Origin of the sequence: Variovorax sp. RA8, from assembly GCF_901827175.1 — a bacterium.
Classification (GTDB): domain Bacteria; phylum Pseudomonadota; class Gammaproteobacteria; order Burkholderiales; family Burkholderiaceae_C; genus Variovorax.
Map to the genome: position 1 here is coordinate 2007638 of NZ_LR594662.1, position 57225 is coordinate 2064862.

51 protein-coding genes (2 of these 51 only partly in view) are annotated in these 57225 nt (G+C 65.9%); 25 read left to right on the plus strand and 26 right to left on the minus strand.

Features of this window, described 5'->3' with window-relative positions; translation table 11 throughout:
* From E5P3_RS09585 to E5P3_RS09630, 10 genes are all read right to left on the minus strand, one after another.
* Positions 1-500 carry the 5' portion of a hemerythrin domain-containing protein gene (locus E5P3_RS09585; RefSeq protein WP_162585754.1) on the minus strand. It extends 4 nt beyond the left edge of the window, so the window shows 500 of its 504 coding nt (coding positions 1-500); it begins with the start codon at positions 498-500; the stop codon falls past the left edge of the window.
* A 189-nt stretch (positions 501-689) separates the two neighbouring features.
* Positions 690-1172 (minus strand): nucleoside deaminase, encoded by a 483-nt coding sequence (locus E5P3_RS09590; protein ID WP_162585755.1) that lies wholly within the window; start codon positions 1170-1172, stop codon positions 690-692.
* Positions 1165-1932 (minus strand): ABC transporter permease, encoded by a 768-nt coding sequence (locus E5P3_RS09595; protein ID WP_162585756.1) that lies wholly within the window; start codon positions 1930-1932, stop codon positions 1165-1167. The genes E5P3_RS09590 and E5P3_RS09595 overlap by 8 nt, the downstream gene beginning before the upstream one ends.
* Positions 1929-2753, minus strand: coding sequence for an ABC transporter ATP-binding protein (locus E5P3_RS09600; RefSeq protein ID WP_162585757.1), 825 nt, complete (start codon positions 2751-2753; stop codon positions 1929-1931). Before E5P3_RS09600 ends, E5P3_RS09595 begins: the two co-directional genes overlap by 4 nt.
* A complete protein-coding gene (locus E5P3_RS09605) occupies positions 2753-3784 on the minus strand; it encodes an ABC transporter substrate-binding protein (protein ID WP_162585758.1) in 1032 nt (343 codons plus the stop codon). The genes E5P3_RS09600 and E5P3_RS09605 overlap by 1 nt, the downstream gene beginning before the upstream one ends.
* 463 nt (positions 3785-4247) lie before the next feature.
* Complete coding sequence (locus E5P3_RS09610; protein ID WP_162585759.1) at positions 4248-4487, minus strand: hypothetical protein; 240 nt, start codon at positions 4485-4487, stop codon at positions 4248-4250.
* Positions 4488-4495: 8 nt separating this feature from the next.
* Complete coding sequence (locus tag E5P3_RS09615) at positions 4496-5116, minus strand: RHS repeat domain-containing protein (RefSeq protein ID WP_162585760.1); 621 nt, start codon at positions 5114-5116, stop codon at positions 4496-4498.
* Positions 5113-6009 carry a transglutaminase family protein gene (locus tag E5P3_RS09620; protein WP_162585761.1) on the minus strand — a complete coding sequence of 299 codons (897 nt, stop codon included), beginning with the start codon at positions 6007-6009 and terminating at the stop codon, positions 5113-5115. Before E5P3_RS09620 ends, E5P3_RS09615 begins: the two co-directional genes overlap by 4 nt.
* A gap of 161 nt (positions 6010-6170) precedes the next feature.
* Entirely contained in the window at positions 6171-8471 is a 2301-nt protein-coding gene (locus E5P3_RS09625; RefSeq protein ID WP_162585762.1) for an NADP-dependent malic enzyme, read from the minus strand.
* A 148-nt stretch (positions 8472-8619) separates the two neighbouring features.
* A complete protein-coding gene (locus E5P3_RS09630; RefSeq protein WP_162584100.1) occupies positions 8620-11085 on the minus strand; it encodes a hypothetical protein in 2466 nt (821 codons plus the stop codon).
* Positions 11086-11840: 755 nt separating this feature from the next.
* Between E5P3_RS09630 and E5P3_RS09635 the strand changes: the two genes are divergently transcribed.
* From E5P3_RS09635 to E5P3_RS09675, 9 genes are all read left to right on the plus strand, one after another.
* Positions 11841-12500, plus strand: coding sequence for a PepSY-associated TM helix domain-containing protein (locus E5P3_RS09635; RefSeq protein WP_162585763.1), 660 nt, complete (start codon positions 11841-11843; stop codon positions 12498-12500).
* Positions 12501-12534: 34 nt separating this feature from the next.
* The gene (locus E5P3_RS09640; protein ID WP_443083282.1) at positions 12535-13062 is read left to right on the plus strand and encodes a DUF2271 domain-containing protein; all 528 of its coding nucleotides are present in this window, start codon (positions 12535-12537) and stop codon (positions 13060-13062) included.
* A gap of 56 nt (positions 13063-13118) precedes the next feature.
* A complete protein-coding gene (locus tag E5P3_RS09645; protein ID WP_162585765.1) occupies positions 13119-13928 on the plus strand; it encodes a DUF4198 domain-containing protein in 810 nt (269 codons plus the stop codon).
* A gap of 7 nt (positions 13929-13935) precedes the next feature.
* Positions 13936-14970 (plus strand): FAD:protein FMN transferase, encoded by a 1035-nt coding sequence (locus E5P3_RS09650; RefSeq protein ID WP_174263055.1) that lies wholly within the window; start codon positions 13936-13938, stop codon positions 14968-14970.
* A 7-nt stretch (positions 14971-14977) separates the two neighbouring features.
* On the plus strand, positions 14978-16366 hold the full coding sequence (locus E5P3_RS09655; protein ID WP_162585766.1) for a sulfite reductase subunit alpha: 1389 nt from the start codon (positions 14978-14980) through the stop codon (positions 16364-16366).
* A gap of 232 nt (positions 16367-16598) precedes the next feature.
* Positions 16599-18902: a catecholate siderophore receptor Fiu gene (locus tag E5P3_RS09660; RefSeq protein ID WP_162585767.1), complete on the plus strand. Its 2304-nt coding sequence runs from the start codon at positions 16599-16601 to the stop codon at positions 18900-18902.
* A gap of 108 nt (positions 18903-19010) precedes the next feature.
* A complete protein-coding gene (locus tag E5P3_RS09665) occupies positions 19011-19691 on the plus strand; it encodes a Fe2+-dependent dioxygenase (RefSeq protein ID WP_162585768.1) in 681 nt (226 codons plus the stop codon).
* A gap of 754 nt (positions 19692-20445) precedes the next feature.
* Positions 20446-22368, plus strand: a complete 1923-nt coding sequence (locus tag E5P3_RS09670; protein ID WP_162585769.1) for a hypothetical protein — start codon at positions 20446-20448, stop codon at positions 22366-22368.
* Entirely contained in the window at positions 22365-23921 is a 1557-nt protein-coding gene (locus E5P3_RS09675; protein WP_162585770.1) for a metallophosphoesterase, read from the plus strand. Before E5P3_RS09670 ends, E5P3_RS09675 begins: the two co-directional genes overlap by 4 nt.
* 18 nt (positions 23922-23939) lie before the next feature.
* On the opposite strand, the gene E5P3_RS09680 is transcribed toward E5P3_RS09675, so the two are convergent.
* Both E5P3_RS09680 and E5P3_RS09685 read right to left on the minus strand, forming a co-directional pair.
* A complete protein-coding gene (locus E5P3_RS09680) occupies positions 23940-25664 on the minus strand; it encodes an N-acyl-D-amino-acid deacylase family protein (protein WP_162585771.1) in 1725 nt (574 codons plus the stop codon).
* A gap of 19 nt (positions 25665-25683) precedes the next feature.
* On the minus strand, positions 25684-26685 hold the full coding sequence (locus E5P3_RS09685) for a Bug family tripartite tricarboxylate transporter substrate binding protein (RefSeq protein WP_162585772.1): 1002 nt from the start codon (positions 26683-26685) through the stop codon (positions 25684-25686).
* A 172-nt stretch (positions 26686-26857) separates the two neighbouring features.
* Between E5P3_RS09685 and E5P3_RS09690 the strand changes: the two genes are divergently transcribed.
* Positions 26858-27925 (plus strand): LacI family DNA-binding transcriptional regulator, encoded by a 1068-nt coding sequence (locus E5P3_RS09690; RefSeq protein WP_162585773.1) that lies wholly within the window; start codon positions 26858-26860, stop codon positions 27923-27925.
* A gap of 71 nt (positions 27926-27996) precedes the next feature.
* Here the strand turns inward: E5P3_RS09690 and E5P3_RS09695 are convergent, their stop codons facing one another.
* From E5P3_RS09695 to E5P3_RS09705, 3 genes are all read right to left on the minus strand, one after another.
* The gene (locus tag E5P3_RS09695; RefSeq protein ID WP_162585774.1) at positions 27997-28818 is read right to left on the minus strand and encodes a sterol desaturase family protein; all 822 of its coding nucleotides are present in this window, start codon (positions 28816-28818) and stop codon (positions 27997-27999) included.
* Between the two features lie 593 nt (positions 28819-29411).
* Positions 29412-30389: a tripartite tricarboxylate transporter substrate-binding protein gene (locus E5P3_RS09700; RefSeq protein WP_162585775.1), complete on the minus strand. Its 978-nt coding sequence runs from the start codon at positions 30387-30389 to the stop codon at positions 29412-29414.
* A 30-nt stretch (positions 30390-30419) separates the two neighbouring features.
* Positions 30420-31586 carry a mandelate racemase/muconate lactonizing enzyme family protein gene (locus E5P3_RS09705; RefSeq protein WP_162585776.1) on the minus strand — a complete coding sequence of 389 codons (1167 nt, stop codon included), beginning with the start codon at positions 31584-31586 and terminating at the stop codon, positions 30420-30422.
* A 103-nt stretch (positions 31587-31689) separates the two neighbouring features.
* Between E5P3_RS09705 and E5P3_RS09710 the strand changes: the two genes are divergently transcribed.
* Together E5P3_RS09710 and E5P3_RS09715 are read left to right on the plus strand one after the other, a co-directional pair.
* Complete coding sequence (locus E5P3_RS09710; protein WP_162585777.1) at positions 31690-32586, plus strand: LysR substrate-binding domain-containing protein; 897 nt, start codon at positions 31690-31692, stop codon at positions 32584-32586.
* A 142-nt stretch (positions 32587-32728) separates the two neighbouring features.
* Positions 32729-33886 carry a sensor histidine kinase gene (locus E5P3_RS09715; protein WP_162585778.1) on the plus strand — a complete coding sequence of 386 codons (1158 nt, stop codon included), beginning with the start codon at positions 32729-32731 and terminating at the stop codon, positions 33884-33886.
* 133 nt (positions 33887-34019) lie between these two features.
* On the opposite strand, the gene E5P3_RS09720 is transcribed toward E5P3_RS09715, so the two are convergent.
* Entirely contained in the window at positions 34020-35243 is a 1224-nt protein-coding gene (locus tag E5P3_RS09720) for a DesA family fatty acid desaturase (protein ID WP_162585779.1), read from the minus strand.
* 348 nt (positions 35244-35591) lie between these two features.
* The gene (locus E5P3_RS09725; protein ID WP_162585780.1) at positions 35592-36131 is read right to left on the minus strand and encodes a patatin-like phospholipase family protein; all 540 of its coding nucleotides are present in this window, start codon (positions 36129-36131) and stop codon (positions 35592-35594) included.
* A gap of 609 nt (positions 36132-36740) precedes the next feature.
* On the opposite strand from E5P3_RS09725, the gene gntA reads away from it, so the two are divergent.
* Positions 36741-37460 (plus strand): guanitoxin biosynthesis heme-dependent pre-guanitoxin N-hydroxylase GntA, encoded by a 720-nt coding sequence (gntA, locus tag E5P3_RS09730; protein WP_162585781.1) that lies wholly within the window; start codon positions 36741-36743, stop codon positions 37458-37460.
* A 2-nt stretch (positions 37461-37462) separates the two neighbouring features.
* The gene (locus E5P3_RS09735) at positions 37463-38080 is read left to right on the plus strand and encodes a DUF1989 domain-containing protein (RefSeq protein ID WP_162585782.1); all 618 of its coding nucleotides are present in this window, start codon (positions 37463-37465) and stop codon (positions 38078-38080) included.
* A 215-nt stretch (positions 38081-38295) separates the two neighbouring features.
* On the opposite strand, the gene E5P3_RS09740 is transcribed toward E5P3_RS09735, so the two are convergent.
* From E5P3_RS09740 to E5P3_RS09755, 4 genes are all read right to left on the minus strand, one after another.
* Positions 38296-39273, minus strand: a complete 978-nt coding sequence (locus tag E5P3_RS09740; protein ID WP_162585783.1) for an extracellular catalytic domain type 1 short-chain-length polyhydroxyalkanoate depolymerase — start codon at positions 39271-39273, stop codon at positions 38296-38298.
* A 185-nt stretch (positions 39274-39458) separates the two neighbouring features.
* Positions 39459-39698, minus strand: a complete 240-nt coding sequence (locus E5P3_RS09745) for a hypothetical protein (protein ID WP_162585784.1) — start codon at positions 39696-39698, stop codon at positions 39459-39461.
* Between the two features lie 117 nt (positions 39699-39815).
* Positions 39816-40448, minus strand: a complete 633-nt coding sequence (locus tag E5P3_RS09750; protein WP_162585785.1) for a class I SAM-dependent methyltransferase — start codon at positions 40446-40448, stop codon at positions 39816-39818.
* Positions 40449-40451: 3 nt separating this feature from the next.
* A complete protein-coding gene (locus tag E5P3_RS09755; protein ID WP_162585786.1) occupies positions 40452-40934 on the minus strand; it encodes an AAC(3)-I family aminoglycoside N-acetyltransferase in 483 nt (160 codons plus the stop codon).
* A gap of 142 nt (positions 40935-41076) precedes the next feature.
* Between E5P3_RS09755 and E5P3_RS09760 the strand changes: the two genes are divergently transcribed.
* Entirely contained in the window at positions 41077-42123 is a 1047-nt protein-coding gene (locus E5P3_RS09760) for an LLM class oxidoreductase (RefSeq protein ID WP_162585787.1), read from the plus strand.
* A 156-nt stretch (positions 42124-42279) separates the two neighbouring features.
* Here E5P3_RS09760 and E5P3_RS09765 read toward each other — a convergent pair whose 3' ends face one another.
* Positions 42280-42573: a GYD domain-containing protein gene (locus E5P3_RS09765; protein WP_162585788.1), complete on the minus strand. Its 294-nt coding sequence runs from the start codon at positions 42571-42573 to the stop codon at positions 42280-42282.
* A 257-nt stretch (positions 42574-42830) separates the two neighbouring features.
* A complete protein-coding gene (locus tag E5P3_RS09770; protein WP_162585789.1) occupies positions 42831-43622 on the minus strand; it encodes a GntR family transcriptional regulator in 792 nt (263 codons plus the stop codon).
* A 116-nt stretch (positions 43623-43738) separates the two neighbouring features.
* Between E5P3_RS09770 and E5P3_RS09775 the strand changes: the two genes are divergently transcribed.
* From E5P3_RS09775 to E5P3_RS09815, 9 genes are all read left to right on the plus strand, one after another.
* Entirely contained in the window at positions 43739-44608 is an 870-nt protein-coding gene (locus tag E5P3_RS09775; RefSeq protein ID WP_162585790.1) for an isocitrate lyase/PEP mutase family protein, read from the plus strand.
* Positions 44608-46011, plus strand: coding sequence for a 3-isopropylmalate dehydratase large subunit (gene leuC, locus E5P3_RS09780; RefSeq protein WP_162585791.1), 1404 nt, complete (start codon positions 44608-44610; stop codon positions 46009-46011). The genes E5P3_RS09775 and leuC overlap by 1 nt, the downstream gene beginning before the upstream one ends.
* 58 nt (positions 46012-46069) lie before the next feature.
* The gene (gene leuD / locus E5P3_RS09785; protein WP_174263057.1) at positions 46070-46699 is read left to right on the plus strand and encodes a 3-isopropylmalate dehydratase small subunit; all 630 of its coding nucleotides are present in this window, start codon (positions 46070-46072) and stop codon (positions 46697-46699) included.
* A gap of 14 nt (positions 46700-46713) precedes the next feature.
* On the plus strand, positions 46714-47874 hold the full coding sequence (locus tag E5P3_RS09790; RefSeq protein ID WP_174263058.1) for a 2-methylaconitate cis-trans isomerase PrpF family protein: 1161 nt from the start codon (positions 46714-46716) through the stop codon (positions 47872-47874).
* A 35-nt stretch (positions 47875-47909) separates the two neighbouring features.
* Entirely contained in the window at positions 47910-48881 is a 972-nt protein-coding gene (locus tag E5P3_RS09795) for a tripartite tricarboxylate transporter substrate binding protein (protein ID WP_162585792.1), read from the plus strand.
* Between the two features lie 71 nt (positions 48882-48952).
* A complete protein-coding gene (locus tag E5P3_RS09800; RefSeq protein ID WP_232073067.1) occupies positions 48953-49981 on the plus strand; it encodes a tripartite tricarboxylate transporter substrate binding protein in 1029 nt (342 codons plus the stop codon).
* A gap of 65 nt (positions 49982-50046) precedes the next feature.
* Positions 50047-50781, plus strand: a complete 735-nt coding sequence (locus E5P3_RS09805; protein WP_162585793.1) for a Sua5/YciO/YrdC/YwlC family protein — start codon at positions 50047-50049, stop codon at positions 50779-50781.
* A 9-nt stretch (positions 50782-50790) separates the two neighbouring features.
* Entirely contained in the window at positions 50791-51786 is a 996-nt protein-coding gene (locus tag E5P3_RS09810; RefSeq protein ID WP_162585794.1) for a Bug family tripartite tricarboxylate transporter substrate binding protein, read from the plus strand.
* A gap of 49 nt (positions 51787-51835) precedes the next feature.
* Positions 51836-53473 carry a 3-(methylthio)propionyl-CoA ligase gene (locus E5P3_RS09815; RefSeq protein ID WP_162585795.1) on the plus strand — a complete coding sequence of 546 codons (1638 nt, stop codon included), beginning with the start codon at positions 51836-51838 and terminating at the stop codon, positions 53471-53473.
* A 227-nt stretch (positions 53474-53700) separates the two neighbouring features.
* On the opposite strand, the gene E5P3_RS09820 is transcribed toward E5P3_RS09815, so the two are convergent.
* The 3 genes from E5P3_RS09820 to E5P3_RS09830 form a co-directional block, all read right to left on the minus strand.
* The gene (locus E5P3_RS09820) at positions 53701-55347 is read right to left on the minus strand and encodes an acyl-CoA synthetase (protein WP_162585796.1); all 1647 of its coding nucleotides are present in this window, start codon (positions 55345-55347) and stop codon (positions 53701-53703) included.
* Positions 55331-55840, minus strand: a complete 510-nt coding sequence (locus E5P3_RS09825) for a fumarylacetoacetate hydrolase family protein (protein ID WP_162585797.1) — start codon at positions 55838-55840, stop codon at positions 55331-55333. The genes E5P3_RS09820 and E5P3_RS09825 overlap by 17 nt, the downstream gene beginning before the upstream one ends.
* A 267-nt stretch (positions 55841-56107) precedes the next feature.
* A complete protein-coding gene (locus tag E5P3_RS09830) occupies positions 56108-56308 on the minus strand; it encodes a hypothetical protein (protein ID WP_162585798.1) in 201 nt (66 codons plus the stop codon).
* 485 nt (positions 56309-56793) lie between these two features.
* On the opposite strand from E5P3_RS09830, the gene E5P3_RS09835 reads away from it, so the two are divergent.
* Positions 56794-57225, plus strand: partial view of a tripartite tricarboxylate transporter substrate-binding protein gene (locus E5P3_RS09835; RefSeq protein WP_162585799.1) — the beginning only. The gene runs 540 nt beyond the window's last position; the window shows 432 of its 972 coding nt (coding positions 1-432); the start codon lies at positions 56794-56796; its stop codon lies off the right edge, out of view.

Consider the following 57225-nt stretch of genomic DNA (forward strand, 5'->3'; position numbering starts at 1 on the left):
CTTCTCCGCGGACCGATGACATCGGAGATCGACGACGCCACGGCGGCCCATTCCTCGGGCGTCAGCAGCTGCGCGGTCTGGGAGTGGAGCAGGGTGTCCTCCTGGTCGAGGTGGTCGAGCATCAGGCGGCGGTGCTCCTCCAGCAGGTCCTCGACGGCGGCGGCGGCCACCGCGTTGCCTGCCCGGGCCTGCGCGACCTTGGCCTTCGCCAGCGAGAGCAGGGCGTCGCAGCGCTCGCGCTGCCGCTCAAGCCGATCGAGAAGGTCGTCTGCCTCCTCGGACCTGCCGCGCAGGATCTGGACCAGGACGACGCCCTTGGGGCGATGGGTCGCTTCGTCGAAGGCCTGGAGGCGTTCGATCAGGCGCACGATGGACGACGCCGCGGGCCCGTCTCGCTTCCAGTCGTCGCACTTCAGCGCGCGTGCGAGCAGGCCCAGCAACTCACGCATGCGTGCATGCTCGGCACGCAAGACGGTCCACGCGCATTCGGCGGCCAACATGTTCGCCCCCTTTAGAACAGTGCCTCCGGGGAATTGCCCCCGGGAAGTTCCGGCTGTACCCACGAAGCCGTTCTACTGCGTTGCGGCCGGTCCCGCAAGGTGGACTTTTCCGCTTTACGCGGGGATGCACGCGGCAGTGTGCTGCAGCTTGTCCTGCAGGTCGATGGCAGCTTGCGCGGCCTGTGCGGCTCAGCCGCCGCGCCGTTCCCAGAAGCCGCGGTGTGTGGCGACCATCTCGTCGGCCACCTCGGGCACCGGGCCGATCACCTCGATCGCCTTCTGGCCGCGTGCGAAGACCTCGCGGCAGGGCAGGGAGAGCGTGGGGTTCTCGGGATGGCTGCCGGTCAGTGCCAGCAGCGCCGTCTCCTCGGCGCCGTAGACCACGCGGCCGATGTTGGCCCAGTACACGGTGCCGGCACACATGGCGCAGGGCTCGAAGGTGGTGACCAGGGTGCACTGCGCCAGGTACTGGGCCGGGTAGTTGAGCGCGGCCATGCGCGCCAGCGTGGCCTCGGCGTGCTGCACGGTGTCGATGTTGCCCTGCTCGGCCAGCACTGTTTCGCCGTCGGGCGCGACCAGCAGCGCACCGAAGGGGTGGCGGCCCATCGTCATCGCCCGCCGCGCGACGTGGTCGGCGCGGCGCAGGGCGCGGATGGCCTGCCGCCTATTCATTCTGGGAGCCGCGGTGCGCCCAGGCCGTGGTGTGCTTCTCGATGGCGCTGAAGAGCTCGTACATCAGCATCGCCATCGCGCCCACCACCATCAGCCCGGCGAAGGCCAGGCCCATCTGCATGGCCGAGCCGGCCGAGATCAGCAGGTAGCCGATGCCCTCGTTGGCGGCCGTCATCTCGCTCACCGTGGTGCCGACGAAGGCCAGCGTGATCGCCACCTTGAGCGAGGCGTAGAAGTAGGGCATGGAGCGCGGCAGGCCGATCTTCACCAGCACGTCCCAGCGCTTGGCGCCCAGCACGCGCAGCACGTCCTCCAGCTCGGGTTCGAGCGTCGCCAGACCGGTGGCGATGTTGACCATGATCGGGAAGAAGCTGATCAGGAAGGCGGTGAGGATCGCCGGCCCGACGCCGATGCCGAACCACACCACCAGGATCGGCACGAAGGCTGCCTTGGGCAAGGCATTGAAGGCCGTCATGAGCGGGTACATCGCGGCATAAGCCAGGCGTGAGCTGCCGACCACGAAGCCCAGCAGCACGCCCACCACGATCGCCAGCCCGAAGCCCGCCATCGTGACCCAGAAGGTGCGCCAGGCATGGCCTGCAATGATCGCCTTGAACTCCCAGAACTGCGTCCAGATCCGCCACGGGCTCGGAAAGATGAACTCCGAGACCCCGAAGGCCGAGCAGATGATCTGCCACAGCACGATCACGGCCACCAGCAGCAACCAGGGCGACCAGCGTTCGAGTTGCCTGTTGTTCATGCCGCGACCACCCCAGCCCCGCGAATCGCGCCGATGTGCCCGCGCAGCTCCAGCACGATGTCGGTGAATTCCTTGGTGTAGGTGAGCTCCAGCTCGCGCGGGCGCGGCAGCTCGATCTCGCGCTTGACCACGAAGCGGCCCGGGCTCTTGCTCATCACGTACACCGTGTCCGCCAGGAACACCGACTCGCGCAGGTCGTGCGTGACCAGGATCACGTTGAAGCGCTGCTCGGTCCAGAGGTCGCGCAGGATGCACCACAGCTCCTCGCGCGTGAAGGCGTCGAGCGCGCCGAAGGGCTCGTCGAGCAGCAGCATCTTGGGCTCGTGGACCAGCGCGCGGCAGATGCTGGCGCGCTGCTGCATGCCGCCCGAGAGCTGCCAGGGGAACTTGTCCTCGTAGCCGCCCAGGCCCACCTTCTGCAGCAGGCGCCGGGCGCGCTCCTCGTACTCCTTGCGCTTCGCCTTGAAGTTCGAGCGGTAGGGCTCGACGATTTCCAGCGGCAGCAGCACGTTGTCGACCGTCGTGCGCCAGGGCAGCAGCGAGGGCGCCTGGAAGGCCATGCCCGAGATCTTGACGGGGCCGGTCACCGGCTGGCCGTCGATCCGGATCTTGCCCATCGAGGGCATCTTCAGCCCCGTCGTGAGCTTCATGAAGGTGGACTTGCCGCAGCCCGATGGCCCGACGATGGCGATGAACTCGCCGCGCTTGACCTGCAGGTCGATGGCCTCGACCGCGAAGTGGTTGGCGCGCAGCAGCTCCTCGTTGTAGGCGAGCCAGACGTCCTGGAAATCGACGAAGGGCGAGGTCTCGGCGACCGCCATTACTTCTTGAGGATGTTGAGCTCGGCCGCCGGCGGGAGCAGGGCGGCCGTCCACACCGCGTCCGGGCTCACGCGCGTCTTGGTGTTGAACGCGTCCGAGACCTGCGAGGCCATCAGCGAAAGACGGCCCGCGTTGACCGCGCCGAAGCCCTCGGCGCGTGCGTCGGGGCTGTTGATCACGGTGTCGATGGCCAGTTTGAGCCGGCGCGTTTCCAGCGCGCTGTCGATGATGCCGTCGCGCTTCTTGACCGACTCGATGGCCACGGCCGGATTGGCGAGCACCTCCTTCGCCCCCTTGGCAAAGGCCGAGAGGAAGGCCTTGACCGCGGCCGGGTTCTCCTTGATCAGCTTGGGCGAGGCGATGATCACGTTGCCGTAGAGCTTCACGCCGTAGTCGGGGTAGGGCAGCACCACGACGTCGGCCGCCTTGGCGCCGCGCGCCTCCAGGTTGAGCAGGGAAGTGAAGGTGAAGCCGGTGATGGCGTCGATGTCGCCGCGGATCAGCATGGTCTCGCGCAGCGTCGGGTCCATCGCGGTCCAGTTCACCGCGCCGATGTTGTTGGCCTTGGCGAAGATCGGGAAGGCGCGGCGGCCGGCATCGAAGACCGGGGCGCCCAGCTTCTTGCCCGCCAGGTCCGCGGGCTTGGTGATGCCGCTCTTCTTCAGCGTCATCACCGAAGCCGGCGTGTTGTTGTAGACCATCATCACCGCGACTGGCTTGTTCGGGCTGTCGGGGTTGTTGGCGTGGAACTCCATCAGCGCCGCGAGGTCGGCGAAGCCCATGTCGTAGGCGCCGGAGGCCACCCGCGTCACGGTGCCGCCGGACCCGTTGCCCGCGTCGATGGCGACGTCGAGCCCGGCATCCTTGAAGTAGCCCTTGGCGGCCGGATGCAGGAAGAGGGCGGCCGGGCCCTCGAAGCGCCAGTCGAGCTGGAACTTGATCGGCACAGGCGCCTGGGCGTGGGCGGTGACGAGGCCGAAGCTGAGCGCCGAGGCGGCAAGAAAGGTGTGGAGCAGTTGGCGCTTGTTCATGCGGTGTTCGTGAAAGATGAGTGCCCGGCATTCAAGCAAATTCGGTGCCGGCACGCACTTGGTGCGAACCCTTCCGGTTGAGCCAAGGAAGTGCATGCGGGCCTTGCGCTCCCAATGAAGAACGCCCTGCCGCGCGCACCGCGGCGGGGCGTACATTCTGGTGCGAGCCACCAGCCTGACCTGGCCTAATCTAGTGAATGACTGCCCAGCCAATCCAACTGGCCATGGCGATCGCAAGCGCAATGTTGCCCATCGCACATAGCCTCTGCCCTTGCGCTTCGTATCTTCCCGATGCGAGCGACCAGAGCATTCCCGTGGAGAAGATTCGATCGGAGTCCCCAAGCGACTTGTCCTTGAAGTGCGAGGATGCGGCAAGTCCAAGCGTGCAGTAGGCAAGAGCCGCCAATGTCCCTGCGGCAAATAGCAACCAAGTCGTGTTCAATACTGCGGGCCTCCACCTAGCTCAAGCCGCGTATACAAGAATCCAAAGCAGGATGCTTGCTACTGCGATAGCCAGCCCGTGCTTACAAATGCGCTGCCCTTCCTCGTCGTACCGCTTTAAGTCCAGACACCACCAGAGTGACCAGCCGACGACCTTGTCCATTTCGTCGGCATCGCGCAGATGCTTGATGGCCGAGATGCCAAGGGCGGCATACCACAAGCCAAGGGCTGCTGCGAGGCAGCCCAAGATCAGATCAGGCATGTTCATTTCTATTGGTCCATAGAACCAGTGTCGAGTGAAGGCGCAAACGGGACGGACACATGAGGTCCGATACGCAAGCAAAACCGGCCGTCTGCCTTGATGGACGGACCCAAGAATGCGCCACCAAAGCGCTTTGATACCGGAAGCCCAGGTGGCTGGAGTTGGACATTTGAGTTGCTGGGATTTTTCCGGCAGCTTTCAGGCTCCGGCTTGGGCGGTGGTGGTGGATCGCAGATTTCAATCCCGCCGCCGAAGCTCAATTCAGCGCTGAACTGAGGGCCAGGATCTTGTGTGCCTCCGCTCACGCATGCTAGGCCCATGCAACCAAATCCAGCTACTGTTGGGCTTGCACGGTATGACTGTCCACCGGGCCTGCCAACCACACCACTTCCTTGGCCCATCAGCCCGAAGGGGTCCGTGTACAGCAGTGGATTGCCCTCGGCGTAAAGATACCCGTTTGGCCCACCCAGAAGCCCGATGGGATCGAACTGCGTGTACCTGCCATCAGGCGGCCGGTATTCCCTGAACCCATTCGAATTGAGGCCGCTTTCGACGTCGAAGTACATCGCCCCTGCCTGCGACGAAAACAGCATGCTTCCCAGCACCACCAGCGCTTTGAACTGCTTCATCTGCCCACCATCCCCCTGATGCTTCTGCCCTGTTGAACATCTTCGATCCGCACGTAGCCCAGATCGATTGCCTTGTGCATCGTGGCCTTCGCTTGCAGAGCGTACGAAGAAGACTCGGCACCGGACGTGAGCTTGCTGTAGTACGAATACGCTTCGGCGATCTGCTCGTACGTTTCGGCGCGGCGAGGCGCCAGCGTGAGCGAGGCCTTCAGGTACTGAAGGCAAGTCGCCACATCTTTGCGCATCGCGTGGATGTAGGCGTTGCAAGTGATCAACACGCCCAAATGCTCGCGCAATGTCAGCGGTCGCATGTAGGCGCCGCTCTTCAGTGCCGTTGCATTCACCCCATGGCGCTTGATGTAGTCGTCGTCGGTAAAGCGCTTTCCGCCACTGGTGGCTTCGATGTTGCCGTGCGGAAATGCAGGATCGACGTAACGCGCGAAGGCGTGATCAGGAACGCAGACAAGGGCGATCGGGTAGCCCAGTCGCTGTCCGACGGCCACGTACAGCAGCGGCATCGAGACGCACATTCCCTTGCCCGTCTCGAGCAAGCCATGCAGCAAATAGTTGAGCGGCTTCTGGCGGCCTTGTGGGTCATGGTCGTAGCGGATGCCGCGCTCCTGAAAGAACACGGTGTTCATCGCCCAGACGCGCTCTTCGGGGTCATTCGGCGATTTGACCTTTCGCCGAACCGCCGCCGCCATGGCATCGAGTTGCCGCGAAAAGCTCTCGATGTCGACCGATGGATAGAACTCTTGTGACAGCGCGAATGACGCACGGCCGACATCGATTCGATCCTCGGGTAACCAGCGCAGGCTTTCCAGCCTGCTGGCGCCAGCCCAAGCCGCAGGCACGGCAGACACCGCTGCGCAGAGCAGACTTCGTCTCTTCATGTTTCCTCCCTGAAATCGCCTGTCGATCAGGCTGGAATTGATTTCGGAGGCGGATCATAGAGGCAAAATCGACGAACGAGAACCGCTCGTCGGCTGTCATGACTGGATGAAGAATGCCCCGCCGCGTACACAGCGGCAGGGCGTTCTTTCGGGTGCGCCGCCTACTTGGCCGAGCTCGCGTTGGCCACGGCCAGCGCCGTCATGTTGAGCACCCGGCGCACGGTCGCCGAAGGCGTGAGGATGTGCGCCGAGCCGCTTGCACCCATGAGGATCGGCCCGACCGTCACGCCGTTGCCGCCTGTCATCTTCAGCACGTTGAAGAGGATGTTGGCGGCATCGAGGTTGGGGCAGATCAGCAGGTTGGCCGAGCCGCTGAGCGTGGTCTCGGGCAGGGCGTTGTGGCGCACGGTGTCGGACAGCGCGGCATCGCCGTGCATCTCGCCGTCGCATTCGACGTCGGGGGCCATCTTCGCGAACAGGTCGCGTGCCAGCCGCATCTTGCGCGCCGAGCCACGCTCGGAGGAGCCGAAGTTCGAGTGCGAAAGAAAGGCCACCTTGGGCGGCAGGCCGAAGCGCCGCACCTCCTCGGCCGCCATCACAGCGATCTCGGCCAGTGTCTGGGCGTCCGGGTCTTCATGCACGTTGGTGTCGGCAATGAAGAGGGTGTACTTCTCCAGCATGATCGCGTTGAGCGTGGCGAAGCCGGGGGCGCCGCGCTTCAGGCCCAGCACCTGGTTGAGGATCTTCAGGTGGCTGTCGAAGCGCCCGACCAGGCCGCAGAGCATCGCGTCGGCATCGCCCAGGTGGACCATCAGCGAGCCGATGGTGGTGTTGGAGCGCCGCACCATGGCCTTCGCGGCCTCGGGCGTGATGCCGCGGCGGCCCATGACCTTGTGGTAGGCCTCCCAGTACGTGCGGAAGCGCGGGTCGTCCTCGGGGTCGACCACGTCGACATCCGTGCCGAGGCGGATGCGCAGGCCGGCCTTCTTGAGGCGGGTCTCGATCACGGCCGGGCGGCCGATCAGGATCGGCTTGGCCAGGCCTTCGTCCACCGCCAGCTGCGCGGCACGCAGCACGCGGTCGTCCTCGCCTTCGCAGTAGGCCACGCGCTTGGCGCTGGCCAGCTTGGCGGCGCTGAACACCGGCCGCATGAACATGCCGGTCTGGTAGACGAAGCGCGCCAGGTTCTGGCGGTAGGCCTCCAGGTCCTCGATCGGCCGCGTGGCCACGCCCGAGTCCTGAGCCGCCTTGGCCACCGCGGGCGCGATGCGCAGGATCAGCCGCGAGTCGAAGGGCTTGGGGATGATGTAGTCGGGGCCGAAAGCCAGCTCCTGGCCCTGGTAGGCGGTGGCCACCTCCTCGCTGATGTCGGCCTTGGTCAGCTCGGCGATCTCGCGCACGCAGGCGAGCTTCATCTCCTCGGTGATCTTGCTCGCGCCGCAGTCCAGCGCGCCGCGGAAGATGTAGGGGAAGCACAGCACGTTGTTGACCTGGTTCGGGTAGTCCGAGCGGCCGGTGGCGATGATGCAGTCGGGCCGCACTTCCTTGGCCAGCTCGGGCCGGATCTCGGGCTCGGGGTTGGCCAGCGCCAGGATGATGGGCTGCTTGGCCATGGACTTGACCATGTCCTGCGAGACCACGCCGGGCGCCGAGCAGCCGAGGAAGACGTCGGCGTTCTTCATCACGTCGGCCAGCGTGCGGGCGCCGGTGTCCGCCTGGGCGTAGCGCAACTTCGAGTCGTCGAAGCCGCCCGGGCGGCCGATGTAGATCAGGCCCTTGGAATCGACCGCGAAGATGTTGGCCGGCTTGGCGCCCATGCCCACCATCACGTCCAGGCAGGCGATGGCGGCGGCGCCGGCGCCGGACACGGCGATCTTCACTTCCTCGATCTTCTTGCCGACCAGCTCCAGCCCGTTGATCAGCGCCGCGGCCGAGATGATGGCGGTGCCGTGCTGGTCGTCATGGAACACCGGGATGTTCATGCGCTCGCGCAGCTTGCGCTCGATGTAGAAGCACTCGGGCGCCTTGATGTCCTCGAGGTTGATGCCGCCCAGCGTCGGTTCGAGCGCGGCGATGATGTCGACCAGCTTGTCGGGGTCGGATTCGGCCAGCTCGATGTCGAACACGTCGATGCCGGCGAACTTCTTGAAGAGACATCCCTTGCCTTCCATCACCGGCTTGGCGGCCAGCGGGCCGATGTTGCCCAGGCCGAGCACCGCGGTGCCGTTGGTGACCACGCCCACCAGGTTGCCGCGCGAGGTGTACTCGGCCGCCTTGGCGGGGTCGGCCTCGATGTCGAGGCACGGATAGGCCACGCCGGGGGAGTAGGCCAGCGACAGGTCGCGCTGGTTCAAAAGCGGCTTGGTCGGGGAAATCGAGATCTTGCCCTTGACGGGCGAGCGGTGGTATTCGCGGGCGGCATCGCGCAGTGCTTCTTCTGCCGGGGACAGGGGGGCGGCCATGAAAGTCTCCTTCATTCTGATGAGCAGAGAGGCTACTCCAAAAGCGCGGCCTGCTCGTGCAGTGGAAGCACGAACGCACAGGGCTGCCGAATGACAAAAAAAAGCCCCGGCCGAAGCCGGGGCCTGGTGCTGCAATGAACTCAGCGCGTCATGGCACGTTCGAAGCGTGCACCGCGAACGGCTTGAAGGGCAGGGCCAGCTTGCCGGCGTACTCGCCACCGGACGCCATCGTGGGGCACACACCGGGCGCGGAGCAGAAGTTGTTGTCGGGGTAGATCAGGTCGCCGAAGCGGTAGTTGTCGATGCTCTGGCCGCTGTAGTTCGCCACGCTGACGATGTTGCCCCGCGTGGAGTAGTTGTCGGACATCGTCACCATGACCGGGTCGACCCGCGAGTCCTCCATCGTGCGCAGGATGGTGCCGCTGTTGCCGTCGTCGGCGAACTTCACCCAACCCCACTTGCGATTGGCGCGGTCGGTGAAGATCAGCATCGTGTTGAGGGTGTCGGTCTGGCCCGGGTAGTCCTTGGCCGCAGCCAGGTGCGTGATGTTGCTGCCCAGGCCCGTTACGACGCCGACTTCCGCGATCTCTGCGGGCGTGCCGGCAACCGGCTTGGGGCCCTGCACGTACGCGCCCAGCGAGTACATGTGCACCTTGCCGTTCTCGGTGGCAACCCAGGCGCGCGCATGGTGCGGATTCGGCTCCCAGTACATGTCGTTCGGCGGCGCCATGCGGCGGCGGTCGTCCTTGCTCCAGTAGTTGTAGGTCGAGGTCGTCAGGACGCTCGTGGGCTTGTCGGCCAGCGTGATCGTCTTGATGACCGCCGGCGTCGCCTGCGGACGCTCCGCCAGCAGGTAGGGCCACTGGTTGGCGCCGAGCCCGACGTTCTGCGTTTCCAGGTTGGTCTGGGCACTGCCGAGGTACATCTCGTTCGTGTACTTGAACAGAGGCCCGAGATCGAGGAAGGCCACCGTCTTTTCCGACTTGGACGCGACCACTGCGACGCCCCCCTTGGCGTATCTCTCGTAGTACTCGCCGCCCGGCAGCAGCTTCGCCCGGTTGTTGGCCATCGGCGAGGCTTCCTTGGCCATGCCCGACAAACCGCCGTTGCTGGTGTACACGACCGCCGCATAGGGGTGCATGCCGGTCGTCACCTTGATGGACGTCGGGGCCTTCATGCTGGCCGGCAGGTCGACGTAGCCGAGCACCTTCATGAAGATGTAGTTGCCCTGGTTGAAGAAGCCGGGATGCACCATGTCCATCCAGTCGTGCCACCAGTCGTACTTCGGGCCATTGAGCGTGCAGTCCTGGCAGCTGCCGCCGAGCGAGATGACCGCAACCTGGCCCTTGTGGTTGATCGTGTCCCACACCGTGACGAATGCGAACTCGCCGCCGCCGGTGACGGAAATCGCGGTCGGCACCTTGCCGAGGGCCAGCTTGACGCTGGCGCGGTTCTGCGCGGTGTACGTGCCGACGGTGAAGATCGTTGCCGGCTTCGTCGGGCTGCCTTGCGTCGCGATCAGCGACAGCCGCGTCGAGGGGCTGTCCGCCGCGTTCTCGCCGCGGTCTTCGACGATGGGCAGGTCTGCCGGGTCGTTCGGCGACAACACGCCCGAGGCGTAGTAGGTGTCGATCGCGCTGGGCAGCAGGCGCCGGTCTTGCCACAGCATCTGCGGGCGCTGCATGAACGTCACGCGGTCGGTCGCCTGCGACTGGAACCACGCCACCGAGCTCGACAACGAGCTTCCGCTGGCGGGCGTGCCTATCGTTGCGGCATGGATGCTCACATACAAGTTGTACGCGGAGTTGTTTTCGGCACCTAGCTGGTAGTAGAGATCATTGCCCGGGCTGTGCGTGATTGCGCCTACGTCGCCCCGCAGAGGAAGCGTGTTGACGCCGGTCCTGGTCGCCGCTGGCCCGAACCGGTAAGCCACGCCCTCGGCCTGGCCGAACTTGTAGGCGATGTTGGTGTAGGCGCTCGCGACGATAGTGCCGGAAATGTCCACCACGTCGCCGGCGATGGGGGTGGGCGCGGGAGGAGGTGCAGGAGCCGGGGCCGGTGCCGGTGCCGGTGCGGGGGCCGGAGCGGCTCCGGGTGCGGGTGCGGGTGCGGGTTTTGTGGGGAAGTCGAGCTCCGGCGCAGGACCGGCCGATACGCATGACTTCGCTGTCATGAAGGCAGGATCGTCGCCAAAGAAGGTGTTCGTGCACGCTGCCGTCCCGGTGACCGACTTGGTGATCCAGCGCGAGTCGGCACCGTACTTCACCAATGTGGGGGCGGGTACCGTGAATGAGGCACCTTCCTGGGCGAGCAAGGTGCCCGCGGGAGGCGCGGGCTGCACGTAGCACGCCTTGACCACGTATTCCAGCGGGTCGCGCCCGAAGGTGGCGTTGTCGCAGGTCACGGTGCCGGAGAGTTCCTTGCTCGTCCAGCCCGAGTCCGCGCCGTATTGCACGAGCGCCGGTGCGGACAACTGGAAGGTCTGGCCTTCCTCGGCGATCTTGACCCAGCTCGAGCCGAGCTTGCTGAGCGCTGTCTCCTTGCCTGCGGTGGGCGCGGGCGCCGGTGCAGGCGTCGACTCCGTGGTTGATGCGGTGGTCGACGCAACCGGCAACGCCGTCGCCCCATCCGTGCCTTGAGGAAGGGCGAAGCTTCCGCCTGAGCCGCTTCCGCCTCCTCCGCAGCCCGCGAGTGCACCTGCTGCAACAACGAGCGCAAGGGTGCATTTGTCGATCCTTTTCACGCCGAATCTCCTGGTCAATCTGTAAATCGAGAAAAAAGAATTCCATGCGCCTCGAAAAGGGCGCAAAAGAAATTGCCGAATTAATTGCTGGAAGGAGCGGCTAATTGCCGCGTGGGCTGGAGGGATGCGGCACGTCGTCTGTGCTCGACCCTGTGCGGGGTGTGGGCCTGGGGCCGCTGCAACCGACCTGTCGCGTCGGTTTTATTTATTGAATACTTAAGTAAGCTGCATTGACTGCACCTGATCGCCGCGCGTCGCTGCGAGAGAATTCTTCATGGTGTTGCCTTTGGTTGTGTCAATAGTTTTCGGATTGATCTATTGTCAGCCAACCGCTTGCCGTTGTGTAAGACAAATCCCACAAGACAGGCACAACTTCACATCTTTTCCAGCGTCACATCGAAATTTGCCACAATGAAGAAGTTCGGCTTAATAACTATTTTGGGTACGTTCAGGCCGTTTTTTTGCGCCACCTAAATCGCCTCGATTCAAACTAAGTTGAAAGAATTAGAGAGCCCCTAATTTCCAATCAGGCTAATGAATCCACGAGCGAGTTCAGGCGGCGCGACGCCCACTGGCGCACGCAAATAACAGTGATTCTCATTTGTGTGGCTACAATGCGCGCTCCGATGAGCGCTTCCGCCACCACTGCCGCCGCCCCCTCTCGACGCCGTTCCTACTGGCTCAAGACCCTGCACGAATGGCACTGGGTCAGCTCGGCGTTGTGCCTCATCGGCATGCTGCTGTTCAGCATCACCGGCATCACCCTCAACCATGCGTCGCAGATCGAGGCGCGGCCGGCCGTGACGCACCAGGCCGCCACCGTCGACGCCGCGCTGCGCGCGCAGCTGGCCCGCCTGCAGCCGGCCATCGCGAAGACCGCCAAGGGCAAGGCCGAGCTGCCGGCCGAACTGCAACGCTGGGTGAAGGCGCAGTGGGGCGTCGATACCGCCGGCAAGGAAGCGGAGTGGTCGCAGGACGAGATCTATCTCTCGCTGCCGCGCCCGGGCGGCGACGCCTGGCTGCGCGTCGGGCTCCAGGACGGGGAGGCCGAGTACGAGCTGACCGACCGCGGCTGGATCTCCTATCTGAACGACCTGCACAAGGGGCGCAACACCGGTGCCGCCTGGAGCTGGTTCATCGACATCTTCGCGGCGGCGGCGCTGCTGTTCTCCATCACCGGCCTGCTCATCCTCAAGATGCATGCGGGCAACCGGCCGTTCACCTGGCCGATGGTGGCGATGGGGCTGCTGGCGCCTTTCCTCCTCGCGCTCCTCTTTATTCATTGATCGAAACCCGAAGAAGAAAGGTCTTTTCGTGCACATCCGCTATTCACTCGCGCCCGTTGCCGTGTCGGCGTTGTTCGGGGCGCCCGCATTGGCGGCGAGCCTGGCAGTCAACATCGAGGTGCCGCGCCTCAATGCCGCGGAATACCACCGGCCTTACGTGGCGGCGTGGATCGAGCGGCCCGACAACACGCTGGCCACCACGCTGGCGGTCTGGTACGACGTGCGCACCAAGACCAACAACCCCGAGGGCGAGGGCACGAAATGGCTCAAGGACCTGCGCCAGTGGTGGCGGCGCGGCGGCCGCGAGCTGGCGGTGCCGGTCGACGGCGTCACCAGCGCCACCAAGCCGGCGGGCAAGCACCAGCTGAGCTTCGTGGAAGGAACCGGCCCGCTCCCCAAGCTCGCGCCGGGCGCGTACAAGCTGGTCGTCGAGGCGGCGCGCGAGGTCGGTGGCCGCGAAGTGGTGAGCATCCCGTTCCAGTGGCCGCCCGCGAGTGCGGCACAGCCGGTCGCTGCCGGCAAGGAAGAGCTCGGAGAGATCCGGCTCGAGCTCAAGCCGTAGTGGTGGCGGCCCGTGACAGCTCACCAGGCCGTTTTTCTTCAACGAGAGGAGTCTTCATGATCCAGCCCGCCCTGCGCCTCGCCGCCCTCGCTGTCGCACTGTCGTGCGCCGTCCCTGCCGTCCAGGCCCACAACGCCTGGCTGCTGCCATCCACCACCGTGCTGTCGAAGGGCGACACGATCACCGTCGATGCGGCGGTGTCGAACGACCTGTTCGTCGCCAACCACGCGCCGCTGCGGCTGGAGGGCCTGCAGATCGTCGCGCCCGACGGCAACCTGATCAAGCCCGAGAACGAAGCCAGGCTCAAGCACCGCAGCGTGTTCGACGTGCCCGTCGCGCAACCGGGCACCTACCGCATCGCCGTGCTGAACAACGGCGTCTTTGCGAGCTGGAAGGACAAGGCGACCGGCCAGAACAAGCGCGCGCGCGGCACGCCCGAGACGATCGCCAAGGAGATCCCGGCCGATGCGACGGACGTGAACATCACCCAGTCGGCAGGCCGCATCGAAACCTTCGTCACCGTCGGCAAGCCCAGCGCCCTCAAGCCGATCGGCCAGGGCCTGGAACTCGTGAGCACGGGCAGCCCGACCGACCTGGTCAAGGGCGAGAAGTCGACCTTCACGCTGCGCATCGACGGCCAGCCCGCCAAGGACCTCGAAGTGACCGTGACCGCCGGCAACACGCAGTACCGCGACAAGCTGAGCGAAGTCCAGCTCAAGACCGACGACAAGGGACAGTTCAGCGTGACCTGGCCCAGCGCCGGCATGTACTGGCTCGACGCCTCCACGCGCGACAGCAAGACCACCGTGCCCCAGGCCAAGGAGCGCCGGCTGAGCTACGCGGCCACGCTCGAAGTGGCACCTTGAGCGACCCTTGAACGCGACCGCTCCCGCCACCGCGCCCGCACCGGCTCCTTCCTTCGCACGCCGGCTGGCCGATGGCTATGCCGCCGCGGCGCTGCCGCGCCGCGCCGATCCGTCCAGCCTGCAGCGCCTCGAAGGGCACACCATGGGCACCACCTGGTCGCTGCGCTTCGACAACCCGCGCATGCTCGCGCTGGCGCAGGTGCGCGCGGCCGTCGAGGATTCGCTCGGCCGCGTCGTGGCACAGATGAGCCATTGGGAGCCCGACTCGGACATCAGCCGCTTCAACCGTGCACCGGCCGGTTCGCGCCACCGCCCGCCCCCCGAGTTCGCCACCGTGCTGGCCTGTGCGCTCGGCTGGGCACGCGCCAGCGGCGGCGCGCTCGACCCGACCGTCGCGCCGCTCGTGGCCTGCTGGGGCTTCGGCCCGCAGGCCGCCTCTGCCGTGCCCGATGCGCATGCGCTGGCCGATGCCGCCGCGCGCGTGGGTTGGCAGCGCCTGTGCTTCGAACCCGGCGATGCCAGCGTGATGCAGCCGGGCGGCGTGGTGCTCGACCTCTCGGGCATCGCCAAGGGCTTCGCGGTCGACCACGGTGTCGAGGCCTTGCGCGGACTCGGTTTGCAAGACCTGCTGTTCGAGGTCGGCGGCGAACTGCGTGGCGCGGGCCGCCGTCCCGGTGGCCTGCCGTGGCAGGTGCAGGTCGATGCGGGCACCGGCCCGGCGCTGCGCGTGCCGCTGGCCGACATGGCTATCGCGACCTCCGGCGACCGCTGGCACGTGCGCGAGGATGCCGGCCGGCGCTGGTCGCACAGCATCGATCCGCGCAACGGCCGGCCGGTCGGGCCGGCACTGGCCGGCGTCACCGTGCTGCACGCGCAGTGCATGCAGGCCGACGCGCTGGCCACCGTGCTCACGGTGCTCGGGCCGGACGAAGGCCCGCGCTTCGCCGATGACCACGGCATCGCCGCGCTGTTCAGCGTGCGCCGCGCCGAAGGGCTGGAGTGGCGCGCCAGCGCCGCCTGGAAGAAGGCACACCGGGACTGATGGACTGATGGACGACGGTTGGCGTCAGCTCGCGGCGACCGCGTCGGTCCTCGCCTACGGTGCCCTGTGTGCCGCGACCTGGCAGCGCGCGCGCCGGCGCGCGCAGGCGCGGGTGGCCGACGCCGCCTCCCTCGCCGCCGCCGGCGAACCGATGCTGGTGCTGCACGCCACGCAGACGGGCCAGGCCGAGGCCATCGCCTGGCAGACCGCGCGCTGGCTGCACGCCCAAGGCGCCGCAGTGCGCGTGATGTCGCTCAACGAGCTGGACCTCCCCACCCTCCAGGCAGCCCCGCGCGCGCTGTTCGTGGCGAGCACCTACGGCGAGGGCGATGCGCCCGATGGCGCCAGCGCCTTCGTCGAGCGGATCATGGACGCGCGTGCGCAGTTGTCGGGCCTGCGCTATGCGCTGCTCGCGCTGGGCGACCGCCAGTACGCGCATTTCTGCGGCTTCGGGCGCCGCCTCGACGCCTGGCTGCGCGACAGCGGCGCCGTGCCGTCCTTCGAGCGGATCGACGTCGACAACGGCGACGACGCCGCGATGGCGCGCTGGCGCGAACAGTGGCAGGGGGAAGAGGAAGAGAAGGGGGAGGGCGCCTTCACCTCGAGCGAAGCGCTTTCCGACGATGACTTCCGGCCATGGCGGCTGGTGGCACGCAGACAGCTCAATGCGGGCAGCGCCGGCGCGCCGGTCTTCCACCTGGCCCTTGCCCCGTCGAGCGGCGCGTTGCCCCACTGGGCCTCGGGCGACCTGGCGCAGATCCGGCTGGCCTCCGACCCGCAACGCCCGCGCGACTACTCGATTGCCTCGATCCCGGCCGATGGCGAGCTGCAACTGCTGGTTCGCCAGGAGCAGCACCCCGACGGCACGCTCGGCGCCGCGTCCGGCCTGCTCACTGCGGCCCTCGCGCCGGGCGATGCCGTGCCGCTGCGCCTGCGCCCGCACCGCAACTTCCGCCTGAACGGCAACGCCGATCGACCGCTCATCCTGATCGGCAACGGCACCGGCCTGGCAGGCCTGCGCGGCCATCTGCGCGAGCGTATGGCCCGCGGCCTGCACGGCAACTGGCTCGTGTTCGGCGAACGCAGCGCGCGGCACGACTTCCTGTACCGCGACGAGCTCGAAGGCTGGCTGGCCGCCGGAGCGCTCGCCCGCCTGGACATGGTGTTCTCGCGCGACGAGGAGTCGCGCCACGGCGAGCGGCGCTACGTCCAGCACCGCCTGTTCCAGGCCGCCGACGAGGTGCGCGCCTGGGTCGAGCGCGGCGCCGCGCTCTACGTGTGCGGCAGCCTGCAAGGCATGGCCGCTGGCGTGGACACCGCGCTGCGCCAGATCCTCGGCCGCGACCTGCTGCACGAGATCGCCGCGGCCGGGCGCTACCGGCGCGACGTCTACTGAGCCCCTCCGGTGTCCCTCGGCGTTGCGGCGCGCCGACGTCTTGCACATGAAGTCTGTCGGAAATGTGAAGAACAGTGAACTTTGTTATTGATAGTCGTTATCATTTGCATTGAATTCGCGCGGCACATCGCGCGAAGGAACCAGCCAGCCAATCCGCCCGCACCGGCCTGACGTGCGCGGCGCCGGACCCGCCAGTGAAGTTCTCATCAATTTCAATCTGGAGGATCCTTTCATGGCCTATATCAAGAGCCGCAAGCACGCAGTCGCGCGCGGCATTCCCCCCTTCGGCACGGCCGCAGCGGCTGCCACGCTGATGGCATTTGCCTTGCCCGCCTCCGCGCAGACCGCGGGCGGCGCCTCGACTTCCACCCTGCGCGAAGTGCAGGTCGAAGCGACCGCCGACAGCTTCAAGGCCGACCGCGTTTCATCGCCCAAGTTCAGCGAACCCCTGGTCGACACGCCGCAGACCATCACCGTCATCAAGAAGGAAGTGCTGCAGGAGCAGGGCGCCACCACCTTGACGGAGGCGCTGCGCAACACCCCCGGCGTCACCTTCCAGATGGGCGAGAACGGCAACACGAGCACGGGCGACGCCGTCTTCCTGCGCGGCTTCGACACTTCGGGCAGCGTCTTCATCGACGGCGCGCGCGACATCGGCACCGTGACCCGCGACATGTTCAACGTCGAGTCGGTGGAGGTCGTCAAGGGCCCCGCCAGCGCCGATATCGGCCGCACTGCGCCGACGGGCTACATCAACCTCGTCAGCAAGGTGCCGCTGGCGGAGAACTTCTTCGCCGGCAGCGTCGGCATCGGCAGCGGCGACTACAAGCGCGTCACTGGCGACATCAACCGCGTGCTCAACGAGACCGGCTCCATGGCCTTCCGCCTGAACGTGATGAAGCAGGACAGCGGCGTCGTCGGCCGCGACTACGTCGAGAACAAGGGCTGGGGCGTTGCGCCTTCCATCGCCTTCGGCCTGAACACGCCGACCCGCGTGATCCTGCAGTACCAGCACGTGGACCAGAAGAACCGCCCCGACGGCGGCCTGCCGACCGTCGGCCTCGACGGCTTCTATCTCTCGCAGCTCGCAGCGCGCGGCGGCAACGGCCCGCAGGTCGACACCCGCAACTACTACGGCTACCTGTCGGACCACGACAACGTGAAGGCCGACATGTTCACCGCGCGCGTCGATCATGACTTCGGCAACGGCCTCAAGCTGCGCAACCTCACGCGCTGGGGCAAGACCGACCAGGACCTCGTGCTCACCGGTGTCTTCAGCAGCGGCCCGCTCACGCCCAATGTCTTCAACCCGCTGACCTGGTCCACCCGCGTGCTGCCTCAGGGCAAGCTCCAGCGCAACGAAATCCTGACCAACCAGACCAACCTGAGCGCCGAGCTGGCGACGGGGTCCGTGAAGCACACGATCAACGCCGGCATCGAGTTGACGCGCGAAGAGCAGGACAACGGCACGATGGCTGCCCAAATCAATGGGACCAACGGCCAGCTGGTGGGCAGCTCATATCTCGCCTACAACAGCATGTACCTGCCGAACATCTACCGCCCGTTCGTGCCCGTGCTGCCGACCGGCGCATCGGTGGAGGGCAAGACCTCCACCGCCGCGGCCTACGTGTTCGACACCATGAAGTTCAACGAGCAATGGCTGCTCACCGGCGGCCTGCGCTTCGAGCACTACCGCACCAGCTACTTCAGCCTCGGTGCGCCGGCCACCGTGGGCGGTGCGCAGACGGCGATGACGCAGGAAAAATCGGACAACCTCGTCACTGGCAAGATCGGCCTCGTCTACAAGCCTGCGCCCAACGGCAGCATCTATGCCGCCTACGCCACCGGCGCACAGCCGCCCGGCGGCAACTTCGCCTTCCAGACCACGGCCACCACCAACATCAACAACCTGAACCTCGACCCGCAGAAGTCCAAGACCGCGGAGATCGGCACCAAGTGGGATGTCCTGGATGGCCGTCTCGCCCTGGCGGGTGCGCTCTTCCGCACCACCAACGAGAACGAGCAGGTGCAGGTCGACACCTTCGGCAACTTCGAGCAGTACGGCAAGACCCGCGTCCAGGGCGTCGAGCTGAGCGCGGTCGGCCAGATCACGCCGGCCTGGCAATTGATCGCCGGCCTCGCCCATGTCGAGACCGAGATCCTCGAAGGCTCGCGCACCAGCACCACCCAGCAGGGCGCGCAGGTCCGCTACTCGCCCAAGCTCACCGCGACGCTGTGGACCAGCTACAAGTTCCAGAACGGCCTCACCATCGGCGGCGGCGCGCGCTACGTGGCAACGCAACAGCGCTCGACCACCAACGCCGCTGCCACGCCGACCTCGTTCTTCCCCGAGATCCCCAGCTACGCCGTGTTCGACGCCATGATCGGCTACGAGATCAACAAGAACGTCTCGGTGCAGCTCAACCTGTACAACCTGACCGACAAGTTCTACCTGGCGCGCGTCAACAATGCCGGCAACCGCCTGGTGCTGGGCACGCCCCGCTCGGCACTGCTGTCGGCAAACTTCAAGTTCTGATCGCCGCACCACGTCGCACCACACGCGCCTTGCTCGCCACATCGTGGTGCGACACTCCGAGCCCCGGCTGCAAGGCAGGGGTTCCGTCCTTTTTTGGAGGCCCTCCAGATGATGTTGCATGTTCCTGGCGTCCTCACTCCCGAGCAGGTGCGCGAGATGCGCGCCGCGCTGGACGCCGCGGACTGGGTCGACGGCCGGGAGACGGTCGGTCCCCAGGGCGCACGCGTCAAGCAGAACCGCCAGTTGCCGGAGCTCTCGCCCGTCGGCCGCGAACTGGGCCAGGTCATCCTTGCCGCGCTGTCGAGGAACCCGCTCTTCTTCTCGGCCGCCTTGCCCCTGCGCTTCGTGCCGCCGCTCTTCAACCGCTACGAGGGCGGCGAGAACTACGGGCTGCACATCGACGGCTCCGTTCGCTCGGTGCCGGTCAGCAACATCCAGCTGCGCACCGATCTTTCATGCACGCTCTTCCTGTGCGACCCTGAGGCGTACGACGGCGGCGACCTCGAGGTGGTCGACACCTACGGCACGCACGAGGTCAAGCTGCCGGCCGGCGACCTCATCCTCTATCCCTCGAGCAGCCTGCACCGCGTGCACCCGGTGACCCGCGGCGCACGCATCTGTTCGTTCTTCTGGGTGCAGAGCATGGTGCGTGACGACAGGCAGCGGGGCATGCTTTTCGAGCTGGACCAGTCGATCCAGAAGTTGCGCGCGCGGGTGGGAGACTGCGAGGAGACGGTGTCGCTGACGGGGCAGTATCACAACCTGCTGAGGATGTGGGCGGAGGTTTGAGCCCTCCCCAAACCGGGGGATGCCGCTGCGGTGTTACCTCGGCAATGATGAAACGTTGTAAAGCGGCCTGGAACGGCGCATATTGCGGGGCGGCTGCAGACGGCGACCACGCCGCCTGAACCGGGCGAGGTATCGCCCCGGCGCATCTACCGCGTCGGACTGGTCGCATCGGAGGTGACTTCACTTTTTGGATCGGAGGCCGAGAGTGGGATCAGTCGTTCAGAAGGCTCGCGGTCGCTTTGGAAGGGCTCCGTTCCTGGTCCTCCTGGCGGTGGTTTGCGCCGGCACGGCACTCCTGGCCATGTGGCTCTTTCAGGCAGATCGACCGGCCGAGGACGGTGCCGACTTCGCATCGGTGGCGCCGCCGCCCCCTCCACCTCCGGCCACCGTAGCGCCCCAGGCCACCGTGGCGCCGCCGGCCGCCAGCCCATCCCCGGCCACCAACACCCCACCAGCGCCGCCGAGCGCTGTGCTTCCCGCGCCACCGCCCGAGCGGCACACAAGCATGATTCGTGAACGTCAAGCTCGCATCGAAAGCTTGAACGGAGAGCGCTCGGCATCGGCACTAGGGAGCCCAAACAAGGAGCTGTTCGAGTTCTCTCAAAGGTCCAGCCGGGCTCGAATAGCGGAGCCGCCCGCGGTGGCCGCCGCGCCTCCCTCGGTCTCTGCACCGCCCGCCACGCCCGGACTGCCGCCCGCGCTCGCACTGCCGCCTGCGCCTGCCGTCACACCGCCAGGCCCCGTCTCTCGTCCCTTGGCAATCGACCGTCTGGACAATCTTTTTCAGGGCCGCACGCAAGACGCCAGCGAACGGCTTGCTGCCAGCAGCACGAGCGACCCAAGGCCAGGGTACATCTCGAAAGACGGGGTCGCACAGTCGGCGACGTGGAACTACTGGCTGGGGAGGGACAACTCCTCACGCCACCTGCCCAGTATCCAGAGCGGGCCCCTTGCATTGCACGTGCAATCGCATCTGCTCTTTCGGCTCTCGCTGCTGGACCTCTCGACCATTTTTGTGGGCATCGGCGGATTCACCACCGCGGTCGAGCTGACCCAGGCTATTGAATCCAGCCTGAAAGACGAAACCAGGCAGGAGCTGTCGCTCGAAGTGCTGCTCAGCCCGCTGGACAGTTCGCGGCTGGAGCTTTCTGCTTCGCGCATCCCGCTCAAGGTCGATCTCGCCAAGGTGAGGAGCGCCTTGGCAAAGCCGCTGCCCCGTCCCGGAGATGCGCACCTCGAAGAGGTTCTGGCGCGCGCTCTCATCGCGCAGTTCAGTGTCGACTTCAAGCTGAAGTCGCCGGGAGATCATCAGCTTGCCATTGCCATCCTGGACGCAAGTACCGGATTTCCTCTGCAATCCATGCTGGTGGATCTCCGGACCGGATCAACCTGGCCAGACAACCTCAAAGTCCGGGGCAACGGTCAGAGCGTGTTCGCCTCAGCCGGCCACCCCTTCGACATCACCCTGCTGCTCTACGGCCAAGGTGCCGAGAATGCGACAACCCCGAGCAAGGAGATGCACGCATGGCTGGCGTACCGTGACAAGTCGACGGGCAAGTTCGACTTCCTGAATTGGAAGACGGACGCCAGCCTGGTTGGCCTGACCGAGATGGCTGGGTCGTTTGGGAACACCCTCGGCAGCCTGGAGTGGGGCCCCGACCTTCTGAAAGAGGGTTTCAAGCTCGGGCGCGTCATCTTCGACCCGCCGCCGGACCCGAGGGAAGACCTGTCACTTGCAGCCGATGCGAATATCGAGAATGCCGCGTCAGCGCGCGCGCTGCTCGTCGCTGCCAGCCAGTACGGCCCCGGAAGCTCGCCCCCGACCATGTTGGTCGGGCTCATGGGCGGCGCGGATGTCAAGGGCTCATTCGCATCCACTGTGCTGCCCGTTGGCGCGTTGGGCGTGCAATCAGGCGAAACCACTGTCCATCTGGGCGAACGGTTTGCGCTAGCGCTCCTGTTGAACGGGCTGCAGATGAACGGCGATGCACCATGCCCGTCGGATTGGTACCTGGCACTCCCCAAGGACAATGAGCAGAAGAGCGGGCCGCTGTTCGATGCATTGACCGATCTCAGGCCCGCGCTTGGCCGCTGGAATGACAACCAGGTGCGCCGGCAATCCAGCTCTCTCGGGGAACTGAGCGCGTGGATGGACGCGCCCCCGAAGGGCACGAAGGACGGTGCCTTTGTCATGGCATATCTGGGTCACCATTCCGAGAGTCGGTTGTTCATCGAACAAGGTCTTGGCGGTGTGAGCGCAATTGATGTTCGCAGGGCGTTCGTTCCTTCGTCCTTGGCCATCCTCAACGCCTGCAACAGCGCGATGCCCCGGATCAACGATGGCACGCTGGTGGGGCGGCTGGCCAAGCGCAACGTCGCTGCGACCATCGCGACCACATCACCCATCTCCGGGCGTCTGGCCGCGGCGTACATGGATTGCTTGTCTGCCGTGCTGCAGGAGCGCCAGAGCCTTCGAGTTGGCGAAGCGCACACACTCGCCATCCAGTGCCTGTACTCGCCGGAAGGGGGCAGGCCATGGGGAAAGAACTACAACTATTCAGGAGCGGCCTTGAAGTACATCCTGATCGGCAATCCGTTTCAGCGAATCTGCTCGCCCAAGCCAAGGGAACAACCAATGGCAATGCCCGTGCCGGAACAGAAGGCGGAACATTCATGAGAGTGCACCGCATATTGCTCGGATTCTGGGCACTCCTGGCGCTGTGTTCGACCCAGATGGCGTGGGCGGACTCGCAGCGCCACGTCGCGCTGATCAGTGATCTGCATGTCGGTGCCGGCAAGCTTCCCAACGGCGCTGGCTGGAACGCCATCGAAGACTTTCGCTGGCAGCCTGAGTTCAACCTGTTTCTCGACGACATCGCGAAGCGCGCAAAAGACAGTGTCGATCTCGTGCTGGTCGGTGATGTGTTCGAACTGTGGCAATCACCCACCATGACTTGCTCGACCGACATCAGCGCCCCCGGCTGCGTGGTCACCGACTGCCAGGAGTCGGACACCGAGCTCGGATGCAACGAGAGTGAGGCACTTGCGCGCCTGGGCCACATCGTTGCGCAGCACCCGGAGTTCATCGATGCTCTTCGGAAGTTCGCCGTGCGCGGAACAAACCGCGTGTACATCGTGCCTGGCAACCACGACGCTGCCTTGCTTTTCCCCACGGTGCGCGCCTATCTTCAGGAGAAATTTTCCGGTGCGCGTGTCCAGGTCATCGAGCGTGGCTATTGGCTCTCGGAAGACGGGACGATCTATGCCGACCACGGTCACCAGTTCGACGAGGTCAATGAATTCGCCGACTGGCCGAATCCGTTCGTTCAGAAAAACGGCGTGGCCTACCTTCGCAAGCCCTGGGGCGAGAACATGGTTCAGCAGTTCTACAACCAGTACGAGGGCATTTTCCCCATCGTCGACAACCTGAGCCGCGAGTGGGATGGCGTGGACTTTGCAATCGACGAAGCCGGACTTGGCAACACGACAGCCGCTGTCGGGCGGTTTGCCCGATTCTTCATCTTTCGGCAGTCGCTTCGACAGGCGGGCACCGCGCTCGGAGAGAAAAAGGATGCCAAATGGGACTACGACAACGCTCGCAAGCAACCCCCCGACTTCTTCCTGGAAGTGTTCAAGAACAACGCGGGCTTGATGGCCAGGGCATCGGAGGCCCAGCGCACCGGCGCGCTGCAACTCGATCCAATGAAGTTCAGCAACGAAGAGCTCGATGCCATTTGCGCTGCAAAGGAGAGCGTGGCGGGCGCTACGCGTTGTCTGCTGCCAGGCTCCCAGAACCTTTCAGCGGCCGCGAGAGGCGCGTTGCTCAGCGATACGCAGCGCACGGCGGCGTACCTGAAGCGGATCTTTCAGAAGTTGGCGGCGGACAAGCAACCCGTTCCCCAGGCGTACGTGTATGCGCATACACACAGCCCAATGCCCCCCAAGGACCTGACGATCACCGACATGCCTTCGGGGTCTGTTCGCATCAAGTATGCAAACACCGGTGCATTTCAGCGCGTGGCGTCCAAGGCGCAGATCCAAAAGATCATCGATGCCAAGCTCGCGCCTTCCGTGATGCAGATCCAGCCCGAACAGCTGCCGCCTTGCTACAGCTTCATCTGGATCAAGCCCTACAGCGGGCCACCAGGACTGCAACTGCAGAGTTGGAAGCTGGAGACCAATGGCCAATGGTCTCCGTCCGAGCGGACGTGCTCGGCTGGCCCGGACTGATCGGGTCAGGGTGCTTGGCTACACCAACGCCTGCGGCCCGCGTATCAACCCGCCCGGCAGCGCACCCGTAGCCTGGCCGTTCTCCATGATGGTCTCGCCGCGCTTCAGCGTGGCGCGATAGCCCTCGGCGGTCTGCACGAGGCGCCGCCCGCCTGCCGGCAGGTCGAAGGCCACGTAGGGCGGCGGCAGGCGCAGGCGGTCGAAGTCGATGATGTTGATGTCCGCCAGGTACCCCGGGGCGAGCAGGCCGCGGTCTCGCAGCCCGTAGATCGCCGCCGTGTCGCGCGTCTGGCGCTGCACCATCAGCTCGAGCGGAAGCGTCGGGCCGCGGCGACGGTCGCGCGCCCAGTGCGTGAGCATGTAGGTGGGCATGCTCACGTCGCAGATGTAGCCGCAGTGCGCACCGCCATCGGCCAGGCTCATCATCGTGCGCGGATGCTGCAGCTGGGTGTGCAGCTGGCTCAGGTCGTTGTAGGCGTAGTTGAAGCTGGGGAAGTAGATGATGCCGCGGCCCTCGTCGGCCATGAGCATGTCGTACGCCACCTCGAGCGGCACGCGGCCCTCGCGTTCGGCAATGGCGGCGATGCTGCACTCCGGCGGCGGCTCGTAGTCGGGCTCGCTGCCGAGCGCGTACATCTTCTGGAAGCTCTGCGTCAGGTAGGCGAGGCGGGTGTCGTACTTCGCCGCACCCATCAGCGTCTCCATGTCGGTGAGCTGTGCGCGCACCTGCGGCTCGCGCAGGCGGGCCAGCTTCTCGGGCCAGGGCAACGGCGCGATCTGCTGCCACAGCGGATGCGACATGAAGGGATGGGTGGACCCCAGCCACGCCATCAGGATGCCGGCCGGCCGCCCGGCCACCGCGCCATAGAGCGGAATGCCGGCCTTGTGCGTCTCGTCGAGCGTCGCCAGCAGCCGGGCCCAGGTGTCGGGCGTCTGGTCGGTCTGCACCAGGGCGAAGGCCACGGGCAGCCGGTTTTCGCGCGCCACTTCGGTGAGCCAGGGCACCTCCGTCTCCATCTGGTAATGGTTGGAGGTCATCTGGAACACGCCGTGCCCGACTTCGCCCAGCGTGCGCGCCAGGCCCAGGATCTCGTCGGGCGATGCGAAGGTGCCCGGCGGGTACTTGCGGCCGTCGTACTTGTGGATGATGGTGCGGCTGGTCGACAGGCCCAGCGCACCGGCGCGCAGCCCTTCGCGCGCAAGCTCCACCATCGCGCGGATGTCGTCCTGCGTCGCCTCGTCGTGCGTCACGCCGCGCTCGCCCATGACGTACGCGCGCAGTGCCGAATGCGGGATCTGCGCGCCAACGTCGAGCGCGCGCGGCATGCGCTCCAGCGCGTCGAGGTACTCGGGGAAGCTCTCCCAGTCCCAGCGGATGCCCTCGGCCAGCACGGTGCCGGGGATGTCCTCCACGCCTTCCATGACGCTGATCAGCCACTCGCGCCGATCGGGCTTCACCGGCGCGAAGCCGACGCCGCAGTTGCCCATCACCACGCTGGTCACGCCGTGGTCGGTCGAGGGGCTGAGGTAAGGGTCCCAGGTGGCCTGGCCGTCGTAGTGCGTGTGCACGTCGACCCAGCCGGGCGTCACGATGGCGCCGTCCGCATCGATGGTGCGCCGGGCCGGGCCCAGCTTGTCGCCGATCTCGGCAATGCGGCCGCCGGTGATGCCGACGTCGGCCCGCCGTTGCGGCGCGCCGCTGCCGTCGACCAGCGTGCCGCCGCGAATGAGGGTATCGAACATGGGTGTCGGTCTCTTTCTGTCAGTCGAGCTTGATGTTGGCGCTTCGGATGACCTCGCCCCAGCGCTCGCTGTCGCCCTTCACGATGGCCGCGAACTCGGGGCCGCTGACGCCCGAAGGCTCGTTGCCCTGGGCCTCGATGAGCTTGAGCATCTCGGGCATGCGCGCCACCTTGGCAAGCAGGGAAGCCACCTTGTTCGCGAGCGCCGGGTCCATCTGGCCCGGGCCGAAGATCGCTTGCCAGCCGACGATGTCGAGGCCCTTCACGCCCTGCTCGGCGATGGTGGGCAGGTCGGGCAAGACCGGCACGCGCGCCGGCGTGGCAGCGCCGATGCCCTTGGCCTTGCCGGCCTTGATCAGTGCAACGGCGCTCGCGGTGCCGTCGAAGTACAGGTGTACATCCCCCGCGACCAGGGCACGCGAGGCATCGGCCGTTCCCTTGTAGGGCACGTGGACCATCCGGGTACCGGTACGCATCTGCAGCAGTTCGCCGTTGAGGTGCGACGTGGAGCCCGCGGAGTACGAGGCGTAGTTCAGCTTGCCCGGGTTGGCGCGCGCATAGGCCACCAGTTCCTGCACGTTGTTGACTGGCGCGGCCGGGTTCGCGATCAGCACCGTCGCCGACTTCACCATCTGCGCCAGCGGCGTGAAGTCGCGCACCGGGTCGTAGGGCAGCTTCGCGTACAGGTGCGGGTTCTGCGTGTGGGTGATGACGATCGTGTAGAGCAGCGTGTGGCCGTCGGCCGGCGCGCGTGCCACTTCCTGCGCGCCGATGAAGGTGCCGGCGCCTGGCTTGTTGTCCACGATCACCGGATGCCCGCCGAGCTCGTCCCCCATCAGCTTGGCGATCACCCGCGCGGTCGTGTCCGAGCCGGAGCCGGCCGGGAAGGGAACGATGATGCGGATCGGCTTGCCGGCGATCGGCCAGGCAGGCTGGGCGACGGCCGGCAACGCGAGCGCGGCACCGGCGGCGAGCGCGCCTTGGAGCAGCAGGCGGCGCGAGGAAGAGGAAGTGGTTTTCATGGGGTGTCTCCGGAGTGGGGCCTCAAAAAGCAGAGGCCCGACGCGCTATGCAAGCGCTTGCATTGAGCTTACGATAGCAAGACTTGGAGTGTCTACTAGGGGATTTCCCTCGCCAGCAGCAGCAACTTGCGGCGAGCCGCATCCCGGTATCTGCAAACGCTTGCAAATTCGTATGATCGCCATGTCCCCGCACGCCATGCCGAACTCGCCCCGCCCATCGCCCCGCACCTTCGGATCGAGCGCCCGCTCGGCCTCGCTGGCCGACGTGGCGGCGCTCGCGGGCGTGTCCACGGGCACCGTCTCCCGCGCGCTGTCGAAGCCCGAGATGATCAGCGAGGCCACCCGTGCCCGCGTGATGGCGGCGGCCGACCGGCTCGGCTACGTGGTGAATGGCGCGGCGCGCGCCCTTGCGATGCGGCGTACGAAGACGATCGGAGCGGTCGTGCCGCGCTTCGGCAGTTCTTCTTTCCCGGCCATGATCCAGGCGCTGCAGGCCACGCTGGCAGAACAGGGCTACACGCTGCTGCTGTCCGCACCGGAGGGCCGCGGCGAGCAGGAGCTGGGCATCCTTCGGGCGATGCTGGAGCGCGGCGTCGATGCGGTGGCGCTGCTGGGCACGGACCAGCCGCCGGCCATCCTGTCGATGCTGGCCGCCAATCGCACGCCCTTCGTGCAGATGTGGGCGCCGCCCGGCTCGGGCAGCGATGCCGTGGGCTTCGACGAGCATGCGGCCGGTGCGCAGGTCGTGGCCCACCTGGCCGCGCTCGGGCACAAGCGCATCGGCTTCGTCGGCGGCCACAGCCGCGACAGCGAGCGTGCCCGGCACCGCTTCGAGGGCGTGGCGCTGGCATTGGCGCGGCACGACATGGCGCTCGACGAGCGCGCCATCATCGAGACGGAGTACGGCTTTGCGGAAGGCTTCGCCGCCATGCGCGAGATCCTCGCGCGGCGCACGCCGGTCACGGCGATGGTCTTTGGCACCGACTACCTGGCGGCCGGCGCGCTGGCTGCGCTCGACCAGGGCGGCATCGCGGTGCCGCAAGCGCTTTCAGTCGCCAGCTTCAACGACAACGACTTCGCGGCCTACCTGCATCCGCCGCTGACCACCGTGCGCCTGCCCATCCGCGAGATCGGCGAGGCGGCGGGGCGGCTGCTGCTGGCGCGACTCGCCGGCGAGCACTTCGAGCCGCCGGCATTGCAGGTCGAGTTGATCGTGCGGGCGAGTACGGGGCCGGCCTGATCGCAGGGTGAGCCGATTTGTCCGGTGCCGACGCAAGCCTGCTCGTGCGACTTCCTCCAGCCAACCGACTTTCAGCGGGCGAGCGGAGCGCTGGCCATGACACTCTCTTCCTGCTGCGTCAACTCAGGCCCATCGAGTGTCACGCGCGAATGGTCGTGGCGGAACTTGTCGATGATCGGACGCAGTTCCTCCTTCACATGCTTGTCGCTGTAGCCGTTGAAGAGGTGGCCGAGCAAGCCGCGCCGCAGATCAGTAGTTCCCAGGAACCAGTCCGCAATCGGAAAGGTGAGGTTCATGTTGAACTTCATCATGACCCCCATGTTGTGGTGAGCCGCGTGGTGGCGGCGGATCGTATTGACGAAGGGCATGTTGCGCACGAACCAGTTGTCGTGAAGGTGGCAGCAGCAATGGAAGGTTTCGTACACGAGGTACTGGGCCACCATGGTCAGCAACACGATGTAGCCCGCATTGGCGTTCAGTACCAGGGACGTGAGCCAGCCCAGCAGCGTTCCGGCCACCCCTAAGGTCGCCAGCACGCGCCACGGAAAGAACACGATGCGGAATTCACGCGTCGTATCGATTGTTGGCTCGAGGTCGGTGAAATACTGGTGGTGCTGGCGCGTGTGCCGCTCGTAGATCGCGCGCAGCGCGAAGACGTCGATGCGGCGGTGCATCACGTACCGGTGAATGAACCACTCGGCGAAGTTGCCCGCGACAAAGACCGGCACAGCGAGGAGCCACTCCCAGCTCGCGGCTTGCATGTGCGTGAGGCAATACCAGATCGCGGCAATTCCGACCCCGTAGAGCACCGCGATGTGCAACAGACCGTTGTAGAGCGGGCTGACCTGGGAAATGTATTGCTCGCGGAACTGGCGCTGGCGTTCGGTCATCATGGTCCTGGATCCTTTCACGAGCCCAAGCGTATCGAGCCTCGAAGTCAGGCATCAGAAGCGTCGCACAGCTTTCGTCGAAGTTCGCGGATTAGTACTGAATCGGCGGCCTGGCCCCGGGCCCCGCACACGATCTTCGGCCGTGGGCTGCTGTGCTCCTTGCCGCACATAGCCCGAGCCGGCTTTGCCGGCAATACCTACCAATGTTGGTAGTTGACGCCTTCCGCGGCAGGCCGCTCAATACGCCGCGCCCAGGAGCCAGGACAAAGCACGAGGGCGACAAGAAGCACCAAATGATTAACACCTGTGCATCCATCTCTGCGCACCGAGGCTGGTTGGTCTCTCTGGCACTCGATTGAGCTGCGGAAGGTTAGGAAATTCTTCTTTTGCCGCGGGCCCACTGGTTGCGCTCGCCTTGCTTCTGCGGCAGAAGTCACGAAATCGAGCGCCTCCCCGTCGAATAATGCGGCGTCGTCGCCCAGCCCTCGCTGGCCGGTTCTCGCCGCGTCGAGGTTTGGGAACACAAGCAAGTTGGGATCTCGGGCGAGAGCGCAAAGAAGGAGCGGGCTCTTGGCAGCCCGTTCTCGTTTCTCAAGCTAGTCGGCGTACTCGCCCGCGTCCTTGATCACCTTCGACCACCGCGCCTTCTCGGTCTCCAGGAACTTCTTGTGGCCCGCCGGGTCCAGGCGCTCGTCATTCACCACCGTGAGTCCTAGCGCCTCTTCGCGCTTGACCAACTCTGGATCCTTCAAGGCGGCGCGCAACGCGGCGTTGAGCCTTGCAATCACGGCAGGCGGCGTGCCCTTCGGCGCGTACAGACCGTGCCAGACTTGGACGTTGAAGTCCTTCAGGCCGGCTTCCGAGAGCGTCGGCGCGTCCTTCAGGGCCGGGAGCGGTAGCCGCTGCAGGCTGGTGATGCCGTAGACCTTGACTTTCTTGCCTTCGATTTGCGGTACCGCGTTGACAACCTGCTCGCACATCACATCGACCTGTCCGCCGATCAGGTCGGTCATGGCTGGCGCCGTTCCCTTGTACGGCACTGGCGTCATCGGGGTCTTCAGTGCACTCTGGAACATAAGGCCGCACAGGTGCGATGCGGAGCCCAGGCCCGCGTTGGCGAGGTTCACCTTGGTGCCGTTCGCGGTGATCCACTGGCGCAGCTCCGCGAAGTTGTTCGCCGCCAGGCCCGGCTTGCCGATCAGGACCGACGGTGCTTCGTTGATCAGCCCCAGGGTCACGAAGTCCTCCGGCACCTTGTAGCTCAGCTTGCGGTAGAGCGCGGGAGCGGTCGCCATGCCTATGTGGCTCACCAGCAGCGTGTAGCCGTCGGGAGTCGCCCTGGCCACCTTGGCCGCCCCGATCGTGCCGCCGGCGCCGATCGTGTTGTCGACGACGACGGTCTGCCCGAGCGGCTTGCGAAGCGCTTCCGCCAGATCGCGAGCGATCTTGTCGGTGGGCCCGCCAGCCGCGAAGGGCACGACGATGGTGACTGGCTTATCTGGGAAGTCTGCCAGAGCCAGCATGGCGGAACCGGCCAAGGCCACGCCAGCGACGCAGCGCCAAAGATTGTTCATGTCTTGTCTCCGTTGTGGTTTGATGCTGCGTCAGGCCGACAGGGCCTGCATCTCGCGATACAGATCCGCCTTGCCCTCGAAGCCGATGCCGGGCAGATCGGGCAGCGTCACGTAGCTGCTCTCGACCTTCACGCCGTCCGGGAAACCGCCGAAGGGCTGGAACAGGTCTGGGTACGACTCGTTGCCGCCCAGCCCGAGCCCGGCGGCAATGTTCAGCGACATCTGGTGGCCACCGTGCGGGATGCAACGGCTCGCCGACCAGCCATGCTCCTTGAGCATGTCCAGGGTGCGCAGGTACTCGACCAGGCCGTAGCTGAGCGCACAATCGAATTGCAGCCAGTCGCGGTCCGGGCGCATGCCGCCGTAGCGGATCAGGTTGCGGGCGTCCTGCATCGAGAACAGATCCTCGCCCGTGGCCATCGGGTTCTTGTAGAAGTTGCGCAGCGCGGCTTGCAGTTCGAAGTCCAGCGGGTCACCCGGCTCTTCGTACCAGAAGAGGTCGTATTGCGAGAGCGCCTTGGCGTAGGCGATGGCCGTCTCCAGGTCGAAGCGCCCGTTGGCGTCGACGCAGAGCTTCTGGCCGTCTTGCAGGACCTCCATGATCGAGTCGATCCGACGCAGATCCTCGTCGAGCGAGGCGCCGCCGATCTTCTTCTTGACCACCGTGTAGCCGCGGTCGATGTAGCTGCGCATCTCGTCCTGCAGCTTCTTGTGATCCTGCCCGGGATAGTAGTAGCCGCCGGCAGCGTAGACGAAGATCTTGCGGTTCGGCTTGCCGTCGCCGTAGCGGTCGGCCAGCAACTGGAAGAGCGGCTTGCCTTCGATCTTGGCCACGGCATCCCAGACCGCCATGTCGATCGTTCCGATCGCCACCGAACGCTCGCCATGTCCACCCGGCTTTTCATTGGTGAACATCGTGTTCCAGATCTTGTGCGGGTCGAGGTTGTCGCCTGTGTCGTCCACGAGCGACGCCGGATCGGCCTCCAGGATGCGCGGAATAAAGCGCTCGCGCATCAGCTTGCCCTGGCCATAGCGACCGTTCGAATTGAACCCATAGCCGACCACCGGCTTGCCGTCGCGAATCACGTCGGTTATCACGGCGACCAGGCTCAAGGTCATCTTGCTAAAGTCGATGTAGGCGTTGCGGATCGGCGAGCTGATGGGGATGGTCTTCTCGCGGATTTCGACGATCTTCACGGTTGTCTCCAGGTGGGTTTGAATGGGGGACTGAATGGTCGGGCACGCAGGCTTTTTCGGCCAATGTTCAATTTCTCAACTTCTATGCGCTGGACGAACCGCAATGAATCTGATCTGGCTGGATGACTTCCTGGCGCTGGCGGCCACGGGGAATTTCTCGCGCGCGGCAGATGATCGCCACAGCTCGCAACCTGCCTTCAGCCGGCGAATTCGAGCGCTGGAGGAATGGATCGGGGCCGACCTGTTCGACCGCAGTTCGCAGCCCGCCACGCTGACGGAAGTCGGCGAGTGGTTCGCCGGAGTGGCACAGGAACTGAACGCCAGGGTGGCGCGGCTGCCCGGCGATGCCAAGAAGATCGCTGAGGCAACCTCGGTCACTTTGCGGATCGCGTCCACGCACGCTCTCTCCTTCACATTCCTGCCGCGGTGGTTGCGAAGCCTCGAATCGCACACAACGCTCGGCCCGGTGCAGCTGATGTCCGACGTGCTCGAGCGTTGCGAAGCACTGATGTTGCAGAGCAAGGTTCAATTCGTTCTGAGCCACGCGCACAGCAAGGCGCAAGGCGCGCTTGATGCTGAGCCTTTCAGATCGGCTCTGATTGGCGAGGATGTGCTGGTCGCTGTGTCGGCGCCCAAAGAGGGAGGCGACGCGCGTCACCAACTGCGGACGGGCGCCGGTGCGGTTCCCGTGCTCCAGTACACGGAGGAATCGGGATTGGGACGCATCATGCGCGCTGTTCTGGGGCGCAGGCTGGAATCGCTGGGGGTTCAGGTCGTCTTCACCGCGCACCTCGCCTCGGTCCTGCGGACGATGGCGCTCGATGGCAGGGGCATCGCGTGGCTGCCGCAGACTCTTGTAGAGGACGACATTGGGCAGGGGAGCCTGGTCGCTGCGGCCAGTAGCGAGTGGGCCGTCCCGCTGGAAATCAGGCTCTACCGCGACAGCCAGCTTTTAGGGAAGGCTGCCAACGCCTTCTGGAATACAGCTGTCGATGGCTGATTGCCCTTGATCGTCGTTTGCACTTCATCATGCGGCTATCGCCGCTTCGATCCGCATTGCGGTCGGGGCGACGATCGAGCGGTCCGTGGGAAATCCAGGCGTCCATAATGGGGAAAGCCCGCGAGGCGAAAAAGGGTACGACATGAAGCTTTCCCGATTTCTAACGGAGCGTGCTGAAGAAATTCTGGTGGAGTGGGAAGCCTTCGCCAAGACGTTGGAGCCTGCGGCCGCGTTGATGACCAGCGCGGCTCTGCGCGACCACGCGCATCTCATCATCAAAGCCTTTGCGCTGGACATCGAAAACTCCCAAAGCAAGGCTGAGCAAACCGCCAAGTCGCATGGCGACAGCCCAGGCAAGTTCCCCCAGAGTGCAGCCTCCATCCATGGCACGCTGCGCGAGGTGAGCGGCTTCTCGCTCGTGCAGCTGACGGCGGAATTCCGCGCGCTGCGCGCGAGCGTCCTGCGCATTTGGCTGCCAAGCATCAGCGAGTTCAACCAGGAAGTCCACGAGGAGCTGGTGCGGTTCAACGAGGCGGTGGACCAAGCGTTGGCCGAGTCGGCAGTGACCTTCTCGGAGCACAACAACCAGACGCGAGAGCGCTTCCTCGCGATCCTCGGACACGACCTGCGCACGCCTCTCGCTGCCGTCAGCATGACCGGCTCGCTCCTCGAGCGGTCGAGTTCGGTGGAAGGCAACGCGGCGATTGGCAAGCGGCTGCTTCGCAGCGCGGCCACCATGTCGACGATGGTTAACGATCTGTTGGAATACTCGCGCACGCAGCTTGGTGGCAAGATGCCCATGGCTCCGGTGCCGGCGGACATGCGCGACATCGTTCAGGCGGCGCTGCACAACGCTGCTTCGGCGCACCCGGACTGCATATTCGAATTACATCTGCGTGGCGACCTTTCGGGCGTCTTCGACGACGTACGGCTGCAGCAGGTCGTCGTCAATTTGCTCGCGAATGCTGCTCAATACAGAGCGAAGGGGACGAACGTCAAGCTCGACGTTTCCGGCGAGCTCAACGACGTTTTGCTCTCGGTGACGAACTTCGGCCCTGCCATCCCCCCGGAGTCGCTTAAAACGATTTTCAGTGCGATGGTACAGCTCCCCGTCGACGGAGAGCAGCCTGGGCGCCCGCGAACCAGCCTTGGCTTGGGGCTGTTCATCGCTCGGGAAACTGCGTTGGCCCACGGTGGCTCGATCGACGTCTCGTCTACCGATGCTGACGGCACGACCTTTACAGTCCGCATTCCCCGCGCCATTGCGCCGCCAAAAGCGCCAGTGGCACCGGCGACCTGAACACGTTATTGCCTCAACTCCACGGACGCGCGCCAGATCGGCGGCGCACTGTCGCAGCTAGCGATCTTTCGGTAGTGTCTTCGACGATTCGCCGCTCCGGGGGGGCGTGGTGCTTCCGCTATGAATCACGTCCTCAGCGCTCCGCTGAGCGCGCGGCGCGCAGGCGGGTGGAAAACTCACGCAGCCCTGCAATCCCGCTGGCCTCCGCGCGGTGGCACCAGGCAGCCAGATCGGCGGCCAGCTGTTCGCGCGACTGCGAGGTGTTGAGCCAGAGCTGGCGCAGCTCCTCGCGCATCGTCACCATCTTGTCCAGCACCGGGTGGGCCGCACGGGCCTGCACCAGGTTCGAACGGACAGCGGCCGGCACCTTGTCGTCGTCGCGATGCAGCCAGCGCTTGGCGGCCTTCAGCGCAGACAGGTCGGCGCCCTTGTCCTTGAGCAATGCCAGTTCCTGCTTGGTGGCGCGGCGCATCTCACGGGCGTACCCGGCCATCACTTCGTAGCGATTGGCGATGACGGCTTCCAGCGTCTTCTCGTCGGCCACCGGCTGGATGTCGCCCAACTGCATCTTCGGCGGGACCTTCTTGACCTTCGCCCAGCCGATCTTTTGCATCAGGCTGATGTAGATCCAGCCGATGTCGAACTCGTACTTCTTGACCGAGAACTTGGCCGAGGTGGGATAGGTGTGGTGATTGTTGTGCAGTTCCTCGCCGCCGATGATCAGGCCCCAGGGCATGATGTTGCGGCTGGCGTCGGGTGCCTCGAAGCTGCGGTAGCCCCAGTAATGGCCAATGCCGTTGATGACGCCGGCCGCAGTGATCGGGATCCACAGCATCTGGACCGCCCAGACCGCCATGCCGAGCGCACCGAAGAGCGCCAGGTTGAGCACCAGCATCAGGCCCACGCCCTGCCAGCTGTAGCGCGAATAGAGATTGCGCTCGAGCCAGTCGTCCGGAGTCCCGTGGCCGTAGCGCTCCATCGTCTCCTTGTTCTTCGACTCGGCGCGGTACAGCTCGGCGCCGCGCCAGAGCACCTCGTCGATGCCTTTGATCTGCGGGCTGTGGGGATCTTCCTCGGTCTCGCACTTGGCGTGGTGCTTGCGATGGATCGCCACCCACTCCTTGGTCACCATGCCCGTGCCGAGCCAGAGCCAGAAGCGGAAGAAATGGGAAGGGATCGGGCCCAGATCCATGGCCCGGTGCGTCTGGGTGCGGTGCAGGAAGATCGTGACCGCAGCGATGGTGATGTGCGTGGTGAACAGCGTGTACAGCACGACCTGCCACCACGTGAGATCCCACAGGCCGTTCCCGAGCCAGTCGATGGCCGCGTTCAAGATGGAGAAATCCGGAAGCAGCATAAGTCGATTCCATTCCCTATTAATGCAGTTGCTCCGACGCAATATGGGTTCTATGGGCCAACGGGGATGTAGGGCGGGAGCGCAATCGCGTGTGACCAGATAATCCGCACCGGATGGGGCCTCGTTGCCCACGCAGGAATCGCTCCCGCTCGCAGCGTTCCTCGGCGCGTGCGAACGCTTTCAAGGACACCGCTACGAGGTGGCGTCAGCCGGCGATGCGACTCGAATTCTGGGTCATGCGGGCGAGCCGGGACAACTCGGCGGTGGGGAGACGCGGCTGGGAAACCTTAAGCGGGAGCTCAGACAGGTAGGGTGTCGAGTCGAAAGCGGGCATTCAAAGGACGAGCTCTACAACTCCTTCTGGAACATGAGGGGTGCACACGAGGAGGCCAGGAGGGCATCGATCGACAAGTCCTGCGGGCCAAATACGCGCGAACACCCGCTGTGCACGTTCACCGCGTTGACGTAGAGCTGTGGCGCGCTCGGCTGCCGCATGGCCTTGATGTCCGCGACCGCATTCAGGATGTAGCGCACCGGCTCCATGCCGAGCGGATTGGCCTGGTAAGGCGACAGCAATGGCATTGCGTCGTCCCAGACGCCCATCCCGGGCTTTCTCAATGGCAGGAGCAGGAAGGTCAGCGGCGCCCCAGCCTCGGCAATCTTGCGCCAGAGCAGGGCCAGGTTCGCCTTGGCGCCTTCACGCCCGCCATGCGCATAGCCCGTGGCCAGCGCGGCACCGTTGAGCGCGCCAGCGCTGGTGCCGCTGATGCGGCCCGGAACCAGGTCGTCATGCTCGAGCAGCCTGTCCAGAACGCCCCAGGTAAACGCGCCATGCGCGCCGCCACCTTGAAGCGCCAGATTCAATACGCGCGGGGAGCTATTAGGCAAGTGCAGGTCCTACCGCTGCGACGGTCGTGGGGGTGTGTGGGTTCAACTTCATCAGGTAGCTACTGGACAGTCGTTGGCGCCGCGGCGGCATGAGGGCACGCACTGAGCGGCAAGTGGCTGAAACGGCAGCTCACATGTGCCAGCCGCCGGCTGTACGAGCTTCGTCGAGTCCACAGCCTCGAACGTAGGAACGCTGCTCGTGGCCTCGTCATCGAGATACGCGGATACAGGCACGGCGCGATGGGCGCCGTCCGAGCGCCCCAGCGGGGACTATCATCCGAGAGCGCGCCCACCAGCCTGGGCGTTTGCACCCACCCCTAGCGGGTCCGCCGATGACCAGCCGGAGAGCACTACGGCATGCATTCGACTGCAGGCAAGCAAGCGGCACCTCCGGGTGCCGCTTGCTTTTGGCAGGTACATCGCCGTTGAGGCCATATCCCCGGCGCCTGCGACGAGTGCGCCGATCCGGTTGACGCCGCTCGGCCAACCGCGTAGCCCGCCGGCGACAACCTTGGGGGTTCGGCGCCTACCTTGCAGGGTTTCATCTGCCCACTCGATCGGTATCCCGTGGCTGGCGAGGCATTTCCCTCAGTCTTATACCGTAGGGTCATGAGTGAACAAAAACCCGCCGGCGTTCAGCCACCCTTTCCTCCACGCAGCACAAGTTCAGACAACACTGCTGCCGCCTCCGCAAAACTCCAAACCTTCATTTCCGACAGGTCCTTTCCATGTGTCGGTGCGAAATCGGCGCTCAACAAGGACCGTATGCGTTTTGCAAACTTTGGCCGCCTGGGCGACGCATCGGAAGCTTCCAAGCTCTGCGATGCGCTGCTGGCCTATGCCAACGACTTTCGCGAGCCGGGCAGTGCGCCCGTGAGCTTCGTCGCGCTCTTCGAATGCGAAGAGCTTGAGGAGAGGGAGTTCGAACGCCGCCTGTGGCAACAGCTCGAGGCCATGCACAAGGTCGACAGGGCGCGTGGATTCGACTGGGACCCCACGGTCGGCAAGGACCCGGAACGGGAAGACTTTTCCTTCAGCATCGGAGGGCGCGCCTACTTCGTCGTCGGCCTGCACCCCGGCGCAAGCCGGATGGCGCGCCGGGCGCCCATGCCGTGCCTGGTTTTCAACTTCCACGATCAGTTCGAGACGCTGAAGGCCTTGGGCAAGTACCAAAGCATGCAGGAGACCATTCGGAAGCGCGACATGGCGCTTCAAGGATCGGTCAATCCGGTTCTTTCGCGCTTTGGCGAAGCTTCCGAGGCCAGGCAGTACTCTGGGCGCGTCGTCGGGGAAGGCTGGAAATGTCCTTTTCACACAGGGAAAGAATAGTTATGTCTGCGACCCATCCCAGCGGCTGCTGCCGCATCGCGCCCCAGTCGGGCGTGGCCTTCCGTCTGCGAGCCAGCGAGGTTCTTCGCATCTACGACCCATTTGGAGAACAGGTGGCCGATCTCTTCGCCTTTGCCGAGAACGACCACGCGTGCAGCCTTTCGTCCGGCCGCACGATCGACTATGCGTCCAAGATCTATCTGACAAAAGGGGACGTGCTCTACGCCAATGACAGCCGCCCCATGTTCCGCATCCTCGAAGACGCCGTCGGACGGCACGACTTCCTGCTCACGCCTTGCAGCCAGGAGATGTTCGAGATCCTGTACAAGCACCGAGGCCACCATCCCAGCTGCTTCGAAAACCTTTATCGGGCCTTCGAGCCCTTCGGGATCCGGCCCGAGCAGATCGGCACGACCTTCAACGTGTTCATGAACGTCGTCGTGGCAGAGAACGGGGAAGTCAAGGTTCGGCCGCCCTTGTCCCGGGCCGGCGACTTTATCGAGCTGCGCGCACAGATGAACCTCATCTGCGGCTTGACTGCCTGCTCTGCGGAGAACTCCAACAACGGCTCGTTCAAGCCGATCGACTACGAGATCCTGGTGCGTCCCTGCAATGAGTGATGCTCGAATGCGAGCAGAGTGGCGCCAGGCCATCTCCGCCCGTACGCTGCGGGACCGGAAGGCTCCGCGAGGCCAGGGCAAAGCGTCTGCGGTTCGTAGGACGGGGTTTGGCGCCCCCAGCTCAGCAGCAGCAGAGCTTCGACCGCCGTGCGGTAGAAGCGCTGGACGGCGAGGCTTGCCTCAGTGACGCGATAAGGGGAGGTTTCGCGCGCATGTCACGTGCCCTGCGTCGCCCTTTTAGGCGTCACCTCCGGGCGTCTGGTTTTGTTCCGCGGACGATCCGCGAAGAATCGCAGCATTTCATCGCTCGCATCCGGACCAAACGGAACAGCGAAGGAACCTGCACTGCTGCCGCCCGACCAAGCATGCGGCGCATTGTGCAAGGTCCAATGTTCTCCGCACTCGACAGCGTCCGATCTCGAATAGACCCGCCGCGTCGCGCGGCGTCCGTCGGCGCTGCACTCGTCGCTGGACACGAACGCACATCCGACCCCCATGGAAGCATCGATGACGTGTTCGCTATTTACCAAGTGCACCGTATCGTCTCTATCGCCGTGGAAGACGATGGTCGGCATCCCGGTCTCCGCCCCTTCCCCGGGGGTGCCCGCACCACGCATCGCCGCGAGGGCCGTTTGTAGATCCGAGCCGGCGCGCGCCGCCAGGCCTGAGTGCACGCCGACTGCGGCATACACCTCGGGGTAGAGTTCCCCGAGCAAGGCGGCCATGGCCCCGCCCGCCGACAAGCCGGCGACGAAGATGCGAAGGGGATCGACCTGTTGATCACCTGCAATACGCTGGGTTAAGTCGGCGATGCGCGCCGGCTCGCCCTGGCCGCGGACCTGATGCCCCTTGTCGAACCAGTTCCAGCATCGGTGTGCACTAGCCTGCGTCGACTGTGCCGGATACAGCACGATGAACCCGCGCCGCTCGGCGACGAGGTTCATCCGGGTCCCGGCCGCGAAGTCGTCCGGCTCCTGCCCGGCGCCGTGAAGCATCACGACCATGGGCGCTTTTCGCAGCGGCGCACTCGCGGGCACGTACAAGCTGTAGCCGTCATGCCTCTGCATCCGCTCGGCCACCGGTTCGACCTCGCTGCCACCCTCGGCCGGCCGCACAAAGAATGCAGCGTGCATGTCAGATGCGATCTGGAACCACGACAAGTACGGATTGGCGGAAAGCATGGCAGTTTGCATGTAGCAACTGTCTTTGCCGCCGGCCAAAGCGCGGTAGTCCCCTGACGCACCTCAGGGTAGGTATAGAGGCTGAGGGGCGCTGGTCGGGATAAGGCTCTTCCGTTCCAGGCGATGCTAAACGACGCCCCCAATCTGCTGCCTGGCGCCCCCCCGACCCACAGGCGCGGTCCGCTCCCAATCACCCCTCACCGCCGCGGCCAATCATCAGCCCGCTTCCGCTCCACCCGCGCAGCACCCCAGACCACGTGCAGCTTCCTGCCCTCCCGCGCCAAGCTATCCGCCACCGTCTCGATCACGACCCGCCGCCGCATGCTGCTGCCCGGCACGTCCAGCTCCCAAAGTTCCAGGGAGCCGTCCGGCCTTTCCTCCACGAGCATGGAGAAGCGGCCATAGCCATCGCGGTATTTGAGGGTGCGGCAGTACATCGGGATTCGTGGAAGGGGGAGCGCCAGTGCGTAACGGCAGAACCGCGAAAGTTCCCTGCGCCTCTTGGCCCCGCCGGCGCCTTCGAGGGCGAGCCGCTAGCCACCCCGCCGCCCGGTCTACAAACGCGTGTACTCCAGCGCCCAGAAGTACTCCCATTCCCGGTACCCGACGCCCGCCGCGTGGGGAGCGACGATGGCCATCAAAGCATCCCGGTCCGGAAAATTCTTCAGCACGCGATGGGTCGACCCATCGGCCAAGGCCCGCAGCTGGTAGGTGTTGCCTTCGGCATCGCTCTCCGCAATCGGCGTGCTGCTGCCCGGCACGAAGCGGTTGTCAAGAAAGACTACCTTCGCGCCCGGCTCGATCGCCGCATGGAAGCCGCGCAAGAACTCATCGATCCGCGAGCGCGGGATGTGCGACCACCAGAAGCCGGCAAAACCGGCATCGCACCTGACCGTCGATGACGGCAGGCGGTAGGCATCTCCCTCGACAAGCTGCACCTTCTCTGCCGGTACGCGGGTCTCGGCGATGCGCAGCGTCTCGGGTGCCGCGTCGACTGCCACCACGCGCTGCGCGGCCTGCGCATAGAACTGGGTCCAGTACCCGGTGCCGCAGGCGACCTCCAAGACCGAGCGGCCTGCAAACACGGCCGGAAGCCAGCTCTCGATCTGCCGCAGATCGGCTTGCCGCTCAGGCTTCAGGTAGATCCTGTCGTATTCGTTCGCACGGGCTGCGTAGTACTCCTGCATGGATCAACCTCGATTCGCGGGGCAGGGGACTGGGATGTCGAAATGCAGCACGTCTTCGCGCACCCCGAGCTTCGAATACAACGCGATCGCCGGCGCGTCAGGCGGATCTGCCTGGACGAAGATGACATAAGCCCCGCGTTCGGCGCCGGCGCGCTGAAGTTCCCGGATCAATTCGGTGGCAACCCCTCTTCGCCGGTGCGCCGCAGCAACGGCAAGGTCGTAGATATAGATCTCGCTGCGCTCCTGCTCGAACTTCCTCAATTCGTACGCTGCGAGGCCCCCAATGACCTGCGACCCTTCCACGGCCGCCAATGCAATGAAGGTCTCGCTGGCGAGCAGCTGCCGAAGGTACTCTGGCCGAGGGCGCTTTGCCCCGTAGGTGTCCGCATCGTCGAAAGCCTCGCCGAAGACGCAGAGGAGGGCGTTCATGAGCTCCCCCGAATCCTCGGAGAGGCGCTGGATGGTGTAGCCGCTTGTGGTGGTCATGGCCGTGATTGTCGGTACTCATCAGGTGCAGAACCGGGCGCTCGTGCCGCACGTGTCGCCGTCCTTGGGCAGTTTTCGCAGCAATCGGGAATACCGCCGCCGGCGCGCGCCGTACGCTTGCCGATATCGAACAGGAGAGCGCATGCTGAAAGTCAATCCGGTGGCCACCGTCGACGAAGCGCCAGGCTTTCGTCGCATGTTCCGCCCGGGCCGCCTCACCCTCGGCGTCTTCTTCCCCATCGAAGCCTTTACGGGCGATGAGCCGTCGATGCGCGACCAGGAGCGACTTGCGCAGCGCGCCCAGGCGCTCGGCTACGCCGCCCTGTGGGTGCGCGACGTGCCGCTGCGCGATCCGAGCTTCGGCGACCTCGGCCAGATCCACGATCCCTGGGTGTACCTCGGCTGGATCGCGGCACACACGCGAACGATTGCGCTGGCCACCGGCTCCATCGTGCTGCCGCTGCGGCACCCGCTGCATGTGGCCAAGGCCGCTGCCTCGGTCGACCAGCTGTCGGGCGGCCGGCTGGTGCTGGGGGTGGCGTCGGGCGACCGGCCGGTGGAGTTCCCGGCCTTCGGCGTCGACATTGAACGGCGCGCCGTCCTGTTCCGCGAATACTTCGAGGTGATCCGCAGCGTGCTGGAGCGCGAGTACCCGACGTTCACGTCGACGGCCGGCGTGCTCACCGCCAACGCCGACCTCGTGCCCAAGCCGTTCGGGCGCCTGCCGATGCTCGTCACCGGAAGCAGCGGGCAGCCGCTGCCGTGGATCGCCGGGCACGCCGACGGCTGGATCACCTATCCCCGCGGCATCGACCGCCAAGCCGAAACAGTGGAGCGCTGGCGCGGCGAGGTCAATGCCGCCAGGCCGGGCGCCTTCAAGCCGTTCGTGCAATCGCTCTACGTCGACCTCGCCGACGATCCGCACCTGCCGCCGACGCCCATCCACCTCGGCTTCAGGGCGGGGCAGCACTTCCTGCTGCGCTTTCTCGACTCGCTGCGCGTCGTCGGCGTCAACCACGTCATCCTCAACTTCAAGTACGGCGCGCGGCCGGCGTCCGAGGTGCTCGAGGAGATCGGCACCGAGGTGTTGCCGCCCCTGGCCTACGCGCAGGGCGACAAGCCTGTCGGCGGCGAGCTGGAACCGAGCGATGCGGAGGTCGACGACGACACGCTCGCGCGGCAGCATTGAGGCCGGCGCTCCACAGGAGACCACCGCGCCGCGCCGCGCAACACCGACGGAGCGACGTGGCGGGCAGGCCGGCAGAAGCCAAACGCCGCGGCCGTGACGTCATTCGAACCGGCCGGCGCGGCTCATGAAAGCTCGGCGTTTCGAATCGGCACGCAACTACGGAAGCTTGGCGAGGATCTCGTCCATCTCGCTGCTCGTAAACGCGCGAAGCGATTGGAATCGGATGTTGCCCTGCATGGCGATTGCGAGCGTGAACGCCGATAGCGCCTTCTCGTCTTCGCCCTCGACGATGGAGACAAGGTCGTACTCGCCCTGGGTCCACACAAGTTCGCGCATAGTGACCCCGAACTTCTTCGCCGCTTCTTTCGCGGCCGCTGCGCGCTTGGTCGTGTCCTTGATCGATTGCAGGCCCTTGTCGGTAAAGCTCATCAGGCCAACGTAGGTGATCATGTCATCTCCTCGGTTCGACATAGACGGCCGATGCCATCTGCCTCGAACCGCCGCAGCCGTCAAACGCCGGTTCGAGCGCACTGGCAGTGAAACGGTCTGCAAGTCGTCGGCGAGGCGGAAACCGCAATGGACGCGGACCTCGCGCGGGGGCGGCAAAAGGACTTCACTGGGAGAGCGGTTGGGATGCTACGCGCTTCATCGGCAATGGCAAGGTCCGGTGCAGCAGTTCCTGGTGGCCATGCCTTGCCTGCTTGAACTCACCTGGACAAGAGATCGTCATCCACTGGCGCATCCAGCACGATCTGCCCTGCCGTCAGCGTGTTCACGGTCGCCCCGGCGATCTCCATCATGACGCTCGCACGGTCCGCGGCCATGTAGGCGGTCAGGTGCAGGACCGGGCGCTCGTGCATGTCGTGCATCAGCCGCACCAGCTTCAATAGCGGCGCACCCACCTCGGTCTGGATCAGTGCGGCTCGCTGCGGATCGCTCACCGTCGCGCTGAACTCCTGCACCACGCGGCCGAACTTGACGCCCTGCATCATCAGGATCTCGTAGAGCGCCTTCTTCTTGAGTGCAGCCGCCGTCACGCGCCGCCCGACGGCGGCGGGCACCCACGCGTCCGTCAGCATTGCCGGCTGGCCGTTGCGGTTGGATCGAATGCGCAGCGCGTGCACGGCCTTCTCGCCCGGCGGAATCTGCAGCAGCCTCGCCACATCGGCCGGCGGGGCGGCCTGCTCGACTTCGAGGACGCGGACGATCGTCTCGATCGCCGTCATGCGCAGGCTGTCGATCACGCTGAGGCTGGGCACGGGCCGCATCTGTCCGGGCTCGCCCCGCACGAAGGTGCCGCGGCCGTGCCGGCGCTCGACCAGGCCCTGGATCGCCAGGTCGCCCAGGGCGCGCCGCACGGTGATGCGCGAGACGCCGAATCGCTCGCAGAGCGCTTCCTCGTTCGGCAACGCGCCGCCGGGGAACAGGCCCCGCGAAATCTCGTCGCGCAGCACCAGATAGATCTGCCGGTGCAAGGCGGTGCCGCGTGCCCCGTTCATCGGCGTGGTTCCAGTCGACAAGTTCATGGCCGGAGCATAACTTGTTGACTTGTTGTTATGTTGTGATATTCTTAGAACAACTGAGACAAGCAAGCTGCGCTGAAAGACCTCCGCCCATGACACACACCTCCCTTCGCGAGCTGCTCGCCGCGCCCGACATGCTGATCGCGCCCGGTGCCTATGACGGCATCGGGGCGCGGCTGATCGAGCAGGCGGGCTTCAGCGCCGTGTACATGACCGGCGCCGGCACGGCGGCGGCGCGCGGCTATCCCGACTTCGGCCTGCTCGACATGGGCGAGATGGTGGCCAACGCGGCCACCATGGCGCGCGCCATCAGCGTGCCGCTGATCGCGGATGCCGACACCGGCTACGGCAATGAGCTGAACGTGACGCGAACGGTGCGCGAGTACGAGTCGCGCGGCGTCGCCGCGATCCACATCGAGGACCAGGTCTCGCCCAAGCGCTGCGGACACCTGGACGGCAAGGAAGTGGTCTCGCGCGCCGAGTTCGTCTCGAAGATCCGCGCCGCGGTCGATGCGCGCCGCACGAAGGAGTTCGTGATCATCGCGCGCACCGATGCGCGCGCCATGCTGAGCCTGGAAGAGGCCATCTGGCGCGGCAACGCGGCGCTCGACGCCGGGGCCGACCTGGTCTTCGTCGAGGCTACGCAGTCGCTGGAAGAAGTGGCGGCGGTGCCGAAGGCCGTGAAAGGGCCGTGCCTGCTCAACGTGGTCGCCGGCGGCCGCACGCCGATCTTCGACCTTCGCGAAGCCGAGGCCATGGGCTACAAGCTGGCGATCCTGCCGGGCCTGATGCTGGCGGCCGCGATCCAGGCCGGCGATTCGGCGCTGGCCCAACTCAAGGCCACGCACAAGGCGCCCGAGGTCACGCAGAGCGTGGCGCAGACCTTCCGCCGCTTCGGCGCCGACGAGTGGGATGCACTGCGCCAGCGCTTCAATGCCGGCGCCGCCATGGAAGACAAGTGATGCTCGCCCGGACGCTCTTCGACAAGATCTGGGACGCCCACGTCGTCCGCGACCTGGGCGACGGCTGGGCGCTGCTGCACATCGATCGCCACCTGCTGCACGACCTCTCCGGACCACCCGCGCTCGCGGAGGTGACGGCGCGCGGGCTGCCCGTGCATGACCCGGAACTGGTCTTCGCCACGCCCGACCACGCGATGTCGAGCCAGCCCGGGCGCAACGGGCTGACCTACGCGCCCGGCGGCAAGCTGTGGACCGCGCTGCGCGATCGCACCCGCGCTGCCGGGGTGCGCCTGTTCGACCTGGGCGAGCCCGGGCAGGGCATCGTGCATGTGATGGGCCCGGAACTGGGCATCGTGCTGCCGGGCCTCACCGTGGTCTGCGGCGACAGCCACACCTGCACCAACGGCGCGCTGGGTGCGGTGGCCTTCGGCATCGGGTCGTCGGAGAGCACGCATGCCCTGGCCACGCAGACGCTGCGCCAGCAGAAGCCCCGGCGCATGCGCATCCGCTGCGACGGCAGCTTGCGCGCAGGCGTGACCGCCAAGGACCTCGCGCTGCACATCATCGGCAAGCTCGGAGCTGCCGCCGGCGTCGGCCACGCGATCGAGTACGCGGGCAGCGCCATCGAGGCCATGGAGGTCGAGGCCCGGCTCACGCTGTGCAACCTGACGGTGGAGCTCGGCGCACGCTGCGGCATGGTGGCGCCCGACCAGCGCACCTTCGACTATCTGCGCGGCCGTGCCTTCGCGCCGCAGGGCGTGGCCTTCGACGCAGCGGTGGCGCAATGGCGGCTGCTGGGCAGCGATGCCGATGCGGTGTTCGACCGTGACGAGTCCATCGACGTGTCCCTCATCCGCCCCACCATCACCTGGGGCACCAGCCCCGAGCACGCGATGGCCATCGACGGCCGCGTGCCCGACCCGCAGGCCGTCGCCGATGCCGCGCAGCGCGACACGCTGGCCGCCGCGCTCGACTACATGGGCCTGAGGGCGGGGCAGCCCATCGCCGGCACTCCGGTCGACTGGGTGTTCATCGGGTCATGCGCCAATTCGCGCATCTCCGACCTGCGCGCTGCGGCCGAGGTGGCGCGCGGCAGGCACGTGGCGCCGGGCGTCACGGCCTGGGTCGTGCCGGGCTCCGAGAACGTCAAGCGCGCCGCGGAGGCCGAAGGCCTGCGCGAGGTGTTCGAAGCCGCCGGCTTCGCCTGGCGCGAGCCCGGCTGCAGCATGTGCGTGGCGGCCAACGGCGAGCAGGTGCCGCCGCAGAGGCGATCGGTGTCGACTTCCAACCGCAACTTCGTCGGGCGGCAGGGGCCGGGTGCGCGCACCCACCTGGCGAGCCCTGCGATGGCGGCGGCGGCGGCTATCGCAGGCTGCATCACCGATGTGGGGAGCATGGCATGAGCCGCACGGCCGCTCCGAAGGCTCATGGCACCGCAGCCCGCAGGGCGGAGGTTTTTCAATGAGCATTCCGCCCTTTACCGTCGTGAGCGGCGCTGCGCCCTTCCTGCCGCGCGCCAACATCGACACCGATGTGATCATCCGCATCGAGCGCCTGACCTCGCTGCCCAGGGAGCAACTCGGCCCCTACGCGATGGAGGCACTGCGCTACCGCGCCGACGGCAGTGACGACCCGGACTTCATCCTCAACCGGCCTGTCTTCAGAGGCGCCCCGATCCTGCTTGCCGGCGACAACTTCGGCTGCGGCTCCTCGCGCGAGGGCGCAGTGTGGGCGCTGCAGGGCATCGGCGTGCGCTGCGTCATCGCGCCCAGCTTCGGCGACATCTTCTACAGCAACTGCTTCCAGAACGGCGTGTTGCCGATCCGCCTGCCGGCGCCCGAGGTCGAGGCACTGGCCGCGGCCTGCGCCGACGGAGCCCCACTCACGGTCGACCTCGAACGGCGCACCTTGACGGCGCCGTCGGGCGCGCAGACCCCGTTCACCATCGACCCGCTGCGCCGCGAAGCGCTGCTCCATGGCCTGGACGACGTCGGCCTGACGCTGCGCGACGATGCCCTCATCCGCGCCTGGCAGCAGGCCGACCGTGCACAGCGGCCCTGGGCCTGGCCGCCGGCCGCCGTGGCCTATTGAAGGAGACGACATCGATGTCCATCGACACCGTCATGGAACAAGACGAAGTGCGCTGCGTGCTGATGCGCGGCGGCACCAGCAAGGCGCTGTTCTTCCACGAGGCCGACCTGCCGCCGCCCGGCGCGGTGCGCGACCGCCTGCTCAAGCGCGCCATGGGCACGCCCGACGTGCTGCAGATCGACGGGCTGGGCGGCTCCCGCTTGGTGACTTCGAAGGTGGCGATCATCAAGCGCTCCGAGCGCGGCGATGCCGACGTCGACTACACCTTCGCGCAGATCGACGTGGAGCGCGACACCGTGGGCTATGACGCCAACTGCGGGAACATCTCGTCGGCGGTGGCGCCCTTCGCGATCGACGAGGGCCTGGTCGAAGCGACCGAGCCGGTGACCACGGTGCGCATCCACAACACCAACACCGGCACGATGCTGGTGTCGAAGGTACCGGTGAAGAACGGCAGGGCGAGCGTGCTCGGCGACTGCGCCATCGCCGGCGTGCCGGGCACCGGCGCCGAGATCCTCATGGACTACAGCGGCACCATCGGTGCCAAGACCGGCAAGCTGCTGCCGACGGGCCAGGTCACCGACACCATCACGCTCGAGGACGGCCGGCGCATTGAGGTGTCGGTGGTCGATGCGGCGACGCCGTGCGTCTTCATCGCCGCCGGCTCGCTCGGCCTCACGGGCAGCGAGCTGCCGCCCGTGATCTCTGCCGATCGCGCGCTGATCGAGACCATCGGCGAGGTCCAGTGCAAGGCGGGCGAGCGCATCGGCCTCTACGCGCACTGGAAGGATGTGCACCTCCCGGGCCTGCCGCTCGCCGTGATCGTCGCGCCGCCGGCCGGCTATGTCGACGTGAACAAGGCGACCGTGAAGGCGGGCGACTGCGACTTGCGTGCGCGCCTCGTGTTCCTCGGCAAGTGCCACGACAGCATGGCCGGCACCGGCTCGATGTGCACCGCCGCGGCGTCGCGCGTGCCTGGCACGCTGGTGAACCGGGCCGTCGGAGCGCACACCACGACCGACACGCTGCGCATCGGCCATCCGCTCGGCGTGATGGCGGTGAAGGTGGCCGCGCAGCCCGATGCCCAACCGGCGCGGACCGGCTTCTCGGCCCTCGGGCTCATGCGCACGGCACGCCGGCTGATGGCCGGCACCGTGTACGTGCCGGTCGCCTGACGCGCCTCGACAAATTACAAGCACGGAGACATTTCATGAAACTAGCTTTCGCGGCCGCACTCGCGCTCGCCTGCATCTCGGCGCACGGGCAAGGGCAAGGGCAGGGCGCCCTCCCCAACAAGCCATTGCGCATCGTCGTCGGCTACCCGGCAGGACAGACGGTCGACATCGTGGCGCGCAACTTCGCCGCCGCGCTCGGCAAGGAGATCGGCCAGCCGGTCATCGTGGACAACCGCCCCGGCGCCAACGGCAGCCTGGGCGCGCAGGAGGTCAAGCGAAGCGCACCGGACGGCAGCACGCTGCTGCTCGGCACGCTCGGGCAGATGGCCATCAACCCGACGCTGTACAAGAAGCTGCCCTACGACACGCTGAAGGATTTCGCGCCGGTCTCGCAGGTCAGCACGGGTGCGTTGCTGCTGGTCGCCACGCCCGCCTTCGCGCCGAACAACCTGCAGGAACTCATCGGGTATGCCAAGGCGCGCCCGGGCAAGGTCGACTTTGCCTCGGGGGGCAACGGCATCACGGCCCACCTGGCGATGGTGGTGCTGGAGAAGCAGGCCGGCCTGCAGCTCAACCACATCCCCTACAAGGGCTCGCCCGCTGCCGTCACCGATGTCATCGGCGGCCAGGTCCCCATCATGTTCGACGCCCTGGCGGCCACCTTGCCGCAGGTCAGGTCGGGCAAGCTGAAGCCGCTGGCGATCTCCGGTCTCAAGCGCAACGCCCAGTTGCCGAACGTGCCCACCGTCGACGAACAGGGGATGAAAGGCTTCGACATTACTGCGTGGGTCGGCTTTCTCGCGCCTGCCGGCACGCGTGCCGAAACGGTCGATGCACTCAACGCCGCGATTCGACGCGCTGCGGCCAGCCCCGAGATCCAGGAGTCCATTCGCGCCACCGGCGGCGAGCTGGAGATCACGAGCCCAGCCGAGTTCGGGCGCTTCCTGCATGCCGAGGTGAAGAAGTGGGGCAAGGCAGTGGTCGACAGCGGCGTTCAGGTCGATTGAGGCCTCTCGCGGCAAGGACGGTCGCGGCGCACAGGCTGCCGGCGCCTTGCCCATCACAAAACCAAGGAGACATGAAGATGATGAAGTGCTTGTTTCAACCGGCGTGGAGCCTCGTCCGGCGGGCCGGCCGGCGGCTGCGCCCATGCATGGCCGCGCTGGCCGCAGTGGCAGCAGTGGCGGCGGGTCTTCCGCTCGGCGCCGCCGCGGCCGGCTGGAAGCCGGAGCACCCGGTGACGATGGTGGTGCCCTACGCCGCCGGCGGCGGCACCGATGCGCAAGCACGGGTCGTGGCCAAGGAGCTGTCACAGCTCTGGGGCCAGCCCGTGGTGGTCGAGAACCTCGGCGGCGCCGACGGGCTGATCGGCACCCGGCGCGTGATCGACGCCAAGCCCAACGGCCTCACGTTGCTGGTGCAACTGCCCTCGATCACGCTGATCCGGCACCTGCCGGCCTTCAAGGGCACCGATCCCGTGTCGCAACTGGTGCCGGTGTCGGCGTTCTCGACGCTGCCCGGCGTGGTGGCCGCCAATGCCGCGCTGCCGGTCGCAACCATGGCCGAGATGGTGCGGCACTGCAAGACGGCCGCGTCCCCTTGCTCGCTCGGCACCACCGAGAACATGGCGCGCCTGCAGGCGCGCATGCTGGGCGCCGAAAGCGCGCTGCCCAACCTCATCGTCGTCAACTACAAGGGCGGCGGCCAGTTGATCACCGACCTGGTGGCCAACAACGTCTCGTTCGCCATCGCCGGCAGCACGGCGGTGCTGCCGCATGTGCGTTCTGGCGCGCTCAAGGTCGTCATGACGATGGGCGACAAGCGCTCGTCGGTCTTGCCGGACGCGCCGACGGCCATCGAACAGGGCTTTGCCAGCTTCGACGCCACCACCTGGTACGGCATCTTCGTGCCGAAGGGAACACCCGCGGAGGTCCAGCAGGGCATCGCAGGCGCGTTGCGCGAGGTGGCGAAGAGCGAGGCGGTGCGCAAGGCCTTCGCGACCATCGGCGCCGAGCCGCTGGGCAACACGCCGGCAGAGTTCGCGGCGATGGTTCAGCGCGAGCGGGATCGCGCCGACGCCTTGGCCAAGCGCTTCCCGCTCGAATGACCACCCCCGCCGCCGGCCGCGACGCCGCCGCCTGGCTGAATCACTGAACCCACCAAGGAGTAGACATGAGCAGACTCGACATTGCCGGCGACGCGCGGCGCACCATCGACGTGATCAGGAACGGCGGCATCGCCATCGTGCCCAACGACACGGGCTACGCCTGTTGCGGCTCCTCCATGGACCCGCTGAAGAAGATCTACGACACCAAACGCCGCGGCAGCCACAAGCGCAATGCGATGGCAGGCGACCTCGAGACGCAGCGCGAGCTGCAAACGCTCCCGCCTCCCGCGCAGCAGATGGTGGAGGCGCTCGTCGTCGACCACGACCTGCCCCTGGGCGTGGTCGGCAGCTTCCGGCCCGACCACCCGCTGATGCGCAAGCTGGACGACGACGCCGTCAGGGCGAGCACGGCCGCCGGCACGATCGGCATGCTGCTCAACGCCGGCGCCTTCCATGCCGAGCTGTGCCGCCTGAGCCGCGAGGAGGTGGTGCCGCTGTTCGGCTCATCGGCCAACCTCTCGGGGACCGGCACCCGGTTCAGCGTCGAGGACATACCCGATGAACTCAAGCAGATCGCCGACATCACCATCGACTACGGACTGCGCCGCTATCACATCTATCGCCGCGCCGGCACGCTGATCAACTTCGAGACCATGGAGGTGATCCGCATCGGCGCCTGCTACGAATTGATCTCCGGCGTTCTCAAGCGCTGGTTCGATGTCGAGCTGCCCGCGGATCCGGGCGTCGAGGCGCTGCCCTCCGGGCACCTCAACGAGTTCGCATTGAAGAACGTCGCGTAGGTGCCGGCCATGCATGCAGCCCTTTTCGATCCGCGGCGCCGCTCGGCGCTCGCCGGCGGCGCAGCCGCCCTCGCGTTGGCGATGCTGGGCGGGCGCGCGCAAGCGCAAGCCTGGCCGAGCAAGCCGGTGCGCCTGCTGCTCGGCTACACCCCGGGCGGCTCCGCCGACATCACGGCGCGCGAGCTCGCCGTGCCGCTGGGAAAGCTGCTGGGGCAGCCCCTGGTGGTCGACTACAAGCCCGGCGCGAGCGGCACCATCGCCGCAGCGGAGGTTGCCCGGTCTGCCCCCGACGGCTACACCCTCGGCCTGCTCGACAACGCGCCCCTGACCATCGTGCCGGCGCTGCGCAACCCCGGTTACGACCCGGTGTCCGCCTTCACGCCGATCGCGATGGCGACCCAGTTGCCGCAGGTGCTCGTCGTGCCGGCGGCCACCGGCATCCGCAGCACGCGCGAGTTGATCGAGGCGATGCGCAAGGAGCCCGGCAAGCTGAGCTATGCCTCGGGCGGCACCGGCAGCGTCGGCCACCTCGCCGGCGAGCTGCTCAAGCTGCGCACCGGGACCTTTGCCGTGCATGTGCCGTACCGCGGCGGCGCGCCCGCGATCACCGCGCTGGCCGCGGGCGACGTGCAGTTCGCCTTTTTGACCTACACGGCCACCTCGTCCTTCATTGCGAGCGGCAGGCTGCGGGCCATCGGTGTCAGCTCGCTGCAGCGGCTGCCCGCCATGCCGGATGTGCCGACCATTGTCGAGGGCGGCGTGCCGAACTTCGACGCGCCGGGCTGGTTCGCGCTCATGGGCCCCGCAGGCATGCCGCCGGAGGTCACCGCGACGCTCCGGAAGGCCGTGGCCGAGGTGCTGGCAACCCCGGCGGTGGTCACGCGGATGGAGGCGCTCGGGCAGAGCGTGGTCACCGGCAAGGCCGAGGCGGCCCGGACCATCGCCAACGAACTTGCGATGTGGAAGCAGCTCGTCGCCCAGAGAAAGATCGTCATCGACGGATGACGGCCATCCTTCCTGCTCTCCGCTTTCAAACCTTCACGAACGGAAACCCATGCTCCAAGGCCTGATGCAGGATCAGCCCCTGCTGATCTCCAACCTGATTGCCTTCGCCGAACTTCACCACGGCGACGCCGAGATCGTCTCGCGCCGTGTGGAGGGCGACATCCACCGCAGCACCTGGACCGAGGTCGCGCGGCGGGCTCGCCAGGTGGCCAATGCGCTGGACGCGCAGGGGTTGGCGGTGTCCGATCGCGTTGCGACCATTGCCTGGAATGGCTATCGCCACCTGGAGCTGTACTACGGCGTCTCGGGCGCCGGCCGGGTGCTGCACACCATCAATCCGCGGCTGCATCCCGACCAGATCGCCTGGATCGTCAACCACGCCGAAGACCAGGTCCTGGCCTTCGACATGAGCTTTCTCCCGCTGGTGCAGGCCGTGCATGCCCGCTGCCCCACGGTCAGGCAATGGATCGCGCTGTGCGATGCCGACAAGTTGCCCGCAGACAGCGGCATCCCCAACCTGGTGAGCTACGAGGCATGGATCGGCGGACAGCCGGATCGCTATGACTGGCCCAGCTTCGACGAGCACAGTGCGTCCAGCATGTGCTACACGAGCGGCACCACGGGCAACCCGAAAGCGGTGCTCTACACGCATCGCTCGACGCTGCTGCACGCGTACGCCTCGGCGCTGCCGGACGTGATGGGCCTTTCGGCGGGCGATGCCGTGCTGCCGGTCGTGCCGATGTTCCACGTCAACGCCTGGGGCATTCCGTATTCGGCGGCGCTGACGGGTTGCAAGCTGGTGTTCCCCGGCCCGGCACTGGACGGCAAGTCCATCTACGAGCTCATGGAAGGCGAGGGCGTGACCTTCGCGGCCGGCGTTCCCACCGTGTGGCAGATGCTGCTTGGCCACCTGCAGGCCAACGACCTGAAGTTCTCCATGCTCCAACGCACGGTGATCGGCGGCGCGGCCTGCCCGCCGGCCATGCTGCGCAGCTTCCAGGCCTACGGCGTCGACGTGCTGCACGGCTGGGGGATGACCGAGATGAGCCCGCTCGGCACGCTGTGCGCGCTCAAGAAGAAGCACCTGTCGATGGACGCCGAGGCGCAGCTGGCGGTGCTCGAGAAGCAGGGGCGGGCCGTGTTCGGTGTCGACATGAAGATCGTCGACGGCCAGGGCGTCGAACTGCCGTGGGACGGCAAGGCCACGGGGGATCTGCTGGTGAAGGGGCCGTGGATCGTCAAGAAGTACTTCAACAACGAGGACGGCGATCCGCTGGTCGATGGCTGGTTCCCCACGGGCGACGTGGCGACCATCGATGCCGATGGCTACCTGCAGATCACCGACCGCAGCAAGGACGTGATCAAGTCCGGCGGGGAGTGGATCAGCTCGATCGACATCGAGAACATCGCCGTCGCGCACCCGGCGGTGGCGATGGCGGCCTGCATCGGCGTTCGCCACCCGAAATGGGACGAGCGCCCGATCGTGGTGGTCGCCAGGAAGCCCGGTGCCGAGGTCACGCGCGAGGAACTGCTCGCGTTCTACGAAGGCAAGACCGCCAGGTGGCAGATCCCGGACGATGTGGTGTTCGTCGAGTCGATCCCGCTGGGGGCGACCGGCAAGGTCCTCAAGACGCGCCTTCGGGAGCAGCTCAGGGACTACAAGCTGTCGACTGGCGCGGCGGCCTGAGAACTGGACGGGTCTGCGGTCCGCCAGTAGTCGGGAATGAACATGGCCGTCGGCCGCACGTTCAGCGATGGCGCTTCGCTCCGGCAAAGGGATAACGGACCCTCATCGCAGAAGTTCGACCGGCAGGTTTGGGGGGCCCTAAGCAGACATTCCGCGAACCCCCGGGGCAGCCACAGACGCCAGGGTACGCCGTGGTCGGACAAAGCATCGCCGTGCGGCTCTTTTCTTTAGTCCGCGATAGCGCCAGACGATCCTGCCCTAGCGCGAAGCTCGAACTTCTGGATCTTCCCTGTTGAGGTTTTTGGCAACTCGCCAAACACTACATCGCGCGGCACTTTAAATCCGGCGAGATGCTCCTTGCAATGCGCGATGATGTCGGCCTTCGACACTTCAACGCCTGCTTTCAGTTCGACGAAAGCACAAGGCGTCTCACCCCACTTCTCGTCCGGCCTGGCAACAACAGCTGCGGCGAGTACCGCAGGATGCCGATACAACACATCTTCAACCTCTATCGAAGAAATGTTCTCGCCCCCCGAGATGATGATGTCCTTGCTGCGGTCCTTGATCTTGATGTAGCCGTCGGGGTATTGCACGGCCAGGTCGCCGGTGTGGAACCAGCCGCCTGCGAACGCATTCTCGGTCGCCGTCGGGTTCTTCAGGTATCCCTTCATCATGATGTTGCCGCGGAACATGATCTCGCCCATGGTTACGCCATCCCAGGGAACGGGCTTCATGGTTTCGCCATCCATCACCATCGCACCTTGTTGCAGGTGATAGCGCACGCCCTGCCGCGCATTCAGCCTGGCACGCTCGCCGATATCAAGTTCATTCCATTCGTCATGCTTCGGGCAGACCGTGGCCGGACCATACACCTCGGTGAGTCCATAGACGTGCGTCAAGTCGAATCCCATTCGCTCCATGCCTTCGATCATCGATGCCGGCGGCGCGGCGCCCGCGACCATCGCCTTCACGCCGCGCGGCAGCTTCGCTTTCGTCGCGTCGTTCGCGTTGACCAGCAAGCTATGCACGATGGGCGCGCCACAAAAGTGCGTCACACTATGGTTCGTGATCGCATCGACAATCGCTTGCGCCTCGACTTTTCGAAGGCAGACGTTCACACCTGCGCGCGCCGCAATCGTCCAGGGGAAACACCAGCCGTTGCAATGGAACATCGGCAGAGTCCACAGGTAGACCGCGTGCTTGGGCAGATCCCATTCAAGGACGTTCGAGATGGCGTTCGTTGCAGCCCCCCGGTGGCTGTACACGACCCCTTTTGGGTCGCCGGTGGTGCCACTCGTATAGTTCAGAGAGATGGCATCCCATTCGTCCTGCGGGGCGGTCCAACCGAAGTTCGGATCACCCTCCGCAAGCAGGTTCTCATAAGTCAAATCGCCCACACGCTCGGTTGATCCGGTGAACAACGGGTCTTCGGCATTGACGATGAGCAATGGTCCGCGACCTTTTCGCAGTGAGATAGCGCTCCTCATGATTGCCGCGAACTCGGGGTCCACAATGACCGCTTTCGCTTCCCCGTGATCGAGCATGAAGGCGATGGCTGCAGCATCCAAGCGGGTGTTCAGGGTATTGAGCACAGCCCCCGCCATGGGGACGAAAAAGTGCGCTTCTACCATCGCTGGCGTGTTCGGCAGCATGACCGCTACGGTGTCATTGCGCCCAACGCCTCTCAACTGCAGCGCACTGGCGAGGCACCGGCAACGCTCATACGTTTTTGCCCATGTGCGGCGGAGCGAACCGTGGACTATGGCAGGTTTCTGCGGGTACACCTCGGCAGCACGTTCAAGAAAGGAGATCGGCGACAAGGGCGTGTGGTTGGCTGCCGTCCGAGGCAGATCCCGGTCAAAGATTGAACTCATGGTCTAGTTTATTCGCTATGACTGGCAACAACGGGACGGTCGTCATGAACAGCCGCAAGGACTTCTCCGCTGCACTCCCCGAAGCCAACGCGCACCGCGCCAGGCATTTGCACCAGCCCTTCAGCACAACGCGGTCACCATCCGCCAGGAAGCGCCGCCCCTCACTCGTGCCTGGCAATGGCACCGTACGCGTACCGCCCGCGCTCAGTTCAACCATCGCGCCGGCCTCACCCTCTGTCGGGCCAGAGATCGTTCCGGTGTCCATGAGGTCACCGCTCTGCACGTTGCAGCCTACGACCGTGTGCTGTGTGAGCATTTGTCCGACGGTCCAATATTGATGGCGGAAGTTTGTGGCCGTGGTGCGGTCGCCGAGTAGACCACGAGCACGATGTTTGGCGCTCTGCAACAGCACCTCAAGCCGAATGTCCAAGCTGCCATTAGCTCGCTCGTTGATATCGTCCAGGTAAGGCAGTGGCTGGGGATCACCTCGCATGAGCGCCGCTTAGAGCTCGCCCGCTGCTGCATCTCCCACTGGCGCACTGGAATGCCAAACCGCCAGCTAGCAAACCTATGCCGACACCAACGGCCAAACCTATTCCGACGTTCAGGCCCTTCTTCATGCCGACGGTTTAGCCAAGGCCTTGGGGCGTTCTGCTGCGGCTCGCCGACCAACGGCTTCTGGCCGACCGGCGCCTTGTCAGCTTATCGCGCTCGGTCCACCCCTTCGACCGAACAACTCTCCGCCCAGTTCGCGCCGGGGCTAAAAATTTGCCGCCTGGGTGGTGTGGTATCCGGTGAGCCTGCCGCCCTGCGTCGCCTCAGCGCCGCGTGCCTTCCTTGTTGAAAAGAGCAGCGTCGCGGCCGTCATTCCGAACAGCGCGAGCAGGGTCCATGCGCCGAATACATAGACCAGGCCAATCGGTACAAGCGCAGCAAGGATGAGAAAAAGTGCCCTGAACATGGGCTCAGTTTGCCTCCCTGCGGCCATTTTGTGTCGTGAAGAAGTGGACGCACGGCAAAGAACTTGGCCGAACGCGATGGAGGCGAGGCGCCAAGGTCCGTTGTTGGCAAAAGACCGGGTCTACCGGCAAGCCATTACCAGCGCGGGGAGCGGCTGCATGGCGGCGCTGGATGCGCAGCGCTTTCTGGAGCGGGAGGGCTCGTGCGCCGAGGCGCCGGAATCCTCCTCAGCCGGGCAGGTCAAGGAGACAGCCGATGTCCAGTGACCTCGTGCAAAACGCCAGCGACGACGGCTTCGAGCGTTGACATCGCTTGGGCTCGAGCCGGCCAGTGGATCTTCGGCAGCGGAAGAGTCAGAGATTCAGGCAGAGGTTCAGGCAGGGTTTACCGCGTTCACCTGGAGTGAACGACTTGACAGCCGGGCGCCCTCTGCAAGGCGCAGGCCGCCGATTAGGATCTTCGGCTTCACACCCAGCGAGATCATCAATGAAGCGCCTGTTAACGATCGCGATTGCGGCCCTTGCCGCGCTCCCCGCTTTCGCCGAGTATCCCGACAAGTCGATCACGATCGTCGTGCCGTTCGCCGCCGGTGGGCCGACCGACAAAGTGGCGCGCGACTTTGCCGAGGCGCTGCGCAAGCCGCTGGGCAATGTCGCGGTCGTCGTCGACAACGCCGGGGGTGCCGGCGGCACGATCGGTGCTGCCAAGGCGGCGCGCGCGCCCAACGATGGCTACACGCTGCTGCTGCACCACGTCAGCATGGCCACCTCGCCCGCGCTGTACCGCAAGCTGCCCTACAAGACCCTCGACGACTTCGAGTACCTCGGTCTGATCAACGAGGTTCCGATGACGATCATCAGCAAGAAGACGCTGCCCGCCAACAATTTCGCCGAGTTGCGCAAATGGCTGGAAGACAAC

Coding starts and splice junctions, on each gene's coding strand:
- E5P3_RS09590 (WP_162585755.1), bottom strand. CDS start 1,172: ATGAATAGGCGGCAGGCCATCCGCGCCCTGCGCCGCGCCGACCACGTC.
- E5P3_RS09595 (WP_162585756.1), bottom strand. CDS start 1,932: ATGAACAACAGGCAACTCGAACGCTGGTCGCCCTGGTTGCTGCTGGTG.
- E5P3_RS09600 (WP_162585757.1), bottom strand. CDS start 2,753: ATGGCGGTCGCCGAGACCTCGCCCTTCGTCGATTTCCAGGACGTCTGG.
- E5P3_RS09605 (WP_162585758.1), bottom strand. CDS start 3,784: ATGAACAAGCGCCAACTGCTCCACACCTTTCTTGCCGCCTCGGCGCTC.
- E5P3_RS09610 (WP_162585759.1), bottom strand. CDS start 4,487: ATGCCTGATCTGATCTTGGGCTGCCTCGCAGCAGCCCTTGGCTTGTGG.
- E5P3_RS09615 (WP_162585760.1), bottom strand. CDS start 5,116: ATGAAGCAGTTCAAAGCGCTGGTGGTGCTGGGAAGCATGCTGTTTTCG.
- E5P3_RS09620 (WP_162585761.1), bottom strand. CDS start 6,009: ATGAAGAGACGAAGTCTGCTCTGCGCAGCGGTGTCTGCCGTGCCTGCG.
- E5P3_RS09625 (WP_162585762.1), bottom strand. CDS start 8,471: ATGGCCGCCCCCCTGTCCCCGGCAGAAGAAGCACTGCGCGATGCCGCC.
- E5P3_RS09635 (WP_162585763.1), top strand. CDS start 11,841: ATGAGCGCTTCCGCCACCACTGCCGCCGCCCCCTCTCGACGCCGTTCC.
- E5P3_RS09645 (WP_162585765.1), top strand. CDS start 13,119: ATGATCCAGCCCGCCCTGCGCCTCGCCGCCCTCGCTGTCGCACTGTCG.
- E5P3_RS09655 (WP_162585766.1), top strand. CDS start 14,978: ATGGACGACGGTTGGCGTCAGCTCGCGGCGACCGCGTCGGTCCTCGCC.
- E5P3_RS09660 (WP_162585767.1), top strand. CDS start 16,599: ATGGCCTATATCAAGAGCCGCAAGCACGCAGTCGCGCGCGGCATTCCC.
- E5P3_RS09665 (WP_162585768.1), top strand. CDS start 19,011: ATGATGTTGCATGTTCCTGGCGTCCTCACTCCCGAGCAGGTGCGCGAG.
- E5P3_RS09675 (WP_162585770.1), top strand. CDS start 22,365: ATGAGAGTGCACCGCATATTGCTCGGATTCTGGGCACTCCTGGCGCTG.
- E5P3_RS09680 (WP_162585771.1), bottom strand. CDS start 25,664: ATGTTCGATACCCTCATTCGCGGCGGCACGCTGGTCGACGGCAGCGGC.
- E5P3_RS09685 (WP_162585772.1), bottom strand. CDS start 26,685: ATGAAAACCACTTCCTCTTCCTCGCGCCGCCTGCTGCTCCAAGGCGCG.
- E5P3_RS09690 (WP_162585773.1), top strand. CDS start 26,858: ATGATCGCCATGTCCCCGCACGCCATGCCGAACTCGCCCCGCCCATCG.
- E5P3_RS09695 (WP_162585774.1), bottom strand. CDS start 28,818: ATGATGACCGAACGCCAGCGCCAGTTCCGCGAGCAATACATTTCCCAG.
- E5P3_RS09700 (WP_162585775.1), bottom strand. CDS start 30,389: ATGAACAATCTTTGGCGCTGCGTCGCTGGCGTGGCCTTGGCCGGTTCC.
- E5P3_RS09710 (WP_162585777.1), top strand. CDS start 31,690: ATGAATCTGATCTGGCTGGATGACTTCCTGGCGCTGGCGGCCACGGGG.
- E5P3_RS09715 (WP_162585778.1), top strand. CDS start 32,729: ATGAAGCTTTCCCGATTTCTAACGGAGCGTGCTGAAGAAATTCTGGTG.
- E5P3_RS09720 (WP_162585779.1), bottom strand. CDS start 35,243: ATGCTGCTTCCGGATTTCTCCATCTTGAACGCGGCCATCGACTGGCTC.
- gntA (WP_162585781.1), top strand. CDS start 36,741: ATGAGTGAACAAAAACCCGCCGGCGTTCAGCCACCCTTTCCTCCACGC.
- E5P3_RS09735 (WP_162585782.1), top strand. CDS start 37,463: ATGTCTGCGACCCATCCCAGCGGCTGCTGCCGCATCGCGCCCCAGTCG.
- E5P3_RS09740 (WP_162585783.1), bottom strand. CDS start 39,273: ATGCAAACTGCCATGCTTTCCGCCAATCCGTACTTGTCGTGGTTCCAG.
- E5P3_RS09745 (WP_162585784.1), bottom strand. CDS start 39,698: ATGTACTGCCGCACCCTCAAATACCGCGATGGCTATGGCCGCTTCTCC.
- E5P3_RS09750 (WP_162585785.1), bottom strand. CDS start 40,448: ATGCAGGAGTACTACGCAGCCCGTGCGAACGAATACGACAGGATCTAC.
- E5P3_RS09755 (WP_162585786.1), bottom strand. CDS start 40,934: ATGACCACCACAAGCGGCTACACCATCCAGCGCCTCTCCGAGGATTCG.
- E5P3_RS09760 (WP_162585787.1), top strand. CDS start 41,077: ATGCTGAAAGTCAATCCGGTGGCCACCGTCGACGAAGCGCCAGGCTTT.
- E5P3_RS09765 (WP_162585788.1), bottom strand. CDS start 42,573: ATGATCACCTACGTTGGCCTGATGAGCTTTACCGACAAGGGCCTGCAA.
- E5P3_RS09770 (WP_162585789.1), bottom strand. CDS start 43,622: ATGAACGGGGCACGCGGCACCGCCTTGCACCGGCAGATCTATCTGGTG.
- E5P3_RS09775 (WP_162585790.1), top strand. CDS start 43,739: ATGACACACACCTCCCTTCGCGAGCTGCTCGCCGCGCCCGACATGCTG.
- leuC (WP_162585791.1), top strand. CDS start 44,608: ATGCTCGCCCGGACGCTCTTCGACAAGATCTGGGACGCCCACGTCGTC.
- leuD (WP_174263057.1), top strand. CDS start 46,070: ATGAGCATTCCGCCCTTTACCGTCGTGAGCGGCGCTGCGCCCTTCCTG.
- E5P3_RS09790 (WP_174263058.1), top strand. CDS start 46,714: ATGTCCATCGACACCGTCATGGAACAAGACGAAGTGCGCTGCGTGCTG.
- E5P3_RS09795 (WP_162585792.1), top strand. CDS start 47,910: ATGAAACTAGCTTTCGCGGCCGCACTCGCGCTCGCCTGCATCTCGGCG.
- E5P3_RS09800 (WP_232073067.1), top strand. CDS start 48,953: ATGAAGATGATGAAGTGCTTGTTTCAACCGGCGTGGAGCCTCGTCCGG.
- E5P3_RS09805 (WP_162585793.1), top strand. CDS start 50,047: ATGAGCAGACTCGACATTGCCGGCGACGCGCGGCGCACCATCGACGTG.
- E5P3_RS09810 (WP_162585794.1), top strand. CDS start 50,791: ATGCATGCAGCCCTTTTCGATCCGCGGCGCCGCTCGGCGCTCGCCGGC.
- E5P3_RS09815 (WP_162585795.1), top strand. CDS start 51,836: ATGCTCCAAGGCCTGATGCAGGATCAGCCCCTGCTGATCTCCAACCTG.
- E5P3_RS09820 (WP_162585796.1), bottom strand. CDS start 55,347: ATGAGTTCAATCTTTGACCGGGATCTGCCTCGGACGGCAGCCAACCAC.
- E5P3_RS09825 (WP_162585797.1), bottom strand. CDS start 55,840: ATGCGAGGTGATCCCCAGCCACTGCCTTACCTGGACGATATCAACGAG.
- E5P3_RS09830 (WP_162585798.1), bottom strand. CDS start 56,308: ATGTTCAGGGCACTTTTTCTCATCCTTGCTGCGCTTGTACCGATTGGC.